The following is a 56,035-nucleotide window of genomic DNA, read 5'->3' on the forward strand; positions in this document are numbered from 1 at the left end:
CGACCGCCAGATCGTGCCGTTGTTCAACGCCGGCTATGACCCCAACACCTACAGCGCCGGAATGCTTGAGCTGATCGCCAGGTTCGTACCCGGTCGCAACGGCGTGAGCGAGGCCGAAGCCACAGCATGGGCACAAGACCTCGCCGGGCTCGGCCCCGACTACTTCTTCAGTCTCAACCGCTACCTGTTCGTGGCGCACAAGCCCACCTGACGGCGGGCAGGTAGCCGTCATCGAGGAGCAGAGGAATCGAGCAACGCAACGCTTAGCGTCGCTGGTCCTGTGCGAGATGGGCGATGAGGACTGCGGCCTGGTCGAGCATCCGGGTAGGCGTCTTGGCCTCCGAGTGAGGCGAACGGAGCATGGAGCGCCGACTCGGCCGATCCGATGCGCGGCAGGGCTGCGAATCGCCTCTGGCGTCGCGGCGAGCAGGAACCCTGCGACGTCGATGTAGTCCTCGAGCGTTGGTCGCCAACGCGGTGGAGGCATGTGAGCGGTCCTACTGGCCGAACGGTCGAACATCTCGCGCTGCTCGGACCGGTGTCGCTCACCTCGGCGGTGGGCCCGGCGGCCGCCGCATCGGCCAGAGCGGTGGGCTGCCGCCGAACCTGAACACGCCAAGGTGCTCGAAGCCGAGACGTTCATAGAGGGCGGCATTGCGTTCGCTGGTCGCTTCGAGGTAGGCGGGGAGTTGCTCGCGGTCGCAGCGCTCCAGGGTTGGTCGCATAAGCGTGGTGCCGAGCCCTTGTCCTTGAGCGTCGGGGGCGACGCCGACGTAGGGGAAGTAGTAGTGAGGCTCGCGGAGGTAGCGGCGCTCCATCGCGGTGATCAGCCCGAACGCGTGCAGGAGCCGTGTTCCGAACACTCGCGTGAAAGCCGGGCCGTGTGCGATCTGTGCGCCGATCGGCATTCTCCAGTTGTGCGGGGGCAACTCCAGCGACGCGCCGGCGCTCCCGTCAACGGTCCACACCCTCCCGGCGGGGAGCACGACGTGTCGTAACTCCAACTGGAAGAACCGCTCGAGCCGGCGTTGCCGTCGGTGCCGGTTCGGGATCAGCCAACTGAGCACGGGGTCGCTCTCGAACGCGGCTGCCAAGGCGGCGCTGAGAGGGCCGGCTTCTGACGGGGTGGCGCTACGAGGGGAGCTGTCGGTGCCCGGCACAGGTTCGCGTCTCGGTATGGCGGCGCGATTCGGTCGGCGGAGACGCCGCGGAATCGTGATGATCATGTCACGCCTCTGGCCGGATCTCGTCGTGGTAGCCGGCGACGAGTTCGGCGAGGCGGAGCGGGTCGGCAGGGTGGAGTGGTGCGCAGGGAGAACGTGTCGCCGCTGGCGATTGCGACGCAGAGCGCTCGGCAGAGGAACCAGGCAACCGCCGGCGGGAGCGCCGGCGTTGTGCGAATGAGGCGGAGGACGAGGCTGAAGCGAACCCGAGCGGTCATGGGCACGGTGAGGTCACCAAGGCTGGGTGGCGACCAGCACGACCGCGTGGCCGTCGTAGCCGTGCGGATATGTCCACGCGTCCTCAAAGACGAGCGCCATGGGGTGAAGCCACGACCGGACCTGCTCGGCGTCGAGCGCGTGTGGCTCGGTCGGCGTGGGGGTGTGGTCGACGTCGAAGTTCAGGATGAGCGTGCCGCCTGGGCGCAGCAGGCGTCGTGCCTCGGCGACGACGGCCCGTGGGTCATCGACGTGGTCGAGGCTGTTGCGTGCCACCACGACATCGACCGTTCCGGAGATCAGCGGAATCGCCTCCGCGCGAGCGGCGAGGTAGACCGCGTCCGAGGAGAGCATCAAGCCCGCGTCGGCGAACCGGTGAGCGAGGGGCTCGACGCCGATGCTCATGCGCGCCGGGCACGCGTCGGGAAACCCGAGCGCTCCGGGTCCGATGTCCACCACGACCTTGCCGTCGAAGAAGTTGGTGTCCTCGATCCCCGACTCCTGGAGGATGCGGCGGACCGCAGCGCGTGCCTGCTGCCAGCGTCGCCCCTCGTACGTCGGCGCGAGCTCCTCACCGGGAAGCAGCTCCAGGACGTCGTCGGGCACGAAGTCGTCACCTGTCAGGGCCGGATTCCACTTCTGCAGCCACCAGGCAAGCTCTTCGTCGCCTTTGACATCGGCCGGCGGGCGCAGCCGCTGTCGCAGCCGCAGTCCGACACGAAGTCGCGTTAATAGATCGGGGATGCGAACCGGCATGCTGGCCTAGACGGATGAGCGGCCCGAAGGTTCCGCCGCTCGATCTCCATCAAAGGCACGCGTCAGCCGTAGGCGCGGACGCTTCGAGCTGCCGACGGCGCTACGGTTCGCGCCGTGACCGACCCCGTCTTCCGTCTCGTGACCCCAGCCTCCGCACTCGAAGCCGCCCCCGCGGGCTGGGCGAGGGAGCTGCTGCGTCAGGGCGAAATGGCGCTGGCCCTGAACGCCGGTGAGCTCGATGCGATCGACGCCGTCGCGCGGGCCCTGGATCGACCCGCCGTCGCGGTGCTGCGGCGCGAGTCGACGCCGGCGGCCGCCGAGGCGTCGGTGCGCGAGTTCGCGGCCGGGCTCGCTTTGATCTGGATCGCGCCCGCGTTCGGCGACGACGCCCGTGCCTGGGCTCGCGATCGCGCGCCGATGACGCTGCTCGTCGAACACGACGGCCCGTTGCCCGAGGAGGAGCGCCGCCGGATCGAACGGTTCGTCGCGACCCTCGGCCGCCAGGCAGAGTAGCGGCACGGGGACGACGGGGTGCCGTGGCGCGCGTGTCAATCCGACTGATCGCGGACGTGCCTGTAGCACTCGTAGACGACGCGCGAACCGAAGGTCCTCGTCTCGATCAGGTCGAGCGAGATCTCGTCGGTGACTGGCGGGAGGAACGGCGTCCCGCCACCGACGACGACCGGATAACGGAACATGTGCAGCTCGTCGACGAGGCCGAGTTGGATCGCTTGCGCGGCCAAATCAGCACCGCCGATCGAGACGTCGCCCTCAGTGGCGTCGAGGGCTGTTGCCACTTCCTCGGCTAGTGACGCGCGGGCGAGCCGAGCGTTGCCCTGAACGCTGTCGAGCGTGTGGCTGAAGACGATCTTCGGGAGCGCGCACCAGACGTCGGCGAACGCCGTCCTGTCCGCGTCGCTGCGCAGCGACGGCTCGGTCTCCCAGACCAGCATCGTCTCGTAGAGCCGGCGGCCCATCAGGTAGGCCCCGAGCCCGCGCACTTCGGCGAGGTGGAAGCCGAACTGCTCGTTGCTTGGGCCCGACCAAGCAAACGCCCCGTCGCGGTCAGCGATGAAGCCGTCGACTGAAACGCCCATCGAGTAGATCACCATGGCTCAAGTATCGCGGGCCCTATGCCGGCGGTCGTTCGCTGTTCAGTTCACGTCTCGGCGAGCACGAGATCCGGCGGCGTCTGGTCCTTCTTGGTGATCGTGAGATAGGTCACCAGGGCGAGGATGCAGGCGAGGAAGATGTAGGACGTGCCGGTGGTGCCGAGGCCGACCCCGCCGTACTTGTGGCTGTTCTGGGACATCTCGTCGCCGATCGACGCGCCGAGCGGGCGGGTCAGGATGTAGGCCAACCAGAACGACAGGATCGCGTTCATGTTGAGCACGTAGTGGGCGAAGGTGACCGCCGCGATGGCGCCGGCGAAGATCGCGATCGAGACCGCGTAGCCGAGGTCGGCCTTCTCGGCCAGCAGGTCCCCGGCCGCGGTGCCCAGCGCGAAGGTGAAGAGGATCGTCAGCCAGTAGAAGGCCTCGCGGCGGGTCGTGACGATCGAGTGGATCGAGAGCGTGCGCTCGACGGCGTACCAGACGGCGAACACGGCGGCGAGGATCACCGAGAAGACGATCGTCGACGTCAGCAGCGGCACATTGTGTGCATCGGTGAGGTTGTCGGTGATGAGCGTGCCGAAGACGCTGATGACGACCACGACTGCCCAATAGATCAGCGGGACGTAGCGCTTGAACTGGAACTGGGCCAGCAGGAGGACGGCGAGCAGCGCGCCGGTGAAGTACGTGGTGTTGGTCAACCCGAAGCCGAGGTTGTCGTTGAGGTAGTCGGCGGCGGTCTCGCCGACGGTGGTGCACATGATCTTGATGATCCAGAAGAAGAGGGTGACCTCCGGGACCTTGTTCAACATCTTGCGCCCGAGCGAAGGAACGGTGTCCGCGTGGGTGGTGGTGGTCATGGTCGCACTGTGCACCGGGCAACCTTGCGTTGACCTGACTGCTTAGCGCTCGCCGACAGACCGCACCGCGGGCAGCTCTAAGACGAAGCAGCCGCCGGGGCCGTCGCCGACCAGGACGTCGCCGCCACACGAGCGCGCGAGGCGCCGTGCGAGCGGCAGCCCGAGGCCGGCACCCGGAGACGTCTCTCCAGAGCCGCGCACGCCCGGGTCGAAGGCGCGCTCGCCCAGCCCGGGGTCGAGCCCAGGGCCATCGTCGCGCACGGTGATCCGGACCCGGCCTTCACCCGCAGACAGCTCCAGCGTGACCCGCTCGCGTGCATGGCGCTGGGCGTTGGCCACGAGCGGTGCCAGCGCACGGCGCAGGACGTCGGGCTCGCCTTCGGCGAGCGGCAGATCGCCGGCCGGCTCAAGAACATCAACTTGCTCGACCTCCCGCGCCAGTGCGACCAGATCGACCGCGCCTTCGGTCGGATCGAGCTCGCGCCGTGCGACGGCCAGCAGGGTGTCGACCGTGTTCGTCAGTCGGGCCGACTGCGCGACCACCGCGCGCAAGGCATCGTCCTTCTCGGTGATCGCGTCGGCGCCGGCCGCCCCCAGCGCCAGCTCGGCCCGGCCGCGCAGCCCGGCGATCGGCGTGCGCAGCTCGTGGGCCATCTCGCCGGCGAAGCGCTGCTCGTGGCGACGCGAGGCGGCGATGCGGTCCAGCAGGCCGTCGAGCGTCGTAGCCAGGCCGGTCAGCTCGTCGCGCGGCGGGCCGAGGTCAAAGCGGCGATCGAGGTCGTGAGCGCCCCAGTCCTCGGCCCGCGACGTCATCTGCACCACCGGCTCCAGCGCCCGGCCGATCGCGGTGCGCAGCGCCAGCGCGCCCGCGAGCAGCACGAGCGCGGCGATGATCAGCGAGCCGACCAGGACCTGCTTTTGCAGGTTCTCCAGCGGCGCGGTCGAGAGCGCGACGACGACCGCGCCCACAGGGCCGGCGCGCCCGGGCTCGACGATCGGCACGACGCGCAGATGGATGTCGCCGACGCCGTCGGCATCGTGGTCTCCGAACGCCCGCGCGCGACCGAGCGCGACCGCCGTCCGATCCAGCGCCGCCGACACGTTGGTCGCCCGCTCGATGACCCGATCACCATCGATCACCCAGCCGTGGCGATCGAGCGCCTCGTCGTTGGGCGCCTCGCGAACGGACACCCCTGAGCTCGTGATCGCCAGCGTCGCGAGCTGGGCCTGGGCGTTGACGCGCAGCTCGTTGGAGACCTCAGCGCCCACGCGACGATCGAGCAGCACGTTGCCGGCGACGACCAACGCGCCCAGGCCGACCGCCAGCGTGACCAGCGACGTGAGCAGCAGCCGCGCGCTGAAGCTCATCGCAACTCGTAACCCACGCCGCGCAACGTGTGAACGGCCGCAACCGTGCCCGTCGGTGACATGCCGCCGACGATATGCGTCTCGCCAGATCCGTGCGCGCGGACGGGCGCGTGTTCAGGTTGGGTTCAGGCACTCCTCCATACCCTGCGCTCCGCGCACGCGCTCGTCATGCCGTTCCGAGCCGAGCGGCTTGCGCCCCTCTCCCCACTACGTCGAAAGGACACGATGTTGCGCGCTTCTCGCGGTCAAGCGGGTGGCTTGGAGCCACTTGCCGCCAAGGTCCCGGAGATCACGGTGCTGTTCTGGGTCCTGAAGATCCTCACGACGGGGATGGGGGAGGCGATGTCGGACTTCATGGGCCAGCACAGCGTCCCGATCGCCGGGCTCGTCGGCGTCTTCGGCACGGCGTTCGCGTTCCGGCTGCAGTACCGCCGCCGCGAGTACCACGCGCCGACCTACTGGTTCACGGTGATGATGGTGGCGATCTTCGGGACGATGGTCGCCGACGGGATCAAGGACGGTCTCGGGCTCTCCTACGCGGTCACGACCCCGTTCTTCGCCGCCCTGGTCGGGATCGTGTTCTGGCGCTGGCAGCGCAGCGAGGGCACGCTGGACATCCACACCATCACCACCCGCCGCCGCGAGACCTACTACTGGGCCGCCGTCCTGGCGACCTTCGCCCTGGGCACCGCCGCCGGCGACCTCACCGCGATCACGCTCAACTGGGGCTTCTTTGCCTCGGCTATCCTCTTCGGCGGCATCATCGCGCTGCCGATGCTGGGCTGGTGGCGCTTCGGCCTCAACCCCGTCGTCGCCTTCTGGGCCGCCTACGTCGTCACCCGCCCGCTGGGCGCCTCGTTCGCCGACTGGTTCAGCAAGCCACACCTGCAGACCGGCCTCGGCCTCGGGGACGGCACGGTCAGCGCGATCGAGCTGGTGCTCTTCATCGCCCTCGTCACCTACACCGCGATCCGCAAGAACGACATCCAAGGCCCAGGCGACGGCGATCCGCAGCCGCCGCGTCCTCGCGCCGACCACCAGCCTCAGGGCTTCCTGCGGCCTCAACCCGCGGAGGGCTGAGACAAACCGGCGGTGACACCATCGCGCTGGGTGCGCGCGCGTCAGTGCAGGATGGCCTTGACGGCGATCAACGCTCCCGCGAGCAGGCCGAGGGCCGCGGCGTGGACGAGGCAACGCGGCACGGTCGCGCCGGCGAGGCGGGCCGCCAGGAACGCGTAGGTGCAGATCAGCGCGAGGCCGGACCACTTCGAGAGCGCGAACGCGAGGTCGATGTCGCAGGCGCCGAGCGCTGCGAGGACGAAGAACAGCGCGGGAAACGCGGCGCCGACGATGACCGCGATTGCTTCGCCGGCAACCGAGCGCAGTTGACGGCGATCGAGGGGCGCGCGTGTCCGGGCTTCGAGCGAGACCGCCTCGCTGTACAGCTCGGCGAGCCCGACGGTGACGGCCGTCACGATGAGCAGGATGGCCATCGCCCCAGGCGCCGGGGGATGTTCCTGGAGAGCGACGACGAGTGCCAGCCCGACGAGGGCTCCGTAGAGCGTCCGTGCAACATCTCGCGATCCGAGATGGGCTGTGACGATGGCGGGAAGTGGCGGCGACGGCACCGGTCTATCGCACGCTCGGCGTGGCGTCCCGGTCGACCGCATAGAAGGCAGCGCCCAGCGGCGCGGCGACTGTTGAAAGGCAACTCACCGCTTTCCATCCATACGCAGGGGCAATCGCCGCGTGGTCCACAGGGCGAGCAGCGCGAGCGCGGCCACAGCGCCCAGCGCACGCCGCAGCGCATCGAGCTCCGCGTCGCCGTAGTCGTCGGCGATCGCCTGCGCTTGGGCCGGCGTCACGCCGCCATCACGCGCCGCTGCCTCGACGTCGGCGACCGGCACCACCGGGATGCCCGCCTGCGCGCGTTGGGTGATCTCTTGGCGCGCGCGCTCCGGCACGCGTGGGTTCTCGGCGACGCGCGCGACGAAGCCGCTGGACAGCGTGGCGATCAAGATCGAGCCGATCAGCGCGGTTCCGAGCGACGCGCCGAGGTTCTGCGCGGTCCCCTGGAGCCCGCCCGCCTCGTTGGTCTTGGCCTCCGGCGACGACGACATGATGATGTTGCCCAGCTGGGAGATGAGCAGGCCCGCGCCCACGCCGAAGATCGCCAGCCCGACGGCGAACGCGGTGCCGTCGAGCTCGACGTCGATCGTGTCGAGCAACAGCACCGCGGCCGCGACGAGGGCGAGGAAGCCGGCCTGCGCCACCCGTCGCGGCGCGAAGCCTGCCGCCAGGCGCGGCCCGGCCAGCGCGGCGATGAACATCGTCACCGACATGGGAAACAGGCGCTTGCCGGTCTCGAAGGCGTCGAGGCCAAGGACGACTTGCAGGTAGACGGGCAGGACGAAGAACGTGCCGAGCAGGGTCAGCTGTTGCATGGTGAGCGCGATGAGGCCGGCGCGCAGCGGAGGGATGCGGATCAGTGAGCGATCAAGCAGCGTGTCGGCCCCGTCGCGCTCGCGCCGCTCCTCCCATACGGCGAAGGCCATCAACAAGCCGATGCCGGCGAGGATCAGGAACGGGACGATCGAGAACCCGAGCGGCGTGATCTCGTGGCCGCCGATCTCCGGCGCGGCGAGCGGCTCGACCCAGCCCCACGTGCTGCTCTTGAGGATGCCGAACACGGCGAGGCCGAGGCCGCCGCCGGCCAGCGCGGCGCCGACGAGGTCCAGGTGCGGCGGGTGGGAGATCGGCAGGTTCGGCAGGACGCGGCGGCGGGAGAGGAGGATGGCGGCGACGACGACGACTTCGCCGACGAAGACGTAGCGCCACGAGAACTCGGTCGTCACCCAGCCGCCGATCAGCGGTCCGGTGGCGATCGCCGCGCCGGCTGCGCCGCCGACGATCCCGAACGCGGTGGCGCGGCGGGCGCCGTCGTAGGTCGCCACGACCAGCGCCATGATCGCCGGGATCACCATCGCCGCCCCGATGCCCTCGATCGTCGACCAGCCGATCAGCAAGACGGTGAGGTTGGGGCTGATCGCGGTCGTCAGCGATCCCAGGCCATAGATCGCCAGCCCGATGGCAAAGCAGCGCGAGCGGCCGAGCACGTCGCCGAGCTTGGCGCCCAGCATCATCAGCGACGCCATGACCAAGGTGTAGAACGTGATCGCCGCCTGGACGCCCTGGATCGACGTGTCGAGGTCGGCGACGATCTGCGAGATCGACACGTTCATCACGCTGCTGTCCAACACCATCACGAACTGCGCGGAGGCGAGGACGACGATCGGCATCCAGCCCGCGTTGCGCGCCGGTCCGGCCCGCGGAGGTGTGGCGGCGCCGACGGCTGCGGGCATGGCGCTACGCCTCGCCGTTGCGGACGACGAGCACCGGGCGCCGCGAGTCGTGCAGGAGGCGGCGCGTGGTCGAGCCCAGCAGCCGCGCCTTGACCGCGCCCAGGCCGCGCCAGCCGACGACGATCAGCGCCGCGTCACACCGCTCGGCCGCGGCGATCACGGTCCGGGCCACGTTGTCGTCGTCGCGCGCGGGCATCGCCTCGGCGGTCGCTCCCAGCCGCTCGGCCAGGGTGACGCCAGCTTCGGCGACCGCCCCGGCGTGCTCGCGCTGGAGGCGGTCGACGGTCATGATCTCGTCCGGATTCGGCAGGCCGTAGGCGACGGCGCTCGGGTCGGTGGGGGTGAGCATCGCGGTCCCGAAGCTCGGCTCCCAGACGCTGACCACGACCAGGTGGCGGCCGGGCAGCTCGGCGACGGCCACGCGCAGCGCGGCCTCCGAGGGCGCCGACCCGTCGAACGAGACGACCACCGGGCGCGTGTCGTTGACCATGGTCTGAGATGAGACCAGCCGCGTCGTGGTATCGCGGGATGGCGGGCCACCGTCTGCGTGCGTGTGGCCACCAAGGTCGTCGGGGTGCGGCCACCACCACGGACACCGGGCGCCCGGGTTGCCTGCGGCTGACGGCGCCGGCTGGATGCTGTTCGCCGGGATCATGATGGCGCTGATCAGCGTGCTGAACATCATCTACGGAATCGCCGCGATCGGCGGCTCCCACTTCTTCGTCAACGACCAGTCTTACATCCTCAGCGGTCTCAGCACCTGGGGATGGGTCACGCTCGGCATTGGCGCCATCCAGATGATCGCTGCGTTCTCGATCTGGAACGGCCACCAGTTCGGCCGGTGGCTCGACATCCTGGTCATCTACGGGCTGGCCGCCTACGGCGGCGGCGCGCGGTGAACGTCTGTGCGCTGCCAGCGCAGGGGCCCGCACGGCGGGGAGTTCGAGGATGTCGTTGGCCCCGACGAAAGCGATGCCCGTGAGCCCCCGGCTTAGGGTTCCGGAGCAATTGCCAACGTGCTCTGGCCGTGCCCCTGGGTGCCGACTCCGGGGGTGGGAAGTATAATGTGCTACAGTTGACGCACAATGTCGACCGTCGGCGTTCGCGAACTGCGTCAGAACTTAAGTCGCTATCTGGAGCGGGTCAAGAACGGGGCGTCGCTTGAGGTCACGGAGCACGGTCGTGTGGTTGCGCGCCTCTCACCTGCGGGTGAGCAGGTCCCGGACGCGTATGCCGCGCTTGTCGCCGAGTACGGTGCCACGCTTCCCAGCGCCAGCTTGACCGACGTGATCGCACGCCGGCCTCGGCGTCGGACGCCCGGTGGCACGACGGACGCGTTGCTGGCGGAAGGTCGCGCGGAGCGGGCGTAACGTCGGTGGCGGGTGTCTACCTCGATACGAGCGCGCTCGGACGCGTCGTGCTTGACGAGCCCGACAGCGACGTGATCGGTGCTGCGTTGGTCGCGTTTGACGCCGTCGTCTCCAGCCGCTTGCTTCGGATCGAGCTGCATCGCGTGGGGCTTCGGACCGGCATCGCCCGCGAGGAGATTGAGACATGGTTGGCCGGCGTGTCACTCGTGCCGATGGATGATGCGATCCTTTCGGTGGCTGAGGCGGTCTCGCCTGCAGCTGTCGCAACGCTCGACGCGATCCATCTTGCAACTGCGCTTCGGCTCGCCGCCAACGGGCACGTCGCGTCGATCATGACGTTCGACGTGCGGCTCGCAGAAGGTGCGCGCGAGCACGGACTCGCCGTGATCGCGCCGAGCTGAGACCCGGCGGCGGCGTCGACCCAGAGCTTCCCGCTGGCGCGCAGTGGCGACAGGCCCGCCGCTCCTGCTAACGGAGTCACGAGCGCACGTCGTGGCGGGAGTCGAGGGCCACGCCCCTGATCTCATTCCCGTCGTTGTCCTTCATAAGGACACCGTGGGCATCGATGTCGGCGATCATTGACGCGACCTCGTCCTCGCTCATCCCGAGGCGCACGCTCAACAGCTTGTAGCTCCTCATGGGCGTCTCGCGCGAGAGCTCCGCGATGAGGCGCCGCCGCCGCTGGTGCTGCTGCTGCAGTTCGAGGAACTTTGGTACGAGCGAGAGCAGGGAAGCGAGCGCGGCGACGACCGCCGCGACGAGCGTGGCGGTGGCCTGGTCGAAGGCAGCGATCGTCAGTGCGGTTGTGGTCATGACGTGTGGGCGATGATCGGTAACCAGTAAACGAGTGTCAACTATGACGCCGTGCCAGTCTGGGGTGGCCGATTCGCGACCGACGCCGTGCGTCGTCGGCCCCATATCATGGCCGAATGAGCAACGTGATCGAGGACGACGTTGCGCCCGTCACCGACATCTCTCCGCCGCCCGGAGCACCGTTCCTGACAGCGGACTGGCGTGACGTCGTTGGCATCACCTTCCCGTGTTCGCAGGACCAGCTCACCCCGTATCTGCCTCCGGGAGCGACGATCGACACACTCGAGGGCTCGCCGCGCGTCAGCCTCGTCGCGTTCGAGTTCTCAAAGACACGCGTCCGGCGCGTTCCCATACCGGGTCACATTCGCTTTCCCGAGATCAACCTCCGGTTCTACGTCCGCTATCGCGGCCAGCGTGCCGTCGTGTTCATCCGTGAGCTCGTTCCGCGCCGGGCCATCGCAACCATCGCTCGGCTCAGGTACAACGAGCCATACGTCCGCGTCCCGATGTCCTGTGGCCGAGAGCTCGAAGCAGGTTCCAGCTCTGTGCGCGTCTGGCACCGGTTCGCCAAGGGCTCGACCATTGACGTGACAGCCTCGGTGATCGGCACGCTCCCTGTGCCCGACAGTCCGGCACACTGGCTGACCGATCACTCCTTGGGCATTGGTCGGCGCCGCAACGGTGCGGCCGTGCTCTACCACATCGCGCATCCCACCTGGGCGCTGCACGAGATCGCTGCCATCGATCTCAACGTGGACTTCGCGGCCATCTACGGACCCTCTTGGGCGTGGCTTGCCGACACGCAGCCCAGCCACGTCTCCCTCGCGGCCGGCTCAGCGATCACGGTCTCCCGACCCGTGGCGCCGTCGCGTCAGGAGCCGTAGCTCAGGAGCCGCAGCTGGCCGAAGTCCAGGGTGTCGGTCGGCGCCGGGCCGTCGGGGCTTGGGACGACCGGGACGACCGTCACCCGGAACGTGTCGCCGTCGAGCGCGCGGAGCGCGTCGGTCACGGTCACGGTCTTGACCTGTCGTGGCACGCCGCGCGGCGCGCGGAGGTCGAACGGGTCCGCCGGGCCGTGGTGGGCGCAGTGGCGCTCGTCGTCGCCGAAGCAGCCGCCATGGCCGAAGATCGTGAACGACCCCGCGTAGCCGCTGGAGGCCTCGCGCGGGGTGTCGATGTTGGCGTCGGGCGCGTCGAGGTAGACGTGGGCGACGTAGCTCGGGCCGAGTGGGTCGACGTCGTAGAACACCAGGTCGGTACGGGTGATCGGGAGGTCCGGGTCGGCCAGCGGCGGCAGCAGCATCGGCTCGGAGACGTAGCGGTCCATGTCAGGCCTGCCTTCCGGGGTCGCGGGCGGTGGTGACGGCGTAGTCGTAGCCGAGGTTGGTGACCGTGAGGACGTCGGCGACGGTCTGCTTGAACGGTGGCAACGGGCTGTGCAGCAGCCAGTCGGGCAGTGCGGTCTGGGTGTGGCGCAGCTGCCAGAGGCGCCAGACGCGATCGATCATGCTGTGGTGGGCCCAGAAGATGGGGTCGTACGCGGCGAACGGGATGTCGCTCATGTGGCCGCCGACCCACACGTGCACATCGCCGTGCTTGTCCTCGAGCTGGGTCTGGAAGTCCAGGAACTGCGGCTCGTCCAGCAGCGCCTCGATCTCCGCGGTGGTCGGGAGCGCCGGGGCGCCGGGCTGGCCCGGGGCGCGGAGGGTGTCGGGGTAGTTGGCGAGGACATGGTCGAACCGATCGTCCTTGTCGGTCTTCGCCTGCTCGATCGCGAGGTCGTTGATGTGGACGGAGTAGAGCGGGTTGTCGGCGCCGTCCGGGCTTTGCGGTGCGGCGTAGGCCTCGGGCACGTCGCGCACCGTGCGCCAGTCCCACCACGGCAGCGTGACGTCCGGCACCTGGTCGCGCAGGGCCAGCTCGAAGTTGTACAAGTAGGCGCGGTGCCAGGCCAGGAACGTCGGCTGCCCGTGGGCCACGTTGCAGTACTTGGGCAACGGCAGTCCGTGCAGGCCCGCGTGGTACTGGTAGCCACGATCGTCGGACAGCGCCTGGACGGTCTGGAACGCCTCGCGCAGCAGCGTCAGCTGGTTGTCGTCGAGCGCGGTCACACCCCGGCGCTGGCGCAGGACGGCAACGGGGCTGGTGGGACTCGCGGTACCGATCGGGCTCACGACGAACGTCCTCCTTGAGTTGTGCGCCGCGAGCCTAGCCCGAACCGCACAGCAGCGCAAATCGATGACTGTCGCAATAGCCCTTGCGCGCACCGAGTGCGCGCGACTAGTGTCAAAATATGAGCGGTTCGTTCTCCATCGTGGCGCACATCATGGGGATGCCCGTCGAGGAGACCGTGCTGTTCGGCCTGCCGCCGGTCACCGCGGCGCTCGGCGCATGGTGGACCGAGCGCCGCGCGAGGAGGTCGGTGCGCGCCGACCGTCGGGCGGAGGCAGACGACCGGGTGAGTGAGGAGTCACGAGGCGACCAGCAGGGCGCGTGACACGCCGATGCGCTCGGGCAGGTTGTGACCAAGTGGTGACCGCCGGCGGGCTGCAGGGGCCCGCATCTAGCTTTGCCGGGCCGGTTGCCTGGGCGCGTTTGGAGGAACCCAGCCTGGTCCGTATGCTGATCGCCGCTCAACGATTTGCGCTACTACGGAGCTGGGAGGACGGGACGGATGCCGGTCAAGGACTATGGCGTGCTCACCGCGAAGGCCGTGGCGGCCAAGCGCGAGTCCGGCACCGGGAAGGTGCATTTCCAGATCCGCCTCGAGGATCAGGATGGCAAGAGCCTTCGGATCCCGGTCAACGTGCTGTCGGACTCCCAGGGCGCACTGGAGGCCCGGCAACTCAAGTACGTTGTGATCGACGACTTCGCCCATTCGGTCACGGCGGCGATAGGTGCGCTCGGCGACGGCTGGCATCCGCTGACGCACCAGCCGAACGGCGCGGCGCTCGACTACATTCGAGGCAACCTCTTCGACCCCGGCACGATGCGCATCATCCCCGCCGACGTCGCGGGTCCCGACAACGACCTGGAGGACCTGCTCCAGCACTACGTCGACCGGGCGCTGGCCGACTCGAACGTCCGGATCTCGGCGATCGGCTCGCTCTGGCGCGACACCGACGCCGACCAGATCTTCCCGGACATCGACCCCAGCACCGGGATCCACGACATCCACATGAACCAGGGCAACGAGGCCGGCCACCAGGGCGATGACGGTGTCTGGAACGACGGTGGCCTGCTGATCCACCTGCCGCCGCCCGAGGACCGGTGGGTCGCGATCTTCCTCGCCTTCCAGAACCAGGCCTGGCACACCGACGACACGACCGGCCACGCCGGCGCCGCGGACGACCAGCCCGCGACCGGCGCCGAGCAGGACGCGCCAGTGCGGATCCTCGCGGCGATGGTCAACCCGGTCGGCGGCGGTGACGAGGCCGAGAGCGTCGTGCTGCTGAACGCCTCACCGGTCGCGGTCGACCTGAGCGACTGGACGATCGCCGACAAGGTCAAGGCCAAGTCCGCTGTTCCGCCCGGACCGCTTGCGGCGGGCCAGACGCTGAGCGTGCCGTTGATCAAGCCCACCGCGCTGGGAAACCAGGGCGGGATCATCACGCTGTTGGATGCGACGGGGCTGAAGATCTCGGGCGTGTCCTACACCAAGGCGCAGGCGCAGCGAGAAGGCTGGACGGTCGCGTTCTGATGCCTCAGCGGGTAGACACCCAACAGCTCGATCTCCTGATCTTCGGCGGGCATGCGACGCCGCGGTTCACGCAGGACTCGCCGGTCGCGCCGGAGGTGTGGGCCGCCTACAACGAGGCGGGCGACGAGCGCGTCGACCTGCTGCTCACGCCGCACCAGGACGCGACGGCGGGCGGGCTGGCCGCCGAACTGCGGCGGCGCCTCGACCATCGCGGGAAGGGGGGCCGCGACGCACACCTGTCCTACACCTCCTCCTACGTCGTCGCGAGGCTGACGCTGCGCGAGCTGCTGTGGGCCGCCCTGCCGATGACGCCCTGGTGGTGGCATCTGGCCGGCCAGCCAGAGGCGGAGCCATCGCAGCAGATCCTGACCGCGCTGCGTCGCTTTGACGACGATCCGCTGGCCCTGCTCCCGCGCCCCGACGATCCGGCGACGACCTTCGGTGAGCTGCCCTGGCTGGTCCGGCTCGCCGCGGCGCTGCTCACCGACGGCGCGATCGAGCGTCCGCTCGCCAAGATCGTGGGTGAGGCGCTGGACCCGGTCCACAAGCTCGAGGACCGCCCGCCCGTCCTCTGGTCGGTCACCGCCAACCGGCCCGTGCGGGCCGCGATCTATGACTCGCGCCGGACCGTCAAGGCCGATGCGGCCCAGCGCGTCTTCGAGGTCGACACCAGCGGGCTCGCGTGGGCGGTGATCGACGGCGGCATCGATGCGACCCATCCGGCGTTCCGCCGCCGCGACGCCGACGGGGTGCCGCTCGAGTCGCCGTACGGGGACGGCTCGACCGTCATCGCGACACTCGACTTCACGAAGCTGCGCGCGCTGCGCGCCGGCGCCCGCGACGCCGACGACCGCGCCGCGTTCGACGCGTTCGACGACCTGGACACGGCCCTCCAGCAGGGCAAGACCGTCGACTGGGTCGCGCTCGAGCGCCTCATCACGATCCCGCACACCGATGAGCACGCCTACAAGGCGCCGACCCACCCGCACGGCACCCACGTCGCCGGCATCCTCGCGGGCGACTGGCGCAGCGACGACAAGCCCGCGCCGCCAGATCAAGAACTGCGCGGCGTCGCGCCCGGCCTCGCGCTCTTCGACCTCCGCGTGCTCGACGACCAGGGCAACGGCGACGAGTTCGCGCTGCTCGCCGCCCTCTCCTGGATCCGCGCTCGCAACGGCCGTGGCGACCGCCAGCGGATCCACGGCGTGAACCTCAGCCTGTCGCTCGACCACGCGGTCCGCAACTACGCCTGCGGCCGCACGCCCGCGTGCGACGAGTGCAGCCGGCTGATCGGCGCGGGCGTCGTGGCCGTCGCGGCCGCCGGCAACGCCGGGACCACGACCTACGCCTACCAGGGCGTGGCGAGCGACGGCTTCCGCGCGATCTCGATCACGGACCCCGGCAACGCCGAGGCGGTCATCACCGTTGGCGCGACCCACCGGCTGGAGCCGCACGCCTACGGCGTCTCGTGGTTCTCCTCGCGCGGCCCGACCGGGGACGGCCGCGCCAAACCCGACCTCGTCGCGCCCGGCGAGAAGATCACCGGCCCGGTTCCCGGCGGCCAGGCCGACGAGCTCGACGGCACCAGCATGGCCGCCCCACACGTCTCCGGCGTCGCCGCGCTCCTGCTCGGCCGCTACCGCGAGCTGATCGGCCAGCCACAGGAGGTCAAGCGGATCCTCTGCGAGAGCGCGACCGACCTGCAACGCGAGCGCTCGTTTCAGGGCGCCGGTCTTATCGACACCCTCCGAGCACTCCAGGCGGTCTAGGACATGATCTTCACCCTCGAGGCCCTCCGGGCCCAGCACGGCGACTCGCTCCTGCTCCACTGGGGCGACCCGGCCGATCCGCAGTTCGCGATCATCGACGGCGGGCCGCCCGGCACCTACCGTGAGAGCCTCGCGCCGCGGATCGAGAAGCTGCGCGAGACCGCGGGTGTCGCCGAGGACGTCGCGATCGACGCCCAGCTCGCGATGGTGTCGCACATCGACGCGGACCACATCGCGGGCCTGATCGACCTGACCAAGGCCATGATCCGCCGCAACAGCGACAGCAAGCCCGCCCAACTGCGTATCCGCAAGTTGTGGCACAACGCGTTCGAGGATCTGGTCGGCGCGCCGCCCGCGGTTGATGCCGCCGCGCTGAGCAAGCTCGCCGACGAGACCGACCACCCAGATGTCGCGGCGGCCGCGCTGGTCGCGGCCAGCGTCGGGCAGGGCGCGACGCTGCGCGACAACGCGCGCACGCTCGGCATCCCCATCAACAGCCCGATCGACGGGCTCATCGAGGCGTCTGGCCCGGGTCAGCCCGCGCGGGTCGTCACGTTTGACGGCGGGCTGAAGCTGACGATCATTGCCCCTGACGCCCAGCGGGTCGCCGACCTCCACGACAAGTGGGAGGCCGAGCGCGAGGCGGGCGACTTCATCCCACCGCTGGTCGCGGCCGCGCACGACGACACCTCTGTCCCGAACCTGTCGAGCATCGTGGTGCTCGCGGAGCTCGGCGGCCACCGCATCCTGCTGACCGGCGACGCGCGCGGCGATCTCACGCTCGCCGGCCTCGAGCAGGCCGGGCTCGTGGAGCCGGACGGCATCATGGAGCTGGACGTCCTGAAGGTCCAGCACCACGGCTCCTCGCACGACGTCAGCGCTGAGGACTTCCGGCGGCTGCGGGCCAAGCACTACGTCTTCTCGGCCAACGGCAAGTTCGACAACCCCGACCTGCCGACGCTCGATGCGATCCTGGAGGGACGCCCGGATCCGGACGACAACGACTTCACGGTGCACTTCACCTACGAAGCTCACGTCGACCACCTGCGGGCCGCGATCGCCGCCGCTGACCGCCACTTCCGGGTCGAGGTCGCCCCCGAGCCGCCGGCGGACAAGCCGTGGATCGCGATCGACCTGCTCGCCCCGCTCTAGTCGCCGACCGAACGTCGAGACGTCGATTGGCGGCTCCCGCGGACGTGGTTGTAGCCATATAACGGTTGTACTGCTATAACGGTTATATGGCTACAACCGACCTCGACCGGCGCGGGCGCTTGCGCGTCCTGGCGATCTGCTGCATGAGCCTGCTGATCGTCGGGCTCGACGTGACGATCGTGAACGTCGCGCTGCCCGCGATCCGGACCGACTTCGACGCGTCGGTCTCCGAGTTGCAGTGGACGATCGACGCCTACACCTTGGTGCTCGCGTCGCTGCTGATGCTGTCGGGCTCGACCGCGGACCGCCTCGGCCGCGTGCGCGTGTTCAAGGTCGGCCTGGTCGTCTTCACGCTCGGCTCGCTCGCGTGCTCGCTGGCGCCGAGCGTCTCCGCACTTGTCGTCTTCCGGATGGTGCAGGCTGTGGGCGGCTCGATGCTCAACCCCGTGGCGATGTCGATCATCCGCAACACGTTCGAGGAGCCGCGCGAGCGCGCGCAGGCGATCGGCGTGTGGGGCGGGGTCGTCGGGATCTCGCTCGCGCTCGGCCCGGTGGTCGGCGGCGCCCTGGTGGGGATCAGCTGGCGCGCGATCTTCCTGGTGAACATCCCGGTCGGCCTGCTGGCGATCGCGCTGGCTGCGCGCTACGTCCCGGAGTCGCGGGCGGCCAAGGCGCGGCGCATCGACCCCGTCGGCCAGGCGCTGATCATCGTGATGCTCGCCTCGATCACCTACGCGATCATCGAAGGCCCGGGGGTGGGCTGGACGTCGGCGCGCATCGTCGGGCTGTTCGGTGTGGGCGTCGCGGCGCTCGCCGGGCTCGTCCTCTACGAGCCGCGCCGGCGCGAGCCGCTGATCGAGCTGCGCTTCTTTCGCAGCGTGCCGTTCAGCGGGGCGACCGCGATCGCCGTCTGCGCGTTTGCCGCGATGGCCGGCTTCCTGTTCCTCAACACCTTGTACTTGCAGGAGGTTCGCGGCTTCAGCCCGCTGGACGCCGGCCTGCTGACGCTGCCGATGGCGGGAATGACGTTCCTGTTCGGACCGGTCTCCGGCCGCGTGGTCGGGACGCTCGGCCCGCGCGTGCCGCTGCTGATCGGTGGCGCCGGGATCGGACTGGGCTGCCTGCTGCTCACCGGGCTGACGGCCACGACCCCGATGGGCCTGCTGGTCGCGGCCTACGCGATCTTCGGCATCGGCTTCGGCTTCGTCAACCCGCCGATCACGAACACCGCGGTATCGGGGATGCCGGCCGACCAGGCCGGCGTCGCGGCGGCGGTGGCGTCGACCTCGCGCATGATCGGGCAGTCGCTTGGCGTTGCGATCGTCGGCGCGGTCACGACCGCGGGCGTCGCCGGCGCCTCGTTGCACGATGGCCTTCCGGTGGCAAGTCATACGGGTTGGTGGATCGTCAGCGGCTGCGGCGCGGCGGTCTTCGCGCTCGGGCTGGCGACGACGACGCAGTGGGCGCACCGCACGGCCGCCCAGACCGCCCGCCGCCTGGCGGAGGTGCCGTCATGAGCGCGGACGAATACCGGCGCCGCGGCGGCGAGAAGAACGTCGCCGAGCGTGCGTGGCGGTCGATGCAGGATCTCGTCCTAGACAACGACCAGCAGCGGGCCGTGAGCGAGGCGCTCGACATGAGCTTCGCCCGCATCAAGGCGCTGCGGCGGCTGGCGTGGAAGCCGATGACCGGCCGCCAGCTCGCCGACGCGCTCGGGACCGATCCGCCGCACGTCTCGGTGATCGTCGACGAGCTGGAGCAGAAGGGGCTCGTCGAGCGCACGCCGCATCCCACCGATCGGCGGGCGAAGATCGTGACGGTCACGGCCACCGGCCGGCGCGCGGCGGAGAAGGCCAACCGGATGCTCGGCCAGCCGCCGGTAGCCCTGCGCGCGCTGCCGCCCGAAGAGCTCGCAGCGCTGGACCGGATCGTCGCGGCGCTGCTCGCTGCGCAGGACGAGCGCTAGGGGGAAGCGAGTTGCCAAGGCTCGTCGGTCACGTCTGCGGATCGCTGCCTAGTCGCCCGCGCAGGTCGTCGAGTGAGACGACATCGCCCTCAGTCGCGGCGGCTTCGCTCTGGCGGATCTGCTCAGCCAGCGCAGCCCGCCCGGGAGACGCGTCGAAGGGGTCAGCGAAGTACTGGGTCTCGTGCGTGACGAGACCGTTGGTGATCTCCATGATGCTCACCGAGTATGTGGGCACGCCGTCATAGGTGATCACACACTCGCTCACCCAAAGGTCGCCGCCGCCCATGATCCGGCGGATGGTGAAGTGGCGTTCGGCCGGGTGCCCGCCACGTTGCGCCTGGATCTTTGACCGGCCGCGAAACCGCTCGCCGGACTGCGGGTAGTCCAGGATCGCGTCTGGCGCGTAGATCGCATGTTCAGCGTCGAGGTCCCCACGTTCGGAGGCCTCCCAGTGCTGTTGCAGCCGTGCCCGGACATCGGCGACACGATCCATTGCGTGACTGTCTCAAGTCCGCGCGCTCTGCGTCGAGGATCGGGGTATGGCCGTCATCGCCGAGAACCTTTCGATGTGGGACCAGAGCTACGCGTGGCCCAAGCAGGGTGACGAGTGGTCCGATGCTTGGGGTGGGGTGTCGCATCAGTGGTGGACGACGCTGTTCCCTCGGCTGCAGGGCTACGTCCCCGCGGAGCGGATCCTCGAGATCGCGCCGGGCTATGGCCGCTGGACGCACTTCTTGAAGGATCTGTGCGCGGAGATCGTCATCGTGGATCTCGCCGAGACCGCGATCGCGCACTGCGCCGAGCGCTTCGCCGGCGACCGTCATGTCAGCGGGCACGTCAACGACGGCAAGACGCTCCCGATGGCCGCCGACGGCTCGATCGACCTCGTCTTCAGCTTTGACTCCCTGGTGCACGTCGAGCGCGACGTCATGGAGAGCTACCTGGCCGAGATCGCGCGGATTCTCACGCCCGGCGGCGTGGCCTTCTTGCATCACTCCAACCTCGCCGCGCATGACCCGTCGGTCTATGAGGGCAAGAACAACGGCTGGCGCGCGTCGAGCGTCTCAGCCACCGTTGTCGAGGCGCTCGGCGCCGAGGTCGGCCTCAGCGCCATCAGCCAGGAGCAGATCTCCTGGGGTGGCGTCGATTACCTCAACGACTGCATCTCGGTCATCACGCGTGCCGGGTCACGCTGGGATCGCGAGAACGTCGTGGTCGAGAACCCGGGCTTCTCCAAGGTCGAGATCGCCATGGCGCTGCAGCGCTCCAAGCTCTACCCGCCGTCGTCGCCGAACGTCACGTTCGCGGCGCTCGAGCTCGGCGACCCGGCAGGCAGCTGACCTCAGCCGCTACTCGGTGCGGCTGAACCGCCAGATCGCGACGCTCAGCATCGCCAGCCCGAGTGCCAGCACGATCCCGGCCTCGAGCGCCGACGGCAGGTGCCAGCCCCACCAGGTGACGCCCGGGTCGAGCGTCTGCCGCGCGGCGTCGGAGACGTCGAGGTGGTCGAAGACCAGGCGGCGCATCGGGTCGACGGCGTAGGTCAGCGGGTCGATCCGGTTGAGCGCGCCGAGCCAGGTCGGTAGCCCGGAGACCGGGTAGAGGGCACCCGACACGAAGACCATCGGGATCACGAACAACTGCATGATGCTCGTGAAGGTCTGGGCCTGCTTGATCTGGACCGCCACCAGCAGGCCGAACGAGGTCACGGTGACGGCCAGCAGCAGGAGGAGGCCGAGCACGCCGAGGATCAGGATCGGGTCGTAGGGGACGCCCACCAGCCCGGCCAGCGTCAGCAGGATCACGCCTTGCGACGACGCGATGATCGCCCCGCCCAAGCACTTGCCGAGGAGGATCGACGCCCGGCTGACCGGCGCGATCGTCAGCTCGCGCAGGAACCCGAGCTCGCGGTCCCACACCAGCGACGCGGCGCTCAGCATCCCGGAGAACGTCACCGCAAAGCAGAGGACGCCGGGGAAGATGAACGTCTTGAGGTCGACGCCGCTGGTCGACGCGGCCGACAGCGACTGCAGGCCGGAGCCCAACACGAACAAGAACAGCAGCGGCTGAATCAACCACATCATGATCTGCGCGCGGTTGCCCACGAAGCGGATCAGCTCCCGGTTGCAAACGGTCTTCACCGCCCGCCACTCCGAGCGCCACGACCGCTCCGGCACCCGGGCGGCGACAACATCCGCGACCGTGGCGCTCATCGCCGCGCCCCCGCCATCGCGCGCATCATCGCGCGGTTCATGCTGCCCACGCCGTCGGTCTCCGCGTCCCGAATGGTCGAGCCTGTGTAGCTCATGAAGACGTCGTCGAGCGTTGGCCGCGAGACCGAGACCGACGTGATCGCCACGTTGAGCTCGGCAAACAGGCGGGGGACGAACGCCTCGCCGGCGTCGACGTGAAAGGTCACGGCGCCCTCGGCGATCGACGCCTCGATCCCGAACCGCTCGCGCAGCGTGGCGATGGCCGCGTCGTCGTCGGCGGTGCCCAGCACCACCCGGTCGGCTCCGACGGCGGCCTTCAGCGCCTCCGGCGTGTCGAGGACGACGATCTCCCCGCGGTCCATGATCGCGATGCGGTCGCAGAGCTCCGCCTCGTCCATGTAGTGCGTGGTCATGAAGATCGTCGTCCCCTCGGCCTCCTGCAGCGCGCGGATGTAACGCCAGATCGAGCTGCGCGTCTGCGGGTCCAGGCCGATGGTCGGCTCGTCGAGGAACAGCACGCGCGGGGAGTGCAACAACCCGCGGGCGATCTCCAGCCGGCGGCGCATGCCGCCGGAGAACGTCATCACCGGCTGGTCGCGCCGGTCAGCGAGATCGACCATCTCGAGCATCTGGTTCATACGGGCGTCGATCACGCCAGGGTCGATGCCGTACAGCTCGGCGTGCAGGCGCAGGTTCTGCGTGGCGGTGAGGTAGCCGTCCAGGGTCGGGTCCTGGAAGACGAGGCCGATGTGGCGGCGCACGTCATCACGCTGCGCGACGACGTCGAAGCCGCTGACGCGCGCGGTGCCGGACGTCGGCGTGGCCAGGGTGCAGAGCATGTTGATGGTCGTGCTCTTGCCGGCGCCGTTGGGGCCGAGGAAGCCGAAGACCTCGCCGCGGGGAACGGTGAACGACACGCCGCGTACGGCCTCGACGTCGCCGTAGGTCTTGACGAGGTCGGTGACCTCGATGGCGGAGGGAAGAGGGGTCATGGCCGGGCAGACTAACACTACAGTCGCTGTAATTCTACTGTGACTGTTATGCTAAACTCCCTATGGCAGCACGGAACGAAGGCCTCCGCGAGCGCAAGAAGCGCGCCACCCGCGACGCGATCGCCGCGACCGCACGGCGGCTCTTCGCCCAGCGCGGCTTCGACGCCGTGACCGTCGCCGAGATCGCCATCGCCGCCGACGTGTCGGAGAAGACGGTGTTCAACCACTTCGCCACCAAGGAGGACCTCGTCTTCGCCGGCGGGGACACGCGGCTGGCCCAGCTGCAGGCGGCGATCGAAGAGCGGCCGCCCGGCACCGCGGTGCTCGACGTCTTTCGCGCGAGCTCCGAGGCGATGCTCGACACCGTCGCGTCCGGCGAAGGCGACGACCGCCTCGTCGTCCCCCGGATCGTGCGCGATAGCCCGGCACTGCAGCAGCGGCTGGCGGCGGGGTGGGAGAACGAGGCCGCCACGCTCGTCGCCGCCGTCGCGCAGGCCACCGGAGCCGACGAGGACGACCTCGTCCCGGCGGTCGTCGCCCGCGCGCTGGCCTGGGCGCTGATCACGATCTTCCGCGCCGCGTTCGACGGCCTGCTTGCCGGGGAGGACCCCGAGCAGCTGGCCGCCCGCCTGCGGCCTCAGGCCGCGCGCGCCTACGACCAGCTCGCCGCGGGGCTGGGCGACTACGGGACGTCAGGCGGCAAGTGAGCTGACGCGCCGGGCCTCGTCGAGGTCGTAGAACGTGCTGACGCAGACGTGGCTGATGGCGGGCAGGGCGTCGGGGAGCTCGTGCAGGCGGCGTTCGACGGCGTGGCGGCGCACGGCTTCCCAGATGCCGCCGCCGAGGCAGAGCGCCACGGTCTCGGGGCTAGGCGGGAGTTCGTGCAGCCCCGCGAAGCCCGCGCTAAGCAGCTCACCGAAGAGCGCGACCGTGCGCGCCTGGCGCTCGTGGGCCAGCGGTCCGAGGCGGGGCAGCTCGACGACCGACATGTAGGTCATCTCGGGGGCGCGTGCGAGGTCGTGCAGGACGGTGGTCAACGCCGCGTGCAGCGCCCGCGGGCCGTCACCGTCGGCGCGCATGAACGCCGCGCCGGCGCGCCCGAACAGCTGATGCGTGAAGGTCGCGACGGTGTCCAGCAGGCAGTCGAGCTCGCCGGACCAGTATCGGCCCATCGCCGCGGGCGTCACGCCGGCCCTGTCGGCGACCTCATGCAGCTCGGTCAGGGCGTAGCCACGCTCGTAGACGATGGCGGCGAAGGCGGCCATCAGCTCCTCGCGCTCGTCCTGGGGCACAAAACTTGATAGCAAAAAATCCTGCTGCCCCATAGGTGTCACCATACGCGCCGCGTTCAGGGGAATCCACCAGGATTAGAGAGACTTTTGCGGCTCTCGGGTACGCGCGTGTTCCCGAAGGACGGTCAGCGCGCGGCAGCGGGCGAGCCGGCGACGCGCCGGGCCTCGTCGGCGCCGAAGAACGGCGTCAGGCACTGCAGGCCCAGCGTGGGCAGCTCGCCGGGCAGCTCGGCGATGCGGTCCTGCTGGGCGTAGCGGCGCAGGACGGCCATGACGCCGTCGAGGACCACTTCCAGCGTGGCGAGCGGCTGGCCGGCGCGCTGGTCGGCGGCCGGGACCTGCACGGCGATGAGCTGGAAGAACAGGGAGATGTAGCGGGTGCGCATCGCCGAGACGGCGGGGACGAGCCCGGGCTCGTCGGTCACGACCAGCGCCGAGAGGGCGGGCGTGCGGGCGATGTGGTGCAGCGCCGCCTCGAGCGCCCGGTGCGCGGCCAGCGGCGGGTCGCCGGCCGCGGTGAGGAACGCGCCGGCGGCGATGACGACCAGCTGGCCGGCCCAGGCGTTGAGCGTCTGGGTGGCGGCGTCGAGCTCGTCGGCGAAGAGGGCGTTGGCGACGTCGAGCTCGACGCCGGCCTGCTGGGCGACGTCGGGCAGGCGCGTCGCGGCCAGGCCGTCGCGCACCACGGCCTGGGCGAAGGCGTCCATCAGCAGGCGGCGGTCGTCGCGTCCGGTGGCGGGCTCCGCCGCGCTCGGGATGGCGTCGGCGGCGCGGCCGGCGGCCGCCAGGCCCAGCGGCGGCGTGAGGATGACCTCGACCAGCGGCGCGTGCAGCTCGGGCAGCTGCCCCGTCCGCCCGTCGAGCACCCAGCCGGCGAGCAGTTCGACGATCCCGGCGACGATCGCCGCCGGCACGAGCTTGGGCACGCCGGGCCCGGCGGTGGCCCCGGTGGCCAGCCGCGTGAAGGCGCGCAGCGCGTCGTCGATGGCCGGCAGCCCGGGCCGGCCGGCCGACGGCGCGTCGGCGAGCAGCAGGCGGGCGTGGCCGGGGTCGGAGGACAGCAGCCCCAGCGCGGCGTCGACGCCGGACGTGACCTTGGCCGTGCGGTCGGCCTCCGCGAGGGCGGCGTGCCAGACCGCGGCGAACAGCTCGACGAACGCCTGGTCGAAGGCGATGGCCCAGGCCTCTTCCTTGGACGCGAAGTGCTCGTAGAACGCCTCGGTCGACACGCCCGCCGCGACCAGCAGCTCCCGGACTGAGGCGGCTTCGAAGCCGTGCTCGGCCGAGACCTGCAGGACGGCCTCGAGGATGCGGGCGCGCTGATGGCGGCGCACGTAGCCGGGCGGGAGGCCGTGCCGGCCGCGCGGCAGCGGCGACGGCGACGGCGGGCCGCCCGGCTGGGGCGGCACGAGCGCCGCGCGCGGAGGCGGCAGCGGGCGCGGGGTGGAGGTCTCGTACATCGCGCCCCAGGCGGCGAGCTCCGCGGCGGCGGGACGCAGCGGGCGCAGCCGCCCCGCGCGCAGGTGGCCGTCGAAGACCGCCAGCGTGCCGCCGGCCAGCACCGTCAGCGCCGCGTCGGACATGACCGGTGAGCCGTCCACCGTGGCCGCTCCGCGCAGCAGGTCGTGCAGGCCGGCGGTCAGCGAGCGACGGCGCGCCAGGCCGAGCTGGCCGACGGCGGCGACCTCGACCAGGACGAGGCGTGCGGCATCGGGCCGGGCGAGGATCGTCTCGACGACGGCGGTGAGCACCGTCGCAAGGCGGTCGCGCAGCTCCCCGCCGGCGACCGGTCGTGCCTGCAGCGTCGCGCACGCCGAGGCGATGATCGCGTCGCAGGCATCCAGGACCAGCTCCGGCTTGCCGTCGAACAGGTCGTAGAACGTGATCGTCGAGATGCCCGCCGCGTTGGTCAGGTCCTTGACGGTCGTGGCGCCGTAGCCGCGCTCGGCCAGCAGGTCCACCACGGCCTCGTGCAGGCGCGCGCGCTGCTGCGCCGCCACGGTCTCGGCATCCAGCGTGTGACGGCCACGGGGCAGCTGGCGAGGCGAACCTGGACGGGCGGGCGTCATACCCGCGCAAGGATACTCGCCGCCCGGGTCCAAAAGGGGCGGCAAAGCGCCAATGACAAAAGATTGCTATCGGAGAACTTGGCGATGGGTCTAATATCCGCCCATGTTCGGAAACAGCGACGTTGCTTCAATCGACGCGACCGAGCTCGAAGACCTCCCGCCCGAGGCCCAGGCGTTCCACCGCCGGGCACGGATCGTCGACGCGGCGGTGCGCGAGATCGCCGAGCACGGCTACGACCAGGCGGCCGAGACGGCCATTGCCGAGCGCGCGGGCGTCACGCAGCGGGTCTTCTACGAGACCTTCGCCGGCAAGGAGGAGGCGCTGATGTGGGCCTACGACATCGCCGCCGCCTACGCGATCCCGCAGATCCTGCGGGCCCTGCGCGCCGAGCGCGACTGGGAGCGCGGCGCGGCCGCCGCGCTGACGACCTACCTGGCGATCCTGGACTGCGACCGCGCCTGGGCGCTGGCCTGCCTGCGCGACGTTCCGGCCGCGGGTCGGCGCGCCCGGGCGGCGCGCGACGTCCTGCGCGCGCCGGTCCTCGAGGCGCTGGCGACCCGGCCGGCGCTGCCGGCCGCCGGCGGGCTCGGCGTCGAGACGATGCTGACGGCGATCGACGCGATCGCGGTCGACGGGCTGCGTTGCGACCCCGATCAGCCATTGCTGGCGCGGCGCAAGGAGCTGGCGGCCTTTGCCCTGGCGCCGTTCACCGACGCGCCGCCGCCCGCCGACGTGCCGGCGGTCAGACCGCACCCGCCGCTGGACGCCGCGGCCGTGGAGGGGCTCCTGGACGCCGGCGCCGAGGAGGACCTGGAGGTGCTGGTGCGCGAGGCGGTCATCCGGCGCGACGGGCCGACGCTGTGGCGGGTGGTCGCCGGGGTGCAGCGCCGGCGAGCGGCCGGCGAGCACGTGGGCCGGCGCGCGGAGCGGGTCGCGCTGGAGGCGCTGGGCGACGCGTGGTTCTTCGGCTTGGCGCTCGATCACGACGATGACGCCTTCGCCGCGGTCGAGCTGCTGCGCTATTTGCGCTTCGTCGCGGCCCATCCCGGCTCCGGCGACGAGGAGGTGCGCCAGGGGCTCGGGATCCGCTCGCGCTCGGAGGTCCGGCGCAGGTTGCAGGGCCTGGAGGCCGAGGGGCTGGTGCGCCGTGAGCGCGATGCGGGCGGCGCAGACGGCTGGTGGACCGCCGCGACGGCGCGCGACGCCAGCATCTAGAAAAATTTCGTACCGCTTAAACTTGACTTCACACATTCCCGGGTTTACGGTGCCGTTCGCACTTGGGGTTGCCGCTTCGGCAGCGACCGGGGTGTGGGGTTGCGGCGGGCGCCGGGTGGCGTTCGTCGTGGGTTGAGAGATCACTGCTGGAGGAGATGACGTGTCCGCTGTTCCTGCTCGCAGGACGTCGATGGCCCCTGCCGTTGCGCAGGGCGACGGCTCCCGCGCCGTGCGACGACTCGCCTTGGCGAGCGGCTCGCCGACCCAGCGCGACCGCCTCGTCGCCGCGATGGGGGAACTGGTCGCCGAGCTGGGCAACACCGCGATCGGCGTGCACCACGTCTGCCAGCGGGCGGGCATCTCGCGCCGCACCTTCTACGAGCTCTACGTCGATCGCGATGCCTGCCTGCTCGAGACCCTCGGCGTCGCGCAGGACCGCCTGATCGACTGCGTGGCCGAGGCGGCCGACGCCGCGGGCGACGAGTGGGAAGACCGGGCGGTCGCCGCGACGCGCGCCGCGGTCGGGACGCTCTGCGCCGACCGGGTGCTCGGCTACCTCTGCGTGGTCGCGCCGCTGGTCGCCGGCAACGACGCGCTGAACCGCCGGCGCGCGACGATCGACACGATCGGCCGCCTCCTCGGCGAGCCGCCGAGCATCGGGCCGGCCGCCGACATCGTGCTCGCCGCCGCCATCGGCGGCGTGTGGGAGCTGCTGCGCCGTCACCTCACCGACGAGGCCCCGCAGGCCGATCTGGAGAGCGCGGCGACCTACGGCCTGCTCGCGCCCTTCATCGGCCGGCGCCGCGCGGTCATCCGCGCCGGCGCCGAGGGTCACAACACCGCCTTCGTGACGCGCTGGACGCCGTCAGATGCCGGCGCTTTTCGTCAGCCGGGCCTGCTGGTCACCGAGCTCACGCGCCAGACGCTGGAGTACCTCCACGAGCATCCCGACGCCACCAACATCGCCGTCGCCCGCGCGGTTGATGTGCGTCACGAGAGCCAGATGAGCCGCCACCTCGGCCGCCTGGAGTCCGCGGGGGTCGTCGTGCACCGCAAGGAAGGCCGCCGCAATGCGTGGCGGTTGACGGATGCGGGGTGCGAGGCGGCGCGGTCGCTGGGTTCGGGCCGGGCGGAGCTTGCGAGCCGATCGGGGGCGGGGCGATGAGCGTGTCGGCTGGCAACACCAACAACTTGATGAGCATCGAGAACACCAGGAGAGGGACCACCTGCATGACTGACCGTTTGGTTGATGGCGGCACTGGAGCGTCGGGGAGCTTGGTTCGCCGTCTGCGCTTCGCGCCGCTGGTCACGCTCACCGCTGTCGCGCTGCTCGTTTTCGGTGTGGCGTCGGCCTCGGCCGTCCAAACCCACGCGTTCTCGTCGAGCTTCGGCAGCTCCGGTTCCGGTGCCGGGCAGCTGTCGGCTCCTTCGGCTGTGGCGGCCAACGTCACGACGGGTGACATCTACGTCGCCGACACCGCGAACTTCCGTGTCGCGCAGTTCTCGTCGTCCGGCGCGTTCCTCCGCGCTTGGGGCTGGGGCGTCGCCGATGGGCTTCCGTCGTTTGAGACCTGCACGCTCGCTTGTCAGGCCGGCCTCCCCGGCTCCGGCGCGGGGCAGTTCACCACTCCGGCGTTCATCGCCGTCGACAACTCCGGCGGGGCCTCCGACGGCGATGTCTACGTCGGCGACACCGGATCCAACCTGATCCAGAAGTTCAGCGCGTCAGGGAGCCTCGTCGCGGCCTGGGGCGCGGGCGGACAGCTCGACGGCTCCACGGCAACCGATGGGCCGTTCGGGCCACTCGCCGGTATCGCGGTCGACAACGCCGGCACGCTCGACGTCTTCGACATCAACACGCGCATGTTCGAGTTCGCGCAGGACGGGACGTTCTCCATTGACTTCACGACCGCGCGCGGGACGAGCTCTAATGGGCTCGCGGTAGACGGGGCAGGGAACTTCTTCAAGGTCAACGGGGACCCATCTGTCGAGGAGTTTCAGTCGGACGGCACCGACATCGGCCAGGCCACCGCGTCCAATGTGACCACTGGGCTCGCCGCCGACACCGTCAGCGGTGATCTCTACGTCGACACCGGCGCTTCGATCGAGCACTACGCCTTCCCGGCCTGCGTTCCCGTCCCGAACGTCGGGTGCGACCCGGCCGACAGCTTCGGCGCTTCGAACTTGAATGGCGCGGCGGGCCTCGCCGTCGATCCGGCCAGCGGGACCATCTATGCCGCCGATGCCGGCAACGACCGCATCGCCGTCTTCGGCTCGATCGCCCTTCCAGACGTCACAACCGGCTCGGCCTCGAACATCGCCTCAGCAACCGCAACGCTCAACGGGACCGTCAATCCGGCCGGCGTCGCTGTCACCGACTGTCACTTCGCCTACGTCGACGACGCTCACTTCAGCGCCTCGGCGGCCGACCCGTACGCCGCAGGCGCGACCGTTCCTTGTGCCGAGGTCGCGGGCGCGGGGACGAGTGACGTCGCGGTCCATGCTGACCTCACGGGTCTTGCCGTCGGCACCACCTATCACTTTCGCCTGCAGGCAGCGAACGCCGACGGCTCGAGCGTAGGGCAGGACGCCACGTTCTCGACGCCGCCGCCGCCGGTCATCACCGGGGCCTCCGCCATCAACCTGACGGCCACCGCCGCCGACCTCACGGCGCGGATCAATCCGCGCGGCATCGACACCACCTATCACTTCGAGTGGGGCGCCACGATGGCCTACGGGACCTCGATCCCGGTCCCGGACGCTGACATCGGCGCGGGTACGGGTGACATCGATGTCTCCCAGCACCTCACGGGGTTGACCGCCGGCACCACCTACCACTTCCGTGTCCTTGCCACCAGCGCGAGCGGCACCACGACGGGCGCGGACCACACGTTCGTCTATGGCACGAGCGGCCAGGGTCTCCCGGACGGCCGCGCGTACGAGCAGGTGACACCGGTCGACAAGAACGGCGCGCTCATACCGCCCGCGATCTTCTTCGGGACCACCGCCGGCGTTGCGAGCGATGGCGAGGCCGTCAACGGGCCCACCGTGCAGTGCTTCGGCGATGCCGGTTCCTGCAATGGCGACAGCGGCCAGGTCGGGAGCCTGGTGCGCTTCACGCGCACCGACGCAGGCTGGCGGGCACATGCGCTCGCGCCGCCGGTGAGCCTGGTTGCTGGCACCAGCCTTGGCGGCTGGGACAACGACAGCGGCGCCGGCGTCACCCCAGGCCCGACGCCGCCGCACGGTCAGAACGACTTCTACGGTCGTCTTCCGGACGGCTCGTATGTGGACATCGGCCCGGTCACACCCCCGTCGGGCGGTGCCTTGGGCGCTCCGACCGGGGGACAGGCGTTCACCTCCGACCTCTCGCGGTTCGTGTACACCCTGTCCCCGGACGGCGCTCAGCCTGAAGCGGAGAAGTGGCCTTTCGATGCCACGCAGACCGGCCGACAGTCGGTCTATGAGTACGCGGGTTCTGGCAACACCGCGCCGCTGCTGGTGGGGGTGAGCGGTGGCCAGGGCAGCACGGACCTGATCAGCACCTGTCAAACCAATCTCGGCGCTGCGCTTAACTTCACCATCGCCGGCGGAACCCCGAATGCACTCTCGGCCGATGGTCGCGTGATCTTCGTCACCGCGAACGGCGGGGATGGGTGCGTCGGCTCTGGCGCGAACGCCGTCACGCCAGTGCCCGTCGACGCGATCTACGCCCGCGTCGACAACACGACCTCCGCAGCGCATACGGTGGCCATCTCTGGCCGTTCGCCCGCGGATTGCACGACCGTTGCGTGCACCACCTCGTCGTCGGCGGACGCCAACTTCGTCCAGGCCTCCGTGGACGGCTCGAAGGCGGTCTTCCTCTCGCCGCAGCAGCTGACCGACGCCGCCTCAGAAGACGACACGCCCGGCGACAGCGCAGGAAACTGTCTCAACACGACCGGGTCGGGTGGTTGCAACCTCTACGTCTATGACTTCACGAAGCCCGCGGGTCATGAGCTGACGGCGGTCTCTGCCGGCGACAGCTCCGGCAACGGCCCGCGGGTCCGGGGCGTGACGGCGGTCTCCTCAGACGGATCGCACATCTACTTCATCGCCAAGGGTGTGCTCACCGCTGCACCCAGCGTCGGCGGAGATGTCGCCAGCGAGGGTGCGAACAACCTCTACGTCTTCGATACCGGTACCGGTCAGACGGCGTTCATCGCCCGCCTCCCGGACTCGGACAAGCAATTTACCGTTGTCCAATACCTCCTCGACGGTTCTGATTTCTTCTCTGGCTATGCCAACGCCACGCCGGACGGGCGCTTCCTCGCCTTCGTCAGCAACGGCCATCTCACCCCGGACGACACGAGCACGGTGCCCCAGGCGTTCCGCTATGACGCGCAGTCTGGAGCGCTGATCCGCGTATCGATCGGCAACAACGGATTCAACGACAATGGGAACAACGCCGCCGACCAGGTCACCATCGTGCCGTCGACCATCGGGCGCACCATCTCGGATGACGGCTCACGGATCTTCTTCCAAGACCCGGCGGCCTTGACGCCCGGTGCGCTCGACAACGTTGAGGTCGGGAGGTTCCAGGGCGCACCGTCATACGCCCAGAACGTCTACGAGTGGCATGCGGGCCGTGTCTCGTTGATCTCCGACGGCCGCGATGGCTCCGCGATCGCGTTGCCCGGAGGCACCGCTCCTCCTCTGGACGGACTCAGCTCGGTCAGCTTGCTCGGCACGGATGTGACGGGCTCGAACGTGTTCTTCACATCGGCCGATCGGCTCGTACCGCAGGACACTGACACCCAGCTCGACTATTACGACGCCCGGATCGGCGGGGGCATTCCCTACACGCCGCCGCCCGAGCCATGCTCCGGAGACGGCTGCCAGGGCAGGCCCACTTTCCCGCCGGTGGTTTCGACGGCGGCGAGCGTCACGTTCAACGGGCCCGGGAACGCGTCACCTCTGATCTCAGCCCCGAGGACCAAAGCGAAGCTGCTCAGCCGTATCGTCCATGGATCGACATTCATGCTCAGAATCAGCGTGCCGGGCAAGGGGCGCGTCACGGTCTCGGGCGCCGGCGTTCAGACCGTGAGGAGCGCGCCAGCGAAAGCCGGCACATACCGCGTGCGTGTGAACTTGACGGCCAAGGAGAAGCGAGCACTCAGACACAAGCGCAAGCTCAAAGTGACAATCCATATTGGCTATACGCCCGCCGGCGGTGCATCGTCTGCCGCCACGGTCTCACTGACGGTCAAGGCATAGGTGACGGGAATGATCAAGGAGACCAAGATGACCGCAACGCGGGCCCGCATGTTCGCCCCGGCGCGCCGACGCTGGATCGGCACACTGCTTGTCGTAGCGCTCACGCTGCTCGCGCTCGGAGCGGACGCGGGATCGGCAGGGGCCACCACCAACCCGGTCCCTGGCTGGAGGCTCGACAACTTTGCGACCCCCACCAACTTCTCTGCGGCCCACAACGCTGCGCCGTGTGTCGACACGCTGACGAACAACACGGTGAGCGGGCAGTTCTGCGACAGCTACCAGCTCACGGCGACCAATGCCGGCGCTGAGTCTGCGGACGGTACACCGGTCACGCTCACCGACACGCTCCCGCCGGGCCTCACCGTCCAGCGCATTGAGTTCGTCTGGGCCGGGCACGGGGCCCAAGCGGCGGGGCTCCTCGACCGGGACCTGTCCGACGGGCTCTGCACCGCGACGCCGACTGCGTCCACCAACCCCGTCTCATGTCAGCTCGACACGAGCGGTTTCGGCCTTCCGCCCATAGCTCCCGATGACAGCCTCCGCATGATCATCTACGTGACAGTCGACGATCCGGGCGCCTCCGGTCCGCTCACCAGCTCGGGCACGGTCGCAGGCGGTGGTGCCCCCGCCATCTCCACCACCCTCCACAATCAGATCAGCTCGGAGACCCCGACGTTCGGCATGTCCGCCCTCACCGCTACCATCAGCGACGCCGACGGCACCGCCGACACGCAGGCCGCTGCGCATCCTTACGAGCTCGTGACGCGCATCGACCTTGCGAATCGATTCGGGTCGACGGCCGCAAACCCCACCTTTGGATTCACCAGCGTCGAGGACGTCCGTGACGTGGTCGTTGATCTGCCGCTCGGGCTGCTCGGGTCGTCCGTCTCGACCCCGAGATGCACGCTCGCGCAGCTCTCCGGCCCCGGCAGCTGCCCTGCGGCGACGCAGGTCGGCCACATCCTCACCCATGGTGCCGGCGCCACCGACATCTTCGGCACGACGCACAACGGCGGGCCGATCTTCAACATCGTTCCTGAGCACGGCGTTGCCGCCGAGTTCGGCTTCGCCGACGCGCTCAAGATCTCGCACATCCTCTACGCGCGTGTCGTCCCCGGCCCCGACGGCTACGTCCTGCGCACGACGACGTCTCAGGTGCCGCAGGTCTTTCTCACCGACATCACGGCCACCTTCTACGGCATCCCGGCAGTCAAGGACCAGAGTGGCGAATCGCCGATTCCGTTCCTGACCAACCCCTCGGATTGCAGCGGACGGCCGCTGGTGACGTCGGTTTACTCGGACTCTTGGAGCCACCCGGGGCGTGTCAACGGGGATGGCACCCCCGACCTCGCAGACCCGGACTGGAAATCTGCGACCTCCTCGTCGCCGCCGGTGACGGGCTGCAACAAGCTGCACTTCGAGTCCTCGCTGTCGGTCAAGCCGGACACGACGGTTGCGGATAGTCCGTCAGGGGTGGACGTGGATATCAAGGTGCCGCAGCCTCAGGGCCCGAACACCTTGGCAACGCCGCCGTTGAAGAAGGCAGTGGTGACGTTGCCTTCGGGTTTCACGGTGAACCCGGGTTCGGCCGATGGGCTGGCGTCATGCTCGTCGGCGCAGATCGATCTGGCCAGCGCGGCTGAGCCGTCGTGTCCGGATGCGTCGAAGATCGGCACCGTCACGTTGACGACGCCGTTGCTGCCCGACACGTTGACCGGCGCGATCTATCTGGGTGCCCAGAACGACAACCCGTTCGGATCCGTGCTGGCGGGCTATATCGTCGTCGATGACCCAACGACGGGTGTCGTGATCAAGATCCCCGGCAAGCTGACGTCTGATCCTCAGACGGGGCAGATCACCGGCACGTTTGACAACAACCCGCAGTTCCCGTTCAGCGATCTGAAGCTGCACTTCTTCGGCGGGACGCGCGGGACGCTGGCCACGCCGGAGAGCTGCGGGTCCTTCACGACGACCAGCGAGCTGACGCCGTGGTCGGCGCCGGACTCGGGGCCGCCATCGATGCCGAGCTCGGTCTTTTCGATCACCTCGGGGTGCACGGGCGGGTTTGCCCCGGCCTTCACGGCCGGCGTGACCAATCCGTCTGCCGGGCACGCGACGAGCTTTGCGTTGCAGCTCGACCGCGCCGATGGGCAGCAGCACATCAAGTCGGTGACCACGACGCTGCCGGGCGGGGTGCTGGCCAATGTCGGCTCGGTGCCGCTGTGCTCGGATGCCGATGCCTCGGCGGGGACGTGTCCCGGCGGTTCGCAGATCGGGAGCACCGACGCGGCTGCCGGCCCGGGCCCGCATCCGTTCCACCTGCCGGGCAAGGTGTTCTTGACCGGTCCGTACAAGGGTGGTCCGTACGGTCTGTCGATCGTCGTGCCGGCGATCGCCGGGCCGTTCAACCTCGGCACCGTCGTTGTGCGTGCGGCGATCCAGGTCGATCCGACCGACGCCCACGTGACCGTCATCTCCGATGATGTGCCCCACATCCTCGATGTGGCCGGCCGCGATGGCCAGACCGACGGCTTCCCCACACGGATCCGATCGATCGACGTCAACATCGACCGCCCCGGGTTCATGATCAACCCGACGTCGTGTGACCCGATGAGCATCGCCGGATCGATCGGGTCGTGGGAGGGTGGTTCGGCTGCGGTCTCCAGCCACTTCCAGGTCGGCAACTGCTCGGCGCTGGCTGTCGATCCCAAGCTGGCGATCGCGTTGACCGGCAAGGGTCAGACGACCGATGACAAGCATCCCGGTGTGGATGCGACGCTGACCCAGAAGCCCGGGCAGGCGAACCTGAAGAAGGTCGTCGTCACGCTGCCGCTCTCGCTGGCGTTGGATCCCGACAACGCGCAGGGATTGTGTGAGTTCACCGATGGGTCGAAGGTTGAGCCGACGTGTCCGAAGACGTCGATCGTCGGGACGGCGACGGCGAGGACGCCGATCCTCGACGGGCCGTTGACGGGGCCGGTGTACTTCGTCAAGAACATTCGCATCGACGCTAAGTCGGGTCGGCAGATCCGGACGTTGCCTAAGCTGGTGGTCCCGTTGACCGGGCCCAACGGGGTGCGGTTGAACCTGACGGGGACCAGCAACGTCGTCGACGATCACCTCGTCAACACGTTTGATCAGATCCCGGACGCGCCGGTGAGCGATTTCAAGCTCAACATCGATGGTGGCAAGCACGGCATCCTCGTCGTCTCGGGCACCGACATCTGCAAGGCCACCCAGGTGGCCGAGCAGCAGGTCGATGGTCAGAATGGCAAGACCGCCGATGCCGACATCTATCTCCAGACGCCGGCGTGCGCGCTGAAGATCGTGTCCAAGAAGGTCGGCGAGACCAGCGTCGCGGTCAAGGTTGGCGGTCTCGGCGCCGGCAAGGTCACCGTGACCGGCAAGGGCATCAAGAAGACGACCAAGACCATCAGCAAGTCCACGGTCGCCACGATCACCGCCAAGCGGACCAAGGGCAAGCCCGGCAAGGTCACGGTCTCCTTCGACCCCACCGGCCCCGCCAAGGCCCACAAGACCACCAAGTAGCAAGGGCGGCACGACACCCGGGTCGCGGCGAGCGCGCCGCGACCCGGCCCCGCGTCTCAGACCCCGACCCCTGACGGCGCGACCCGCAGCACGCGTGCCGGCCGCCGCGGCAGCCACCAGTTCCACCGGCCCATGATCGCCACGGCCGCCGGAGCCAACACGCCGCGGACGAGCGTGGCATCGAGCAGGATCCCGCCGCCCAGCGCGGTCGCGAACATCTTGGCCTCGGTGCCCGGGCCGGCGCTCATCGCGACGAAGGCGAGGCCGAGGATCAACGCCGCGCTGGTGACCAGGCGGCCCGTGCGGCCGATCCCCTCGATGACGGCCGCCTCCGTCGAGCCCGTCCGGTCAAACGCCTCGCGCATCCGGCTGATGATGAACACCTGGTAGTCCATCGAGATGCCGAACAGGAAGGCGAAGACGACGATCGGCATCTCGACGTTGATCGAGCCCGTTGCGCCAATGCCCCAGATTGCCTGCGATCCGACGCCGTGCTGCCAGACGAGGACCATCAGCCCCCAGGCGGCACCGACCGAGAGCAGGTTCAACAGGACCGCCTTGAGCGGCAGGATCAGCGAGCGGAACGCCCGCGCCAGCAGGACGAACGTGAGCGCGGAGATCAGCGCGATGACGAGCGGGAAGTTGCCGTAGACCGCGTCGAGGAAGTCGGCGCTCTGCGCCGCCTCGCCACCCGTCACGACCTTGCCCGGAAGCTCACTGGTCACCGCCCGAACGCGGTCAAGCGTCGCGCGGCCCGCGGGCGAGTTGCCGTCCTGCGTCGGGATGACGGCGAGCAGGGCCGTCGCGCCGCGACGCCAAGCCCTCGGCGCCACCGCGGCCCGTACGCCGTCGACGCCGCTCAGGGCGTGCACGACGACCTCGGGATCACCCGAGCGGACGAGCGTGTCAAACGGCGACAGCGGACCGGTCCCGATGCCGGAGTCGACGAGCTGGTCAAGACCCGCGCGCGCCGGGCCCGCCTGCGCCAGTGAGTCGGCGCGCGGGTTGCCGAGCTGGATCGTGGAGGCGGCGAGCACGAGCGCGCCGAGGACGGCGGCCGAGGTGACGGCGGCTGCCCAGCGGTGGCGCACGATGATGCGCGCCCAGGCCGACCAGCCGCGGCCGGCGTGATCGGTCCGCCCGGTGTGGCGCCGGTCGAGCCGCGGGCCGACCGTGGCCAGGACGACGGGCAGCAGCGTGACGGCGACCGCGACGCTGACGAGCGGGATCAGCATGCCGGCGATGCCGAGGCTGCGCAGGAACGGCACGGGCAGCGCCACGAGCGCGAGCAGCGAGATGCCGACGGTGCTGCCGCTGAAGACGACGGCCCGGCCGGCGTGCTCCATGGCCTTGACGATCGCCGCCTCGTTGGTCGTGTTCTCGCGCAGGCGCTCCTCGCGCCAGCGCACCACCACCAGCAGCGAGTAGTCGATGGCGATGGCCAGGCCGATCAGGGCGGCCAGGAACTTGACGATGACCGACACGTCGGTGGCGGTCGCCAGCGGCCAGATCAGCAGGAAGGTCGTCGGGATGGCGACGATCGCCATCAGCAGCGGGACGATCGCCATCCACGACGCGAAGACGAAGACCAGGACGAGGAGGGCGCCGACGCCGGCCACCAGGGCCTCCACGGCAAGGCTTGCTCCACCAGCATGCTCACCGTTGGCGGCCGCTTCGCGGAGCGCGTCAAGACCGGTGGCGCGGACCGGGGCGCCGGCGACGGTGACGCCCGCCAGCGCCTGCTGCGCCTTGCGCGCCTCGGCCTGCCCGGGGTTGACCCCGCCGAGCGCCGGGATCGCGACGAGCGCGAAGGTCGTCCGACCGTCGCCGGACACGAAGCCCCGGTCATGCGTTGACGCGTAGGACGCGATGCGGGCGGCGGGCAGCGCGGTCTTGACCTTGGCCATCGCGGCGCCCAACTCGGCGGCGACGCCGGGCGAGTCGACCGTCGTGCCCCGGGGCAGCGTCACGACCGGCACGATGGGCGCGACGTCGCCACCGTTGCCATAGACCTCGGCGATGCGGCTGTTGGCGCTGGAGGCCTCGCTCCCAGGAATGGTGAAGGAGGTCGACAGAGCGTCCCCCGCGGGCTTCATCGCGGCGAACCCGCCGATGGCCAGGACGAGCCAGACCCCGACGACGAGCTTCTTGTGGCCCAGCACCCAGCGGGTGAGAGCGGCCATCGCGTTGCGGTTCGACATCTGGTCCGTCCTTTCGTTCCTGAAGGTACTTACGTTGTAAGTTGGTGTCGATAGTTCTACACTTACGACGTAAGCAAGTCAAGCCCGGAGGCGCAGATGGCCGTCAGGAGAAAAGAGACCCCGCCGAAGCGGACGCCGCTCAACCGTGAGCGCGTCCTCAGGGCTGCGATCGCGCTGGCCGACGAGCGAGGCGCGCAGGAGCTGACGATGCGCAAGCTCGCCAAGGAGCTCGGCGTCGAAGCGATGTCGCTCTACAACCACGTCGCCAACAAGGGCGACCTCCTCAACGGGATGATCGACCTCGTCTTCGGCGAGATCGAGGCGCCCTCGGCCGACGGCGACTGGAAGGACGAACTGCGCAAGCGCGCCATCTCGACCCGCGAGGCCCTCACCCGCCACCGCTGGGCGATCGGCGAGATGGAGGGCCGCAGCGACCACGGGCCCAACAACCTCCGCCTCCACGACGCCGTCCTGGGGTGCCTGCGGGGCGCCGGCTTCTCGGTGCAGCTGACGGTCCAGGCCTACTCGGTCCAGGACTCCTACATCTACGGCTTCGCCCTGCAGCAGAGCGACATGTCGCCCGAGACCCCCGAGGATTTCGCGGCCTCGGCGCAGCAGCAGATGCAGGACTACGCCGCCGTGCTGGCCGACTACCCGCACCTCGTCGAGGTCGTCGGCGGCTATGTCGCCGAGTCCGGCTACGACTACGAGGCCGCGTTCCTCTTCGGGCTCGACGTGATCCTCGACCGCCTGGAGCAGTTGCTCAGCGCACAGCCCCGTGTATCACGAGGTGCTTGACGATCCGCTGCGCCTTCTTCGCGCCCGCCGGCGTGAACGTCACCGCGACCGCCAACTTCACCTCGCGCCCGCGCGCCAGCGCGCGACGGACCGTCACGGTCAGCGGCGCCGAGAGGGTCGCCGTGGTGGCCGTCTTGATCGCGCGGCTGGTCTTGACCAGGCCTTTGCCCGAGAGCGAGACCATTCCAGCGCTGAGTCCTCCGACCGTCACCTTCAACGACGAGGAGGTGTGACTCGATGCCGCCACCCCCAGCCGGCACGGCGTGGTGATCGTGACCTCGGCGTCGCGGACCTTGCCGTTCTGCCCGTCGACTGCCTGGTCGGCGATCTGGGTGGCCTTGCAGAGGTCGGCGCCCGAGACCACCAGGATGCTCTTCGGTCCGCCGTTGATGTTCACCGTGACGTCCGAGACCGGAGCGTCGGGGAGGTTCGCGAAGGTCGTCACGAGGTGCTTCTGCACGACCGCTGTCGTCGCCCGCAGGACCAGCGTCACGCCATCGCCTTGGAGCACTGTCGCGAGCGTCGGCAACGTCCTGATCTGACGACCCGACTTCGGATCGGTCCGGACGTTCTTGATGAAGTACACGGGCCCCGTGAGTGGGTCGTCGAGGACCGGCGTCCTCGCTGTCATGCTGCCGACGATCGAGTTCTTCGGGCAGTCCGGGATGGTCTGCTGCCCCGCGGTGAACTCACAGAGGTCATCGGATCCCGCGTTGCGCTGATCGAGCGCCAGGCTCAGCGGAAGGGTCACCGCGACCTGCTTGAGGTTGGCCTGGCCCGGCTTCTGGCTCAGGACCGCCGACAGCGCGGGATGCTTGCCGTCGGTGGTCTGGCCCTTCCCCGACAGGCTCAACGACAACTTGGGCCTGAGCGGCAGTGACGAGCAGTCGCCCACCTGGAAGCGGTTGGCCACGGAGACGGCCTGGGCGGCGGCGCTGGTGATCGTGCCAGTGACCTCCTGCGCCGAGCAGTTCGTCGGATTGATGATGAACCCCGGCCGGTCGATGGTCACCCGGACCTCGCGGACGTCGAGCGGGATCCCCCGCAGGATCGTGGGCAGAGGATCGGACCTGACGCTCGCCCTGGCCGTGACCGGGTCGACGTAGATGCCGGCGCGCACCACGACCGTGCCCAGGTCGTAGGGGCCGGCCTGTGCCGGCACGACGACGCTGAGGGAGAACGGCGCGTCCTTGTAGGGGCCGGCCAGGTAGACGGCGGTGGGTGCCTTGCCGGCCTGCGGCAGGAAGATCGGCGCGGGGCCGGCGCCTGCGCCGACCGTCGTGCTGCCGATCCGCGACTCGGCCCCGCACGTCCCCGTGGCGGCCTGCGCCTCCGGACACCGCGGGACGCCGCGCAGGCGGGCCAGCAGGCCGAGCGGCAACGTGCTGTCGATCGAGCTGATGTCCTGTTGGCCGTCGGGTCGCGTGACGTCGAACACGAACGTCGACGAGCCGCCCGCGGTCGGGTCCACAAGCCCGGCGTTCAGCGCAGGCTCGAACTTGCCGGCCCGATCGCAGTCCTGGTCGATCGGCATCGGGCTGTCGGACGCGACGGGGGTGCCGTCGACCGACGACCACGGGGTCAGCAGCGCGCGCGTCGTGTACGCGCCGCAGGCTTTCGGCGCGCGTAACGCCGCGCGCGGTCCGGTCTTGAACGTGACCGTGAGATCGGAGAACGGCAGCTGCGGGTTGTCGTCGAACGTCGCCGTCAGCCGCCCCGTCGTCGGGTCGGCGTCGATCGTGCCCGCCAGCTTGATCTGCACACCGGAACCCGACGCGGTCAGGTAAAGGGCAAGGAGTTGACGGTCGGTCGGCGCCGTCAGGTACACCGCGCCCTTCAGCGGCTCGTCGAGGAGCGGTGTGTCGACCTCGACCGTGCCGAGCTTCGAGCTGTCCGGGCAGGCCGGCGGAGCGGTCGAGTGCAACCCGATCTGCTCTGGGGTGCAAGCGCCCAGGCCGTCGGCAGAAGACGGCGAGACCGCCATCCCCGGCGGGAGCTCGACGACCGCCTTGCGCATCGCCGACGTGGCGATGCCGGCCGCGCCGTTGCTTTGCGGCACGTGCACGTTCACGCTGAGCCCGCTCGGTGCGCCCGCGCGACGGCCGTCGGCCGTCGCGGTGACGGTGGGCGCGAACGGAACCCGATCGCATCCCTTCATGGTCAGCGGGTTCGACGAGCTGTCGCGAAAGGCGAAGCTCGCCTTCACGGGGACGCCGGGATGGGTCCACGAGTCCGCGCTCAGCTTGACGGCGAACGGGCCGCCGGAGCAGCTGGTCGGATTGGTGAGGAAGGGGGTCGGCGGAAGGGTCGAGGTGCTGCCGCCGCCGAAGCAGTTGGCCGGATCGTTGATGTCGGCGATGCAGATCATCCCCGAACCACGCTGCGCGTCATGTGACGGATCGGCGGGCACGCCCCAGAAGACCAGCGTCGTCGAGACGATCGGCAGCGGCTCGGGGATCTTCGAGAGGTTGATGGAGATCCCGTAGTCGTCGTCGCTGCGGACCATCGCGTCGAGGTGCACGGTCTCGTTGACGACGTTGAACGCGAACTGCCCCGGCTGACCGGACGCGGGCACCATGTTGAAGACGGGCACGCCGAGGTACAACCCTCCGCTGATGGTGATCGCCGCCACGCCGACCTGGCTGTCGGCCGGGCAACTGCGGGTCTCGAGCTGTGTCTCGGTGCACTTCGAGGCGCTGGACGGATTGCCGGTCAGCCCCACCGGGAGATCCACCCGCGTGTCGCGGACCTGATCGTCCGGGGCGATTGCGCCGTTGACGTCGGTGATCGTGTTGAAGTCGATCGTGGTCGTCACCTGGTACGGGTGGCCACCGGCCTGGGTCGACGCGCTGCCGTCCTTGTTGATGATCTCGCTGTGGAAGGAGCTGATGCCGAAGTCGGCCTGCGCCGGGCCCGCGAGTGCGAGGGCCATCGAGCAGGCGCCGGCGAGTACCGCGAGCCGCCGCATCACTTGCCCCTCCGCGCCGTCGTGCTGGATCTGAATGTCAAGGACACGGTCGCCGTCGCGGCCCTGCCAGACGTCGGCGTGAACGTCAGCCGCAGCGACGTCTTGTAGCGTCGCTTGGCCGCTAGCGTCTTGGCGGCCGATCGGGAAAGCGAGAAGGTGAGCCTGCTCGTCGTCGCTCTGGTCAGCTTCCGGCTCCCGCTGACGAGGCCGCGACCCGACCACGCGAGCCTGCCGGTGACGTTGACCGTGATCCTGAGTGACGCCTTCGTGCCGCGGACCGCGGCGACTTTGCCGATCTTGACGCTGGCGGCGGCCGGCCGCTGGACCGCCGGCCCATTGCCACGTCCGGAGAAGGCGATCGATGCGACGACCGGCGCCGGCGGTGGCAGGGACATCGATCCCTGGCACGTGTCATCCGAACATGGGTGCGGCGCCGCCGGCTGCGGAAGGCCGCCGCCGACGCGGGCGTCGTAGAGATCGCCGAGCGCGTCCGTGTCATCGGGCGTGAGCCGCGCGCGGGTGGTGAAGAACACGTCGTGTCCGTCGGCGCTCGCGTCCGCGAAGGTGGCGACCTCGTTGCTGGTCCCGTCCGAGATCAGATGCACCTCGTTGTCCTCCCACTCGTACACGTCCTGCGTTCCGTTCGTGTCACCGTTGACGAGCGCGTCCGGGCTGTCGAAGAACACGCGAGCGCCGTCGTCGGTGATCGTCCGCCGGGACTGCGCCATGTTCGCGAAGCTGTCGCCCGCCGCCACCTCGGCGGAGCCGGTGGCCGGACCGCCGCCGGGATCGCAGGAGACGCAGGCGAGCCGATGCTCGACGGCGTCGTAGGTGTACACCTCGGTAAAGCTCGCGCTGTCATAGCTCGTCAAGGACAAGTCCGACGTGAAGACGAGATGCCGGCCGTCGGGCGTCACGGCCCTTGATGCCTGGTGCAGGGTCTGCGTTGCCCACTGGATGCCATCGCCGAGCGCGTCCAACGTCGCGATGAAGCGGATGGGGTCACCCTCGTGCCACAGATAGAGGTTGGCGGTCCCGGGCATGCCGAGCGTCCCGTCCAGCTGTGCGAGCGCCACGAAGTACAGATAGGAGCCGTCCTCGCTCGCGTCTCCGAGAACACCCTGAACCTGGGCGCCGCCTGCCGTGGGCGTGAGGTCGGTCAGGGCGCCGCTGCCAGCGTCATAGCGGTAGAGATCCTGGTTCCCGTTGCCGGCCGTGGAGTCGTCGGTGAGCTGGTCACCGGCCGTGAAGAAGGCTTGCGATCCGTCGGTGCTCGCCGTCCAGAACGTGGCGGTGTCGTCGCCGGGCACCGCAGGAGTGCGCTGGGATGCGTTGATCTGCGTGGTCGTCCCGTGCTCGCGCAGGTAGAGGGGGCTCGGGAAGGTGCCGGCGTCGACCAGCGGCCCGGCGGTGAAGAAGAGCCGTGAGCCATTGGCCGACATCGCGCGCCGGCTCGGCTCGCTGGCGTCGGGTGCGACGACGGCGCCGTCGGGCGCAGGCTGGCCGTTGGGGAGGATGCTCGCCAGCTGCAGCTGTCCGTCATCCCACTGGTAGACGTTGCGATGGTCGGCGGGCGCGCCGGGCAGCAGCGCCGCAGCACCCGTGAAGGCCACGTGGTTGAAGTCTGTCGAGGCCGCGCCGAAGAACGGTGTGTAGGTCGGCGCGGGGGGCGGCGGGCCCGCCGTCGTGATGAGGCGCGCCGAACCGTCGATGCCGTTGCGGGCATACAGGTTGACGACGCCGGGCGGGATGCCCGGAAGGCCCGCGACGCTGCCCGAGACGACGAACTTCGCCGCGTCGCCTGAGATTCTCTGCGTGGAGGGCGGGGGGACCTGCTCGCGGATCGGCCCCTGCGGCAGGAAGACCGAGCGCACGTTCCAGCCATCTGGCTCGCGCGTCGCCACGTACTGATTGGCCATCGACCCGACCTGCGAGTCGCCGAAAGCGCTGAGCGCCGCAAACGCGATGGTGTTGCCCGATGACGAGCTGGCCGAGTGGTCGTAGGAGACGCCCTGGTCGCTCTTGTCGGCAGGGGAGACTTTCTCGTAGGCGCGCCCGTCGGGTAACGCGGCCGCGGCCTGACCCGCGAACGCGACGGCGCACAGAAGCGCAGCGGTCACCGTCACGCTCCTCCAGATGTTCCGCATTTGCGCAGCTCCAGTCGATTCGGGGTGCCACCACGATGTCGGAGCGCGTGACCCACCAACTCCTCATCCTCGCCAATAGCGAGCGCCACCATATTTAGAAACATCTGTGATTGTCAACCAGTAGACGGGCCGGCGCTTCTTCTCGAAACGCTCGAGCGGCCGCCGCTCGGCGGCGGCCGCTCGAGGTCATGCCTCGCTCTGGGCCAGCTGGCTAAGAGGAGGTGATGAACACCGGCGCGCCGCCAGTGTTGTCGTCGGTGAAGGCGTACGTCACCGTCTCCTGGCCGGACGTGCCACAGAAGAGGCCACCCGAGGCGTTGAGGGCGACGTTCGTGAACGCGATCCTGTTAGTGCCAGCGATGTTGCTGCCCGTCACGCTCTGGCCAGCGCCGGCGCCCGTGAACGTGCACGGGATCCCGAGACAGGTGACCGTCGCGCTCACGCCGTCGACCGTCGTCGTCGCGAAGACCGAGTGGCCCGTCTTGGCGCTGGCGGCCACGGTGCAGGTGCTCGAGCTACCGGTGATGTGACAGGTCGAGAACGTGAGGCTCTGGATGTGCACAGTGGTCATGCTAGTGACGACCTCCTTCGTCGCCGACGAGGCACAAGTCACCGCCAACGTGCCCGTCAGCGTTGGCGTTCCAACACTGGCTCCAGTGAGCACATGACCAGCAGGCACAGTATTGGGCGCCGTGCATGGGCTCGTGGTGTTAAAGCAGAATACCGAGGCCGAGGCCGAGCCGGCCCCGAGTGCCATCGCTGCGATCGCGGACACTGCCGCGAGCAGCAAGATCTTCCGGAGAGACATGTGATTACTTCCTCCTCGCCCGCATCCCCCGATGCGGGCATCATGGTATGGAAACTGCCCCGGCGAACGCCGAGGTCAGAACAGTTACCAGCACCTCACACACAGGTACCGGGTGCATCACCCTCGCCGTCTTGTCTTGTCAGTAACCGTGTAAGGCGAGGATCTTTCACGGTTCGCGAATGTTTATACACCCACTTATTCCTGAAGCCAGAGCCAAGGCGGCAACCACACCTCGATTGTCAACGGATTGCTGCCAGAGCGTCCTTCGTCAGGCGCTCAATCTGGAACGCTTCCAGAATTTGTGGCACACTGCTCCAGTGCCGGCGACCCACGACTACGAGCATCTCTTGCGCGGGGCATCCCTGCGCGTCACGCGCCCTCGGGTCGCCGTGCTGGCTGCGGTGTACGACCAGCCGCACGCCGACACGGGCTCGATCCTCGACGCCGTGCGCGAGCGTCTCGGTGAGGTCTCCCAGCAGGCCGTCTACGACGTGCTGGGCGCGCTGACCGACGCGGGCCTGGTGCGGCGCATCCACCCGCCCGGCTCCGTGGCGCGCTACGAGTCGCGGGTCGGCGACAACCACCATCACGTCGTGTGCCGGTCGTGCGGTGCCATCGAGGACGTCGACTGCGTCGTGGGCGCCGCGCCGTGCCTGACCGCCGCCGACCACACGGGCTACGCCATCGACGAGGCCGAGGTCGTCTTCCACGGCCTGTGCCCCGCGTGCTCGGCGGCCGCCGCAAGTTCCCCTAGTACAACCCCTGATCCAAGAGAGAGTCCCCGTGTCTGAGCATCCTGATGCCGTTGTCCGCGAGATGAACGAGGAGCCCACCGAGGGCTGTCCTGTCGCGCACGAGCGCGCCGCGCACCCGACCCAGGGCGGCGGCAACCGCGGCTGGTGGCCCGACCGCCTCAACTTGAAGATCCTCGCCAAGAACCCCGCCGTGGCCAACCCGCTCGGCGAGGACTTCAACTACGCCGAGGCCTTCACGTCCCTCGACCTCGACGCGGTCAAGCAGGACATCGCCGAGCTGCTGACGACCTCGCAGGACTGGTGGCCCGCCGACTACGGCCACTACGGCCCGTTCATGATCCGGATGGCCTGGCACAGCGCCGGCACCTACCGCATCAGCGATGGCCGCGGCGGCGCCGGCGCCGGCCAGCAGCGCTTCGCGCCGCTCAACAGTTGGCCTGACAACGCGAACCTCGACAAGGCCCGCCGGCTCCTGTGGCCGGTCAAGCAGAAGTACGGCCAGAGCCTTTCCTGGGCCGACCTGATCGTCCTCACCGGCAACGTCGCGCTGGAGTCGATGGGCTTGCAGACCTTCGGCTTCGCCGGCGGCCGCGAGGACGTCTGGGAGCCCGACGAGGACGTCTACTGGGGCCCCGAAACGACCTGGCTCGGCGACGAGCGCTACACCGGCGACCGCAAGCTGGAGGAGCCGCTGGGCGCCGTCCAGATGGGCCTCATCTACGTCAACCCGGAGGGCCCGAACGCCAACCCGGACCCGCTCGCCTCGGCCAAGGACATCCGCGAGACGTTCCGCCGCATGGCGATGAACGACGAGGAGACCGTCGCGCTGATCGCCGGCGGCCACACGTTCGGCAAGACCCACGGCGCGGCCGACCCCGACCAGTACGTCGGCCCCGAGCCCGAGGGCGCGTCGCTCGAGCAGCAGGGCCTCGGCTGGAGCAGCTCCTACGGGACCGGCCACGGCGCGGACGCCATCACCAGTGGCATCGAGGTCACCTGGACGTCCACGCCGACGCGGTGGGGCGGCGGGTTCTTCGACAACTTGTTCAACTACGAGTGGGAGCTGACTAAGAGCCCGGCCGGCGCCCACCAGTGGGTCGCCAAGGACGGTGCGGGCGTGGGGACCATCCCCGGGCCGACGGAGTCCTCGGAGGCCCGCCCGCCGACGATGCTCACCACCGACCTCGCGCTCCGGCTCGACCCGATCTACGAGCCGATCTCGCGGCGCTTCCACGAGCACCCGGAGGAGCTGGCCGACGCCTTCGCGCGCGCCTGGTTCAAGCTGACGCATCGCGACATGGGGCCGCTCGCGCGGTACCTCGGCCCCGAGGTCCCGGACGAGACGCTCCTCTGGCAGGACCCGCTGCCCGAGGTCACCCACGAGCTGATCGACGCCGAGGGCGTCGCGTCGCTGAAGGCGCAGGTCCTCGACTCGGGCCTGTCGGTCGCCCAGCTGGTCTCCACCGCGTGGGCGTCGGCCTCGACCTTCCGCGGCAGCGACAAGCGCGGCGGCGCCAACGGCGCGCGCATCCGCCTGGCGCCGCAGAGCGGGTGGGAGGTCAACGACCCCGAGCAGCTCGCGACCGTGCTGAGCACCCTCGTAGGGATCCAGCAGGCCTTCAACAACGGTCAGTCCGGCGGCAAGCAGGTCTCGCTCGCCGACCTGATCGTCTTGGCCGGCTCGGCGGCCGTCGAGCGGGCGGCGGAGAGCGCGGGCCACGTCGTCACGGTCCCGTTCACGCCGGGCCGCGCCGACGCGTCGCAGGACCAGACCGACGTGGAGTCCTTCGACGCGCTCGAGCCGTCCGCGGACGGCTTTCGCAACTACATTCGGGGCGATCACCACCTGCCGGCCGAGTACCTGCTGCTCGACCGCGCGAACCTGCTGACGCTCAGCGCGCCCGAGCTGACCGTCCTGGTCGGCGGCCTGCGCGTCCTGGGTGCGAACGCCGGCGGATCGTCACACGGCGTCCTCACATCGAACCCGGGGTCGTTGACCAACGACTTCTTCGTCAACCTGCTCGACCTCGGCACGGCGTGGAAGCCGGCATCCGGCGACACGTTCGAGGCGACCGAAGCCGCGACGGGCGAGGTGACGTGGACCGGCACCCGCGCCGACCTCGTCTTCGGCTCGAACTCCGAGCTGCGCGCCCTCGCCGAGGTCTACGCGAGCGATGACGCGCGGGAGAAGTTCGTGGCCGACTTCGTCGCCGCGTGGACCAAGGTCATGAACCTGGATCGGTTCGACCTGCGGTGATGCTCGGCGTCCGGGTCGGCCGCCGCGTCGGCCGGCTCGGACGTCCTCGTCCGCTGCGCTTTAGCGCTGGACGCGGTAGTGCAGGTGGGTGACGCCGTGCTCACCCTCGAGGACCCGCGTGCGCTCGAGCTCGATGTGCTCGGGGCCGAGGGTGTCGAAGAGCCGACGCCCTTGGCCGAGCAGCACCGGGATGAGATGGATCTCGAACTCGTCGAGGACGCCGGCGGCGAGCGCGAGCTGCGCGGTTCCGGCGCCGTGGACCAGCACGTTCTTGTCGCCCGCGGCCCGCTTGGCCGCTGACATCGCGATCTCGACGTCGTTGATGTAGGTGACTAACGGCCACTGCCCCGGCTCGCTCTCGGGATCGCGGCGGCTCAGGATGAAGATCGGCACGCCGTCGTGGTGGTCGCCGCCCCAGCCGCCGGCCGGCTCGAAGGTCCCGCGACCCGCGACGACCGCCCCGGTGTCCAGGAACTCATCGACGATCTGGCCGTTGACGCCGGCCTCGCCACGCGCGAGCGCCCTGCGATTGGTCTTGACCACCGGCGGGAGCCACTCGTGCAGGCAATGCCCGTTATCGCCGAGCCCGTTGCCCGGTCCGTCGTTCGGCCCGGCGATGAATCCGTCGAGCGACATGGACATGTACAGCACGGTTGCGGACACGACGTCTCCCTTCGTGGTCTACGTTCGTCCTTAAGACGATGGGGTGCCCGGAAACTCATCGCTCGACGAGGCCCGGTCCGTCGATCACCCCTGGCGGGTGATCGCGGCTCGACTCGTTGCGGTAGCGGACTTAGGCCGAAGGCCACAGTCGTTTGATGTAGCCGTCGTAGACGCCGTAGATGTAGGGGCCGGGCGTCTGAGCCCGTCGGAGGATGCGATCGAGGTTTCCGACGAATCGTTCAGATTGCTCGTTGGCGCGGAGGTTGGCGTTGGTGAGGCAGAAGGCGCGGACAGCGGCGTCGGCGAGGGCGTCGCGTTCGGCAGGGCGGCGGCGGATCGCGTCGTCCTTCATGAGGACGATCCAGCCTTTTGCGCCAGCGTCGGTGAGCCATTGCTCGTCGGCGAGGCGTTGGGCGACGTTCTCGCCGTAGACCGAGGCCATCGTGTGGACGATCAGGCCCTGTTCGGTCAGGGCGTTGGCGAGGTGCTTGCGGCCAAGGCTTCGGTCGATGAAGAACTCTGGCGGCGTCTCGGCCATCGTGGGTGACGGTCGGGCGCGTTCTGTGTTTGTTAGGCGGCGGTTCGGGTGGCGACGCGGACGACGTCTTCGACTTCGGGTTGGGGGACGCCGAAGTCGTCGGCGATGTCGGCGAGGGAGTCGCCAGCTTTGAAGCGGTCGACGAGGTCTTCGACGCGTGCGCCGCCGTGGACGACAAGTGGCATGCCGAAGGCGCGGCTTGGGTCGACGATCACGTCGGCGTGCTCGTAGGCGGGAAGGCGCACCTGGGAGGCCCAGCCGTCAGTGCCGTAGGTGACGCGCTTCAAATAGTCCTTGACGACCTCGGCAAACTCGCGCTGTCCGGTACGGACGACGGTTAGGCCGCTGAGTTGCTCTTCGTCGTGCTCGGTGGCGTAGTCGTAAAGGACTTCGGCGCCATCGGTGTAGAGGCGTTCGGAGGCGAGGGCATGGGCGATCCCGATCTCCTTGGACAGCGCGGCCACAGCGGGGCGGATGCGCTGCAGGGGGACACCTGCACGACGGAACACAGAGAGGATGTAGGCCTCGGCGAAGCCGATGAACGGCACGGTCGCCTCGCGGCCACGCGCAGGGAAGCAGGTGACGATGGGGTCGGCGTGGGCGGGCCGAGCCCAGCTGTGAAGCGTGGAGTTCGGCAGGCCGAGATAGCCGGCGGCCTCGCGTAGCGTGAACACGGGCCGCTTGATGCGAGGGTCGTCGGCGGGGAGGTCCGTTGGGATGTCTTGCGTCAAGGGCATCGCACGTCGATCGTATCTCGCGTGTAGGCGGTTTCGGTTGTGCTTCCTCTCGCGCCTGCGCGGCTCCTACGCGAGCGATCCGATGGGAGGACCTCAACGGAGCAGTCGGAGGGGTAGCGCTCAGCTCCACAGGCCGCTGATCGGCACGGCCGCGAGGCGATCGCCGAACGGAAGGGTGTCGGCTCCTGTGTGGAGGACGACGCCAGCTTTGAATCGTGTGCCGAGTTTGTCGCGGAGGTGGCGTAGGCCGGCAAAGTCGCGAGCAGCGGGGGTCGCGCTGGCTTTGACCTCGATACCGACGATTTCGCCGCTGTGGCGTTCGAGGATGACGTCGACTTCGCGTTGCTGCTGGTCGCGGTAGTGAAAGAGCTGAACCGGCTCCTGGGCCCAGTCCGCTTGGCGCAGCAGTTCCATCGCGGTAAAGCTCTCCAGTAGGGGCCCGGTGATGTCGCCGTCGTCGGTGATGCGTCGTTCGTTGGCGCCGATGAGGTATGTCAGCAGTCCGCTGTCGACGATGTAGAGCTTGGGACTCTTGATCTGGCGGCTGCCGAGGTTGGCATGCCAGGGTCGCAATCGGCGGATGAGAAAGAGGTCTTCCAGGATCTTGGTGTGGGCACGGACCGTGTTGGTGTCGATGCCGAGATCGGTGGCCATGCCGTGAAAGCTCGCTAGGCCGCCTGATCGGGCGGCGATCATGAAGAGCAGGCGCTCGACGTTCTCGACGTTGCGGACGTTGGCGATGTCGTCGAGGTCGCGGCCGATGATCGACGCGACATAGCTTACGAAGAAACGTGATCGGCCGCGTGCACTGCGTCCCTGAAGCTCGGGGTAGCCGCCGGTGGTCAGCATCGAGGCGAGGGCGCTGCGGCCGACCGGAGCGCCAGAAACTTGTGGGAAGTGGCCACCAAATAGCTCATCAATAAATGTCTCGTGATGATCGTGCAGTTCGCCTTGGGAGAGCGGCCAGAGATTGAGGTATTCGACGCGTCCCGGGAGCGCGTCCGAGACGGTCGGGAGGGTGAGGACGTTCGCCGATCCTGTGAGCAGGAACTGCCCGCGGGACTGGTCGCTATCCAGGCGCTGTTTGATCGCCAGTAGGAGCCCGGGGGCGCGCTGGATCTCGTCGATCACTACTGGCCCTGAGATCTCGGCGATAAAGCCGGTCGGGTCGGCTCGGGCAGCGTTTGCGGTGGCTTCGTCGTCGAGACTGATGAAGCGCGCCGGGTGGTCGCTGGTGGCCAGGTCGGCGACGAGTGTGCTCTTGCCGACCTGGCGCGCGCCCAACAGTGCGACCGCTCGGCTCTCGGTCAGCGCCTCTAGGAGGTGCGGACGGAGATGCCGGGTGAATAGTCCCGAAGCCATGCTGAAAAGGGTAGCGGGGACGGTGGACGGATTGTGAATCTAGGACTAGATAGATTGTGAATCCGACCCATGACCGATTGTGACTTATGGCTCGCCTGCGGAGGCTGGCATCATCAATCCGCGCGGATACGTCAGCAGCTCGCGCAGGCGCGACGGCGTCGCGCCGGTCTCGCGGCGGACGGTGCGGGTGAGGTGGCCGTGGTCGGCGAAGCCGACGTCGGCGGCCAGGCGGGCGAGATCCTGCTCGCCGTGTTCGAGGCGATCGAGGACGGCGCGGACGCGGATGCGGCGGCGGTGGGTCGAGATGGTGCTGCCGGTCTGCTCGCTGAAGACTCGTGAGAGGTGATGGGGCGAGACCGAGAGGGTCCGGGCGAGCTGCACGAGCGAGCTGCGCGGCTCGTCGGCAAGCAGGATGCGTGCGCCGTCGGCGATGGCGCGGCGCGCACGTTCCGTCGCGGGCCGCCCCGACGCGACGCGCGCCCGGTCGACCTGCTCGAACGCGCCGGCCGCGAGCGCGACGGTCGCCTCATCGGTTTCGTCGCCGCGCCCTGCGGCGGCCAGCAGCAGGCGATGGCGGACGTCGACGGTCCCGTGCGTGGGCCAGGCGACGACCGGCAGCTCGCTGTCGCCCCAGAGTTCGGCGGCGGCCGAAGCGGTCATCCCCAGCATGGTGCACGCGTCTCCGGCATCGTCGAGGTGGTCGCAGCGCTGCTCTTGGCCCGGCGTCATGGCGTAGGCCAGCGTCGGGTCCAGCAGCGTCTCGCGGCCGTCTGCCGAGCGCACGTAGCGCCCACGGCGAACGAAGACGATGCCGAGTACGTCCACCGGCTCGTCGGCTCCGCGCCCGGCGCGGTGGCGGCAGACGACATCGGTGACGGAGAGCCCGTCGTGCTCAGCCAGGGTGCGGAGGTCCAGCACGCGCCCATGATCGCAAGTGCGCACATCTGTTCAAGCGCGCGGGCCGACGGGGCGCGATGGTGCGGCCATGGCCACCATCCACGAGGAAGTGCTGATCGACGTCGAGCCCGCCGCGGCCTGGAGCGCGCTCGCCGACTGGGGCGCGCTGCACGAGCGCTTGGCGCGCGGCTTCGTCGTCGACACGCGGCTCGACGGCGCCGACCGCATCGTGACGTTCGCCTCGGGCGTCGAGCTGCGCGAGGTCTTGATCACCAGTGACGCTGAGACCCGGCGCCTGGTGTGGTCGGTCGTCGGCGGCCCGTACACCCATCACAATGGCTCGGCGCAGATCCTCACCGCGCCGGACGGTCAGACGCGCTTCGTTTGGATTGCAGACCTCCTCCCCGACGCGGCGGCGCCACCGACGGCCGAGGCGATGCGCATGGGCCTCGCGGACATGAAGGAGACGCTGGAGTCATGCACCCCTTGAGGCCTGTTCAGCGCTCAGCAACAAGAGTGCAACGACTGCAACGACTCTGGGTAATCCACCAGTTCCATCCGACCCGCCCGCTAGGCTCCGCCTCCAACCAATTCAAGACCCCCGCGACCGTTGCAGCGGCCCGGGGGCGTGACCCAAAGGAGCTGTTACTCCCATGAGTACCCCGCAGCGTACCCACGCCCGCGTGATAACCGTCGATCGCGAGACCGCCGATGTCCTTCGGCTGGAGGCCAAGAAGGTGATGGACCTCGGCCACGAGTTGTTCGAGGACTTCCTCCTCTACGGGCCCGAAGCCCAATACGTGCTCGCCATGCGCTTCTGCGCCGCAACAGCACTCATCACCGCCGTCGGCTGGGACCCCAACAACGTCGACCCCGACACCGAGACGTTCGAGGTCCCGCTGACCGATGACCTCGTCGAGCAGCTGCGCCACCGCCGTTACGACCTGGCGATGAGCAACGCTGACCGCCTGCCCGAGAACAACGGACCGATCTCACCCGAGACGCTGGCCGACATCACCCACGACCGCCTCGCCGCCCAAGCGCTGGATCGCCTCTTCAGGACGTGGCCGAAGGCCCGGTAGGCCCGACCACTAGCAGCGCGTTGCCGTCCGGGTCGCGCAGGTAGAACATCGGGGGCGTCGGTCCGACGACCTCGGCGGCGCCGAGCGTGATCGATCTCGGTGCGCCTTCACGGGCGACGGCGGCATCGACGTCGATGCCGCCCGCCCGCAGCTCGGCGTGGGTCGCGTCGATGTCGTCGGTCGAGACGATGATCCCGGTCTGCACGCCGGCGATGCTCGGTGTCGCGGGGGCGAGGGCGATTCCGGTTGGGACCATTCGGCGGGTAGAGCTCGACCCAGCGGTGGCCGTCACCGAACGGCGCGTCGGCCCGCTTCTCGAAGCCGAGGGACTCGTAGAAGGCGATCGAGCGGTCCTGGTCGGTCGACGGGATCATCACCAGGTTGATCTGGTTGATGCGGGTGGTCGCGATGCTCATGTCACCTGGGACCGGTGCCGGCGCCGCAACTCATCGCACGCGCACGGCGGAAGTCCGAGGCTCAGCTCGCCTCGACCGCACGCTTGATCGACGCCGCGAACTCATCGGCGCTCTTGCGCGCCGAGCGCAGGGCGAAGCCGACGACGAGCTTGCCGAACCCGTGGCCCTCGAGCTCGTTGAAGATCGTCACACGCGTGCCGTCGCCATCGGGCGCGAGGTCATAGCCGCCGACCGTCGCGGTCACCGCGTTCTTGGAGCGCTCGGCCCAGCGGATCCGCGTCGGGACGACGAACTCGGTCAGCTCGAACTCGCGCTTGGTCGTCATGCCTGCGTCCTTGACCGTGCTCGCAAAGCGCGTCCCGACGCCGATCGGACCGTCGGTGGTCTTGCGGATCTCCTGCACGCGCGGGCTGAACTTCACATCGTTTTCACCGTTGGCGAGAAAGGCGAAGACCTCCTCGATCGGACGAGCGACGACGGTGGTCCCTTCAAAGCGTCCGGTCATGAGGCGGACCCTAGACCTGTGCGCTGCGGGGTGCAACGAGTGGCCATGCGCGTCGAGGTGACCGTGCGCGACGCGGCGGGCAATACGTCAGCGGTCGCCGCCAAGGGCGCCCGCGTGCGTCGCTAGAGCTCGCGCTCGTAGTACATGCTGAGCGCCTCGCCGCCGCCCTCGCGGTTGGTGAAGCCGAGGCGCTCATAGAGCGCCCGCGCTCCGGTGTCGTCCTCGCCGGTGCCCAAGTCCATGCGGTCGGCGCCGGCGGAGCGCGCCGCGGCCATCGCCGCCTCCATCAGCGCCAGCCCACGCCCCTGGCGCCGCAGTGCCGGGATGACGTACAACTCGGCCAGGTAGCACTCCAGCGCGCGGCTCCAGAGGTTCGGACGCAGCCGCAGCACGGCGAGGCCGTCCGGGCCGTCGTGCCCGTCGGTCAGCAGGACGATCGTCTCGTCGCCGCCTTCCATCACCTCTGCGATCCGCTCGGCGATCTCCGCCGGCGCCGGGGCCGGCTCGTCGTACTCGCGGTTGAAGTCGTGCAGCAACTGCCCGACCGCGGGAGCGTCTTCGCCCGTCGCGCGCCGGACGGCGATCATGTCTGCATGATCGGTCGACCGACGGTCAGTTCCTCGCGCAGGGCCGCCGGCTCGAGGCCGGCGAAGCGCGCATCGGGCTGTGTGCCGAGGGCGTCGAGCGCCTTGCTGAAGAAGCAGCGGGCCGACGCCGCGGCGATGACGTCGAAGACGTCGGTGTCGGAGAGGCCGAGCGCGCGAAGACCGTCGATGTCGGCCTGGGTGACCGACGTCGCGTCGGCGGCGACCTTGTCGGCGAGGTCCATCACGGCGACGTCGACCGCGTCGAGGCCCGCAGCATGATGGTCTTGCACGATCGAGGTCAGTTGCTCGGCATCTACCATGCCGTCGAGCAGCACGGAGCCGTGCGCGAGCGCGCAGTAGCTGGAGCGCAGGCGCCGGGCCGCGGCGAGCGTCGCCAGTTCGTAGCGGCGCGGGTCCATCCCGGACTTGATCGAGCCGTTGAGCTGCCGCCAGGCGGCGTAGACCTCGGGGCGGTGGGAGAAGGCGCGTGTGTAGTTCGGAATGGCGCCCGCGGCGGTGCGGTCGGTGTCGTACAGCGCCCGGACGGCCTCGGGCGCGTCGTCGTCGGGCACGGTGTCGATGAACGTCATCGCACGATGCTAATCCGGCACGAGCTCCAGGTACACGACCGGCGTCACCGGTCGTGAGGCCCGCTCGAAGAGCCGGCGAAACGGACCCCAGGCGCCCCGGATCGTCGCTGCCGCGTGGGCGCGGTCGGCCTCGTCGTCGAGCACGCGGCCACGCGCCGCGATCGGCGGGCCGAGCGGGACGCCGCGCGGCGTGCACGGCGCGAGCAGCGCTCGCGGGTCGCGCCGCAACCGCTTGGCCTTGTAGGCCTGGTGCTCGGTCCAGACGTAAAGGCGCTGCCCGTCGGCGTCGCGCGCGAACCAGACCGGCGCCGCGATCGGCGATCCGTCGCGCTTGTAGGTGACCAGCAGGCAGTGGGCGTGGGCGTCGAGCGGGCTGAAGTCGCCGTGGACGACCTCTTGGCCGAGGATGTCGGTGGCGGCGCCCGCGCGGCCGCGATCGAGCGCCCGCTTGTTGACCATGATGAACGTGC

53 protein-coding genes and 2 pseudogenes (1 of these 55 cut by a window edge) are annotated in these 56,035 nt (G+C 69.5%); 24 read left to right on the forward strand and 31 right to left on the reverse strand.

The window, feature by feature from the left end:
* A pseudogene (locus tag VGO10_RS18600) lies at positions 1 to 211 on the forward strand (methyltransferase type 11); the annotation flags it as partial.
* A 334-nt stretch (positions 212 to 545) separates the two neighbouring features.
* Here VGO10_RS18600 and VGO10_RS18605 read toward each other — a convergent pair.
* Both VGO10_RS18605 and VGO10_RS18610 read right to left on the reverse strand, forming a co-directional pair.
* Positions 546 to 1,094 (reverse strand): GNAT family N-acetyltransferase, encoded by a 549-nt coding sequence (locus VGO10_RS18605; RefSeq protein ID WP_327471181.1) that lies wholly within the window; start codon positions 1,092 to 1,094, stop codon positions 546 to 548.
* A 360-nt stretch (positions 1,095 to 1,454) separates the two neighbouring features.
* Entirely contained in the window at positions 1,455 to 2,195 is a 741-nt protein-coding gene (locus VGO10_RS18610; RefSeq protein WP_327471182.1) for a class I SAM-dependent methyltransferase, read from the reverse strand.
* A gap of 114 nt (positions 2,196 to 2,309) precedes the next feature.
* Between VGO10_RS18610 and VGO10_RS18615 the strand changes: the two genes are divergently transcribed.
* Positions 2,310 to 2,708 carry a hypothetical protein gene (locus VGO10_RS18615; protein ID WP_327471184.1) on the forward strand — a complete coding sequence of 133 codons (399 nt, stop codon included), beginning with the start codon at positions 2,310 to 2,312 and terminating at the stop codon, positions 2,706 to 2,708.
* A 35-nt stretch (positions 2,709 to 2,743) separates the two neighbouring features.
* Here VGO10_RS18615 and VGO10_RS18620 read toward each other — a convergent pair whose 3' ends face one another.
* Genes VGO10_RS18620 through VGO10_RS18630 form a run of 3 tightly spaced genes read right to left on the reverse strand, consistent with a single transcriptional unit; the run spans position 2,744 to position 5,535 of the window.
* Positions 2,744 to 3,307, reverse strand: a complete 564-nt coding sequence (locus VGO10_RS18620) for a dihydrofolate reductase family protein (protein WP_327471186.1) — start codon at positions 3,305 to 3,307, stop codon at positions 2,744 to 2,746.
* A gap of 47 nt (positions 3,308 to 3,354) precedes the next feature.
* Positions 3,355 to 4,167 carry a hypothetical protein gene (locus VGO10_RS18625; RefSeq protein WP_327471188.1) on the reverse strand — a complete coding sequence of 271 codons (813 nt, stop codon included), beginning with the start codon at positions 4,165 to 4,167 and terminating at the stop codon, positions 3,355 to 3,357.
* Positions 4,168 to 4,209: 42 nt separating this feature from the next.
* On the reverse strand, positions 4,210 to 5,535 hold the full coding sequence (locus VGO10_RS18630) for a HAMP domain-containing sensor histidine kinase (protein ID WP_327471190.1): 1,326 nt from the start codon (positions 5,533 to 5,535) through the stop codon (positions 4,210 to 4,212).
* A gap of 225 nt (positions 5,536 to 5,760) precedes the next feature.
* Here VGO10_RS18630 and VGO10_RS18635 point away from each other — a divergent pair, with 225 nt between their 5' ends.
* Positions 5,761 to 6,615 carry a hypothetical protein gene (locus VGO10_RS18635; RefSeq protein ID WP_327471192.1) on the forward strand — a complete coding sequence of 285 codons (855 nt, stop codon included), beginning with the start codon at positions 5,761 to 5,763 and terminating at the stop codon, positions 6,613 to 6,615.
* A 41-nt stretch (positions 6,616 to 6,656) separates the two neighbouring features.
* Here VGO10_RS18635 and VGO10_RS18640 read toward each other — a convergent pair whose 3' ends face one another.
* From VGO10_RS18640 to VGO10_RS18650, 3 genes are all read right to left on the reverse strand, one after another.
* On the reverse strand, positions 6,657 to 7,028 hold the full coding sequence (locus tag VGO10_RS18640; protein WP_327471194.1) for a hypothetical protein: 372 nt from the start codon (positions 7,026 to 7,028) through the stop codon (positions 6,657 to 6,659).
* Positions 7,029 to 7,247: 219 nt separating this feature from the next.
* Positions 7,248 to 8,897, reverse strand: a complete 1,650-nt coding sequence (locus tag VGO10_RS18645; protein WP_327471196.1) for an MFS transporter — start codon at positions 8,895 to 8,897, stop codon at positions 7,248 to 7,250.
* 4 nt (positions 8,898 to 8,901) lie between these two features.
* Entirely contained in the window at positions 8,902 to 9,387 is a 486-nt protein-coding gene (locus VGO10_RS18650) for a universal stress protein (protein ID WP_327471198.1), read from the reverse strand.
* 118 nt (positions 9,388 to 9,505) lie between these two features.
* Here VGO10_RS18650 and VGO10_RS18655 point away from each other — a divergent pair, with 118 nt between their 5' ends.
* From VGO10_RS18655 to VGO10_RS18665, 3 genes are all read left to right on the forward strand, one after another.
* The gene (locus tag VGO10_RS18655; RefSeq protein WP_327471201.1) at positions 9,506 to 9,796 is read left to right on the forward strand and encodes a DUF7144 family membrane protein; all 291 of its coding nucleotides are present in this window, start codon (positions 9,506 to 9,508) and stop codon (positions 9,794 to 9,796) included.
* A 186-nt stretch (positions 9,797 to 9,982) separates the two neighbouring features.
* Entirely contained in the window at positions 9,983 to 10,267 is a 285-nt protein-coding gene (locus tag VGO10_RS18660) for a type II toxin-antitoxin system prevent-host-death family antitoxin (protein WP_327471203.1), read from the forward strand.
* A 5-nt stretch (positions 10,268 to 10,272) separates the two neighbouring features.
* Positions 10,273 to 10,668 (forward strand): type II toxin-antitoxin system VapC family toxin, encoded by a 396-nt coding sequence (locus VGO10_RS18665; protein WP_327471205.1) that lies wholly within the window; start codon positions 10,273 to 10,275, stop codon positions 10,666 to 10,668.
* A 76-nt stretch (positions 10,669 to 10,744) separates the two neighbouring features.
* Here VGO10_RS18665 and VGO10_RS18670 read toward each other — a convergent pair whose 3' ends face one another.
* A complete protein-coding gene (locus tag VGO10_RS18670; protein ID WP_327471207.1) occupies positions 10,745 to 11,080 on the reverse strand; it encodes a hypothetical protein in 336 nt (111 codons plus the stop codon).
* Between the two features lie 116 nt (positions 11,081 to 11,196).
* On the opposite strand from VGO10_RS18670, the gene VGO10_RS18675 reads away from it, so the two are divergent.
* The gene (locus VGO10_RS18675; RefSeq protein ID WP_327471209.1) at positions 11,197 to 11,964 is read left to right on the forward strand and encodes a DUF2071 domain-containing protein; all 768 of its coding nucleotides are present in this window, start codon (positions 11,197 to 11,199) and stop codon (positions 11,962 to 11,964) included.
* Here VGO10_RS18675 and VGO10_RS18680 read toward each other — a convergent pair.
* Both VGO10_RS18680 and VGO10_RS18685 read right to left on the reverse strand, forming a co-directional pair.
* Positions 11,952 to 12,407, reverse strand: a complete 456-nt coding sequence (locus tag VGO10_RS18680; RefSeq protein ID WP_327471211.1) for a hypothetical protein — start codon at positions 12,405 to 12,407, stop codon at positions 11,952 to 11,954. The two genes, VGO10_RS18675 and VGO10_RS18680, sit on opposite strands and share 13 nt — an antisense overlap.
* Before the next feature lies 1 nt (position 12,408).
* A complete protein-coding gene (locus tag VGO10_RS18685; protein WP_327471213.1) occupies positions 12,409 to 13,254 on the reverse strand; it encodes a tyrosinase family protein in 846 nt (281 codons plus the stop codon).
* 119 nt (positions 13,255 to 13,373) lie between these two features.
* Here VGO10_RS18685 and VGO10_RS18690 point away from each other — a divergent pair, with 119 nt between their 5' ends.
* The 6 genes from VGO10_RS18690 to VGO10_RS18715 all read left to right on the forward strand — a co-directional run bounded on the left by VGO10_RS18690 (position 13,374) and on the right by VGO10_RS18715 (position 19,667).
* Positions 13,374 to 13,577: a hypothetical protein gene (locus VGO10_RS18690; RefSeq protein ID WP_327471215.1), complete on the forward strand. Its 204-nt coding sequence runs from the start codon at positions 13,374 to 13,376 to the stop codon at positions 13,575 to 13,577.
* Positions 13,578 to 13,754: 177 nt separating this feature from the next.
* Positions 13,755 to 14,780 (forward strand): DUF2278 family protein, encoded by a 1,026-nt coding sequence (locus VGO10_RS18695; RefSeq protein ID WP_327471217.1) that lies wholly within the window; start codon positions 13,755 to 13,757, stop codon positions 14,778 to 14,780.
* Positions 14,780 to 16,549 (forward strand): S8 family serine peptidase, encoded by a 1,770-nt coding sequence (locus tag VGO10_RS18700; protein ID WP_327471219.1) that lies wholly within the window; start codon positions 14,780 to 14,782, stop codon positions 16,547 to 16,549. The genes VGO10_RS18695 and VGO10_RS18700 overlap by 1 nt, the downstream gene beginning before the upstream one ends.
* Positions 16,550 to 16,552: 3 nt before the next feature.
* Entirely contained in the window at positions 16,553 to 17,701 is a 1,149-nt protein-coding gene (locus tag VGO10_RS18705) for a hypothetical protein (protein ID WP_327471221.1), read from the forward strand.
* An 86-nt stretch (positions 17,702 to 17,787) separates the two neighbouring features.
* Positions 17,788 to 19,218, forward strand: a complete 1,431-nt coding sequence (locus tag VGO10_RS18710; protein WP_327471223.1) for an MFS transporter — start codon at positions 17,788 to 17,790, stop codon at positions 19,216 to 19,218.
* Entirely contained in the window at positions 19,215 to 19,667 is a 453-nt protein-coding gene (locus VGO10_RS18715; RefSeq protein ID WP_327471225.1) for a MarR family winged helix-turn-helix transcriptional regulator, read from the forward strand. The genes VGO10_RS18710 and VGO10_RS18715 overlap by 4 nt, the downstream gene beginning before the upstream one ends.
* Before the next feature lie 28 nt (positions 19,668 to 19,695).
* On the opposite strand, the gene VGO10_RS18720 is transcribed toward VGO10_RS18715, so the two are convergent.
* Complete coding sequence (locus VGO10_RS18720) at positions 19,696 to 20,160, reverse strand: nuclear transport factor 2 family protein (protein WP_327471227.1); 465 nt, start codon at positions 20,158 to 20,160, stop codon at positions 19,696 to 19,698.
* Between the two features lie 46 nt (positions 20,161 to 20,206).
* Between VGO10_RS18720 and VGO10_RS18725 the strand changes: the two genes are divergently transcribed.
* Positions 20,207 to 21,007, forward strand: a complete 801-nt coding sequence (locus VGO10_RS18725) for a class I SAM-dependent methyltransferase (protein ID WP_327471229.1) — start codon at positions 20,207 to 20,209, stop codon at positions 21,005 to 21,007.
* A gap of 9 nt (positions 21,008 to 21,016) precedes the next feature.
* Here VGO10_RS18725 and VGO10_RS18730 read toward each other — a convergent pair whose 3' ends face one another.
* Both VGO10_RS18730 and VGO10_RS18735 read right to left on the reverse strand, forming a co-directional pair.
* On the reverse strand, positions 21,017 to 21,880 hold the full coding sequence (locus VGO10_RS18730; RefSeq protein WP_327471231.1) for an ABC transporter permease: 864 nt from the start codon (positions 21,878 to 21,880) through the stop codon (positions 21,017 to 21,019).
* Positions 21,877 to 22,872: an ATP-binding cassette domain-containing protein gene (locus tag VGO10_RS18735; protein WP_327471233.1), complete on the reverse strand. Its 996-nt coding sequence runs from the start codon at positions 22,870 to 22,872 to the stop codon at positions 21,877 to 21,879. Before VGO10_RS18735 ends, VGO10_RS18730 begins: the two co-directional genes overlap by 4 nt.
* A gap of 62 nt (positions 22,873 to 22,934) precedes the next feature.
* Here VGO10_RS18735 and VGO10_RS18740 point away from each other — a divergent pair, with 62 nt between their 5' ends.
* Positions 22,935 to 23,579 (forward strand): TetR/AcrR family transcriptional regulator, encoded by a 645-nt coding sequence (locus tag VGO10_RS18740; RefSeq protein ID WP_327471235.1) that lies wholly within the window; start codon positions 22,935 to 22,937, stop codon positions 23,577 to 23,579.
* Here VGO10_RS18740 and VGO10_RS18745 read toward each other — a convergent pair.
* Together VGO10_RS18745 and VGO10_RS18750 are read right to left on the reverse strand one after the other, a co-directional pair.
* Positions 23,565 to 24,164 (reverse strand): TetR/AcrR family transcriptional regulator, encoded by a 600-nt coding sequence (locus tag VGO10_RS18745; RefSeq protein WP_327471237.1) that lies wholly within the window; start codon positions 24,162 to 24,164, stop codon positions 23,565 to 23,567. The two genes, VGO10_RS18740 and VGO10_RS18745, sit on opposite strands and share 15 nt — an antisense overlap.
* A 125-nt stretch (positions 24,165 to 24,289) precedes the next feature.
* Positions 24,290 to 26,233: a TetR/AcrR family transcriptional regulator gene (locus tag VGO10_RS18750; RefSeq protein ID WP_327471239.1), complete on the reverse strand. Its 1,944-nt coding sequence runs from the start codon at positions 26,231 to 26,233 to the stop codon at positions 24,290 to 24,292.
* A gap of 103 nt (positions 26,234 to 26,336) precedes the next feature.
* Here VGO10_RS18750 and VGO10_RS18755 point away from each other — a divergent pair, with 103 nt between their 5' ends.
* From VGO10_RS18755 to VGO10_RS18770, 4 genes are all read left to right on the forward strand, one after another.
* Complete coding sequence (locus VGO10_RS18755; RefSeq protein WP_327471242.1) at positions 26,337 to 27,449, forward strand: TetR family transcriptional regulator; 1,113 nt, start codon at positions 26,337 to 26,339, stop codon at positions 27,447 to 27,449.
* A 160-nt stretch (positions 27,450 to 27,609) separates the two neighbouring features.
* Entirely contained in the window at positions 27,610 to 28,614 is a 1,005-nt protein-coding gene (locus VGO10_RS18760; RefSeq protein ID WP_327471244.1) for a hypothetical protein, read from the forward strand.
* A gap of 110 nt (positions 28,615 to 28,724) precedes the next feature.
* Positions 28,725 to 32,705, forward strand: a complete 3,981-nt coding sequence (locus VGO10_RS18765; RefSeq protein WP_327471246.1) for a hypothetical protein — start codon at positions 28,725 to 28,727, stop codon at positions 32,703 to 32,705.
* Between the two features lie 9 nt (positions 32,706 to 32,714).
* A complete protein-coding gene (locus VGO10_RS18770) occupies positions 32,715 to 36,254 on the forward strand; it encodes a hypothetical protein (protein WP_327471248.1) in 3,540 nt (1,179 codons plus the stop codon).
* 56 nt (positions 36,255 to 36,310) lie between these two features.
* Here the strand turns inward: VGO10_RS18770 and VGO10_RS18775 are convergent, their stop codons facing one another.
* Complete coding sequence (locus VGO10_RS18775; protein WP_327471250.1) at positions 36,311 to 38,437, reverse strand: MMPL family transporter; 2,127 nt, start codon at positions 38,435 to 38,437, stop codon at positions 36,311 to 36,313.
* A gap of 114 nt (positions 38,438 to 38,551) precedes the next feature.
* Here VGO10_RS18775 and VGO10_RS18780 point away from each other — a divergent pair, with 114 nt between their 5' ends.
* Entirely contained in the window at positions 38,552 to 39,253 is a 702-nt protein-coding gene (locus tag VGO10_RS18780; protein ID WP_327471252.1) for a TetR/AcrR family transcriptional regulator C-terminal domain-containing protein, read from the forward strand.
* Here the strand turns inward: VGO10_RS18780 and VGO10_RS18785 are convergent.
* From VGO10_RS18785 to VGO10_RS18795, 3 genes are all read right to left on the reverse strand, one after another.
* Positions 39,219 to 42,185 carry a hypothetical protein gene (locus VGO10_RS18785; protein WP_327471254.1) on the reverse strand — a complete coding sequence of 989 codons (2,967 nt, stop codon included), beginning with the start codon at positions 42,183 to 42,185 and terminating at the stop codon, positions 39,219 to 39,221. The genes VGO10_RS18780 and VGO10_RS18785 overlap by 35 nt on opposite strands.
* Before the next feature lie 35 nt (positions 42,186 to 42,220).
* Entirely contained in the window at positions 42,221 to 44,341 is a 2,121-nt protein-coding gene (locus VGO10_RS18790) for a hypothetical protein (RefSeq protein WP_327471256.1), read from the reverse strand.
* A gap of 238 nt (positions 44,342 to 44,579) precedes the next feature.
* A complete protein-coding gene (locus VGO10_RS18795) occupies positions 44,580 to 44,939 on the reverse strand; it encodes a hypothetical protein (RefSeq protein WP_327471258.1) in 360 nt (119 codons plus the stop codon).
* Between the two features lie 554 nt (positions 44,940 to 45,493).
* Here VGO10_RS18795 and VGO10_RS18800 point away from each other — a divergent pair.
* On the forward strand, positions 45,494 to 45,967 hold the full coding sequence (locus VGO10_RS18800) for a Fur family transcriptional regulator (RefSeq protein ID WP_327471260.1): 474 nt from the start codon (positions 45,494 to 45,496) through the stop codon (positions 45,965 to 45,967).
* The gene (gene katG, locus VGO10_RS18805) at positions 45,960 to 48,188 is read left to right on the forward strand and encodes a catalase/peroxidase HPI (RefSeq protein WP_327471262.1); all 2,229 of its coding nucleotides are present in this window, start codon (positions 45,960 to 45,962) and stop codon (positions 48,186 to 48,188) included. The genes VGO10_RS18800 and katG overlap by 8 nt, the downstream gene beginning before the upstream one ends.
* 60 nt (positions 48,189 to 48,248) lie before the next feature.
* Here katG and VGO10_RS18810 read toward each other — a convergent pair whose 3' ends face one another.
* From VGO10_RS18810 to VGO10_RS18830, 5 genes are all read right to left on the reverse strand, one after another.
* The gene (locus VGO10_RS18810) at positions 48,249 to 48,851 is read right to left on the reverse strand and encodes a dihydrofolate reductase family protein (protein WP_327471264.1); all 603 of its coding nucleotides are present in this window, start codon (positions 48,849 to 48,851) and stop codon (positions 48,249 to 48,251) included.
* Between the two features lie 130 nt (positions 48,852 to 48,981).
* Positions 48,982 to 49,389: a hypothetical protein gene (locus tag VGO10_RS18815; RefSeq protein ID WP_327471266.1), complete on the reverse strand. Its 408-nt coding sequence runs from the start codon at positions 49,387 to 49,389 to the stop codon at positions 48,982 to 48,984.
* A gap of 32 nt (positions 49,390 to 49,421) precedes the next feature.
* Entirely contained in the window at positions 49,422 to 50,126 is a 705-nt protein-coding gene (locus VGO10_RS18820; RefSeq protein WP_327471268.1) for a DUF433 domain-containing protein, read from the reverse strand.
* 120 nt (positions 50,127 to 50,246) lie between these two features.
* Entirely contained in the window at positions 50,247 to 51,488 is a 1,242-nt protein-coding gene (locus VGO10_RS18825) for an ATP-binding protein (RefSeq protein WP_327471270.1), read from the reverse strand.
* Between the two features lie 84 nt (positions 51,489 to 51,572).
* A complete protein-coding gene (locus VGO10_RS18830; protein ID WP_327471272.1) occupies positions 51,573 to 52,406 on the reverse strand; it encodes a helix-turn-helix transcriptional regulator in 834 nt (277 codons plus the stop codon).
* 67 nt (positions 52,407 to 52,473) lie between these two features.
* Here VGO10_RS18830 and VGO10_RS18835 point away from each other — a divergent pair, with 67 nt between their 5' ends.
* Positions 52,474 to 52,875, forward strand: coding sequence for an SRPBCC family protein (locus tag VGO10_RS18835; RefSeq protein WP_327471275.1), 402 nt, complete (start codon positions 52,474 to 52,476; stop codon positions 52,873 to 52,875).
* A 163-nt stretch (positions 52,876 to 53,038) separates the two neighbouring features.
* On the forward strand, positions 53,039 to 53,467 hold the full coding sequence (locus VGO10_RS18840) for a hypothetical protein (protein ID WP_327471277.1): 429 nt from the start codon (positions 53,039 to 53,041) through the stop codon (positions 53,465 to 53,467).
* On the opposite strand, the gene VGO10_RS18845 is transcribed toward VGO10_RS18840, so the two are convergent.
* The 6 genes and pseudogenes from VGO10_RS18845 to VGO10_RS18865 all read right to left on the reverse strand — a co-directional run.
* The gene (locus VGO10_RS18845) at positions 53,442 to 53,723 is read right to left on the reverse strand and encodes a hypothetical protein (protein WP_327471279.1); all 282 of its coding nucleotides are present in this window, start codon (positions 53,721 to 53,723) and stop codon (positions 53,442 to 53,444) included. The two genes, VGO10_RS18840 and VGO10_RS18845, sit on opposite strands and share 26 nt — an antisense overlap.
* Before the next feature lie 28 nt (positions 53,724 to 53,751).
* Positions 53,752 to 53,883, reverse strand: a pseudogene (locus tag VGO10_RS21770) (glyoxalase); the annotation flags it as partial.
* Between the two features lie 61 nt (positions 53,884 to 53,944).
* A complete protein-coding gene (locus tag VGO10_RS18850) occupies positions 53,945 to 54,388 on the reverse strand; it encodes an SRPBCC family protein (RefSeq protein ID WP_327471281.1) in 444 nt (147 codons plus the stop codon).
* A 122-nt stretch (positions 54,389 to 54,510) separates the two neighbouring features.
* On the reverse strand, positions 54,511 to 54,975 hold the full coding sequence (locus VGO10_RS18855) for a GNAT family N-acetyltransferase (protein WP_327471283.1): 465 nt from the start codon (positions 54,973 to 54,975) through the stop codon (positions 54,511 to 54,513).
* Positions 54,972 to 55,565 carry a carboxymuconolactone decarboxylase family protein gene (locus VGO10_RS18860; RefSeq protein ID WP_327471285.1) on the reverse strand — a complete coding sequence of 198 codons (594 nt, stop codon included), beginning with the start codon at positions 55,563 to 55,565 and terminating at the stop codon, positions 54,972 to 54,974. The genes VGO10_RS18855 and VGO10_RS18860 overlap by 4 nt, the downstream gene beginning before the upstream one ends.
* Before the next feature lie 9 nt (positions 55,566 to 55,574).
* Positions 55,575 to 56,035: the 3' portion of a PPOX class F420-dependent oxidoreductase gene (locus tag VGO10_RS18865; RefSeq protein WP_327471287.1), read on the reverse strand. The gene runs 16 nt beyond the window's last position; 461 of the gene's 477 nt are visible here — the last part of the coding sequence; its start codon lies off the right edge, out of view; the stop codon is at positions 55,575 to 55,577.

The sequence above is a fragment of the Baekduia sp. genome (genome assembly GCF_035996765.1).
GTDB lineage: Bacteria > Actinomycetota > Thermoleophilia > Solirubrobacterales > Solirubrobacteraceae > Baekduia.

Coding starts and splice junctions, on each gene's coding strand:
- VGO10_RS18755 (WP_327471242.1), top strand. CDS start 26,337: ATGTTCGGAAACAGCGACGTTGCTTCAATCGACGCGACCGAGCTCGAA.
- VGO10_RS18825 (WP_327471270.1), bottom strand. CDS start 51,488: ATGGCTTCGGGACTATTCACCCGGCATCTCCGTCCGCACCTCCTAGAG.
- VGO10_RS18725 (WP_327471229.1), top strand. CDS start 20,207: ATGGCCGTCATCGCCGAGAACCTTTCGATGTGGGACCAGAGCTACGCG.
- VGO10_RS18730 (WP_327471231.1), bottom strand. CDS start 21,880: ATGAGCGCCACGGTCGCGGATGTTGTCGCCGCCCGGGTGCCGGAGCGG.
- VGO10_RS18710 (WP_327471223.1), top strand. CDS start 17,788: ATGGCTACAACCGACCTCGACCGGCGCGGGCGCTTGCGCGTCCTGGCG.
- VGO10_RS18645 (WP_327471196.1), bottom strand. CDS start 8,897: ATGCCCGCAGCCGTCGGCGCCGCCACACCTCCGCGGGCCGGACCGGCG.
- VGO10_RS18750 (WP_327471239.1), bottom strand. CDS start 26,233: ATGACGCCCGCCCGTCCAGGTTCGCCTCGCCAGCTGCCCCGTGGCCGT.
- VGO10_RS18625 (WP_327471188.1), bottom strand. CDS start 4,167: ATGACCACCACCACCCACGCGGACACCGTTCCTTCGCTCGGGCGCAAG.
- VGO10_RS18735 (WP_327471233.1), bottom strand. CDS start 22,872: ATGACCCCTCTTCCCTCCGCCATCGAGGTCACCGACCTCGTCAAGACC.
- VGO10_RS18675 (WP_327471209.1), top strand. CDS start 11,197: ATGAGCAACGTGATCGAGGACGACGTTGCGCCCGTCACCGACATCTCT.
- VGO10_RS18850 (WP_327471281.1), bottom strand. CDS start 54,388: ATGACCGGACGCTTTGAAGGGACCACCGTCGTCGCTCGTCCGATCGAG.
- VGO10_RS18700 (WP_327471219.1), top strand. CDS start 14,780: ATGCCTCAGCGGGTAGACACCCAACAGCTCGATCTCCTGATCTTCGGC.
- VGO10_RS18860 (WP_327471285.1), bottom strand. CDS start 55,565: ATGACGTTCATCGACACCGTGCCCGACGACGACGCGCCCGAGGCCGTC.
- VGO10_RS18680 (WP_327471211.1), bottom strand. CDS start 12,407: ATGGACCGCTACGTCTCCGAGCCGATGCTGCTGCCGCCGCTGGCCGAC.
- VGO10_RS18845 (WP_327471279.1), bottom strand. CDS start 53,723: ATGGTCCCAACCGGAATCGCCCTCGCCCCCGCGACACCGAGCATCGCC.
- VGO10_RS18630 (WP_327471190.1), bottom strand. CDS start 5,535: ATGAGCTTCAGCGCGCGGCTGCTGCTCACGTCGCTGGTCACGCTGGCG.
- VGO10_RS18620 (WP_327471186.1), bottom strand. CDS start 3,307: ATGGTGATCTACTCGATGGGCGTTTCAGTCGACGGCTTCATCGCTGAC.
- VGO10_RS18780 (WP_327471252.1), top strand. CDS start 38,552: ATGGCCGTCAGGAGAAAAGAGACCCCGCCGAAGCGGACGCCGCTCAAC.
- VGO10_RS18715 (WP_327471225.1), top strand. CDS start 19,215: ATGAGCGCGGACGAATACCGGCGCCGCGGCGGCGAGAAGAACGTCGCC.
- VGO10_RS18855 (WP_327471283.1), bottom strand. CDS start 54,975: ATGATCGCCGTCCGGCGCGCGACGGGCGAAGACGCTCCCGCGGTCGGG.
- VGO10_RS18690 (WP_327471215.1), top strand. CDS start 13,374: ATGAGCGGTTCGTTCTCCATCGTGGCGCACATCATGGGGATGCCCGTC.
- VGO10_RS18640 (WP_327471194.1), bottom strand. CDS start 7,028: ATGGCCATCCTGCTCATCGTGACGGCCGTCACCGTCGGGCTCGCCGAG.
- VGO10_RS18795 (WP_327471258.1), bottom strand. CDS start 44,939: ATGACCACTGTGCACATCCAGAGCCTCACGTTCTCGACCTGTCACATC.
- VGO10_RS18670 (WP_327471207.1), bottom strand. CDS start 11,080: ATGACCACAACCGCACTGACGATCGCTGCCTTCGACCAGGCCACCGCC.
- VGO10_RS18635 (WP_327471192.1), top strand. CDS start 5,761: ATGTTGCGCGCTTCTCGCGGTCAAGCGGGTGGCTTGGAGCCACTTGCC.
- VGO10_RS18610 (WP_327471182.1), bottom strand. CDS start 2,195: ATGCCGGTTCGCATCCCCGATCTATTAACGCGACTTCGTGTCGGACTG.
- VGO10_RS18660 (WP_327471203.1), top strand. CDS start 9,983: ATGTCGACCGTCGGCGTTCGCGAACTGCGTCAGAACTTAAGTCGCTAT.
- VGO10_RS18740 (WP_327471235.1), top strand. CDS start 22,935: ATGGCAGCACGGAACGAAGGCCTCCGCGAGCGCAAGAAGCGCGCCACC.
- VGO10_RS18720 (WP_327471227.1), bottom strand. CDS start 20,160: ATGGATCGTGTCGCCGATGTCCGGGCACGGCTGCAACAGCACTGGGAG.
- VGO10_RS18785 (WP_327471254.1), bottom strand. CDS start 42,185: ATGGCCCTCGCACTCGCGGGCCCGGCGCAGGCCGACTTCGGCATCAGC.
- VGO10_RS18835 (WP_327471275.1), top strand. CDS start 52,474: ATGGCCACCATCCACGAGGAAGTGCTGATCGACGTCGAGCCCGCCGCG.
- VGO10_RS18820 (WP_327471268.1), bottom strand. CDS start 50,126: ATGCCCTTGACGCAAGACATCCCAACGGACCTCCCCGCCGACGACCCT.
- VGO10_RS18775 (WP_327471250.1), bottom strand. CDS start 38,437: ATGGCCGCTCTCACCCGCTGGGTGCTGGGCCACAAGAAGCTCGTCGTC.
- VGO10_RS18840 (WP_327471277.1), top strand. CDS start 53,039: ATGAGTACCCCGCAGCGTACCCACGCCCGCGTGATAACCGTCGATCGC.
- VGO10_RS18695 (WP_327471217.1), top strand. CDS start 13,755: ATGCCGGTCAAGGACTATGGCGTGCTCACCGCGAAGGCCGTGGCGGCC.
- VGO10_RS18815 (WP_327471266.1), bottom strand. CDS start 49,389: ATGGCCGAGACGCCGCCAGAGTTCTTCATCGACCGAAGCCTTGGCCGC.
- VGO10_RS18705 (WP_327471221.1), top strand. CDS start 16,553: ATGATCTTCACCCTCGAGGCCCTCCGGGCCCAGCACGGCGACTCGCTC.
- VGO10_RS18770 (WP_327471248.1), top strand. CDS start 32,715: ATGATCAAGGAGACCAAGATGACCGCAACGCGGGCCCGCATGTTCGCC.
- VGO10_RS18650 (WP_327471198.1), bottom strand. CDS start 9,387: ATGGTCAACGACACGCGCCCGGTGGTCGTCTCGTTCGACGGGTCGGCG.